The organism is Cellulosilyticum sp. I15G10I2, assembly GCF_900095725.1.
In the GTDB taxonomy this organism is placed as follows: Bacteria; Bacillota; Clostridia; order Lachnospirales; family Cellulosilyticaceae; genus FMMP01.
In genome coordinates, this window is record NZ_FMMP01000016.1 from 57,672 (window position 1) to 115,342 (window position 57,671).

Sequence of the window (57,671 nt, forward strand, 5' to 3'; positions counted from 1 at the left end):
CTTAGAACTTTCCGCAACGCTTAAAAACATACCTGGCTTCAGCCATAAAGCATTGCTTTCAGAAGCGGATGGCATTAATGCCAATTTTAACTTATCGTTAGCGCCTCTTACCATAGCTGCGAAATTATTCCACTCAATGGTAGTAGCTGCCTTATCCGTTACTATTGGAAGAGCTTCTTTACCAACTGAAGCTATTAAAGACTGCTCATCCAGATCTGGAGACACATTTGCATCGCTCATATCTTTCCACATCTTAAAGTAATCTGTCGTAATGGCATCATCCTCAAATCCAAGTCCAGTTCCATTTTCATTAAATAAAGCTTTACCATGTTGTCTTACCCAATAATTAAATGGATTGGTATCGCCAAATGGACCAATGATAGAAACCAGTGCACTAGGCTCTCCAGTTTTCTCTGCTACCTTTGTATTTAACGCTATATAATCATCCCAAGTCCATGCATCTGTAGGCATATCGGCTCCAGCAGCCTCAATAACCGTCGGATTATAGGTCATTGCCAAAATGGCAGTAGATATTGGAATACCTGCTCTTTTACCACCGATGGAACCTGTATTTAAAATATTTTCATCCACATTGCTTACATCAATAACCCCGCTGTCAATAAACTCCTGCAGATCCGCCAGAGAGTTGTTCTTCGCATAAGTAGATATGTACAGATAGTCCATCTGAACAATATCCGGCATACTTCCTGATGCTGCCTGAGTAGATAGTTTCTCAAAGTAACCATCCCATCCGCTAGGTGAAGCTTCAAATTTTACATGAGGATTCTTTTCTGTATAAAGATCCAAAAGCTCCTGGGTGTATTTATGTCTTGTGTCACTACCCCACCAAGCAATCTTGATAGTAACCTGTTCATCCTCTGCCTGGGTGACTTTGGCATCACCTGTTGCTGCACTGCTATTAGACTCGGTTTTGCCACCACATGCCGTCATAGAAAAAATCATCGTTCCTGCTAAAAACATAGCACCAAGTCTTTTTATTGTGTTTTTCATACTTGTATTCCCCCTTGTTTTATTATTTCTTCATCTTGTTGTGCACACCTAAGCTGTAATAACATTATTCTAACAGAAGAAAAAAAAATAAGAATGGAATTACTAGAGGATCAACCAGAAAAAATCCGACTTTTTATTTTTTTCATCTAATAATCAGAATCTTATACCTCTGTACCCTTCTCTGTGACTTTTGGAATACGAATCTGTATTTTCGTTCCAACTCCCACTCGGCTGTCTATTGAAAATTCAAATTTTTCATAGGTAATTTTCAAACGCTCATATATATTTTTAATCCCAATGCCATACCCCCTTGGCTTTACGGTAAAGTTTCGAACCTTTTCGAGCTCCTCTTTTTCCATGCCTGGACCAGTGTCCTCCACTACGAATAAAATGGTATCCGTTTCCTCCACCGCCCACAATCTAACTAAGCATTTTTTAACGGAATTGTCCACTCCATAGTAGATAGAGTTTTCTACCAAAGGCTGCAAGATCATCCTGGGTACCATATAATTTTCCAATTTCCCCTCCGTATTGACTTCAAACTCTGCCCGATTCTGATAGCGGAATTTCTGGATCTCAATATAGCTTTTTACCATCCGAATTTCCTCATTTACCAGTGCATAAGGGGCATTTACGAAAGTAGATCGCAGCAGCATACCCAATTCCACGATCATTTTCCCCGCGTCCTCATTGCGCTCTGCTTTAACCATCCAATGGAGGGCATTTAAGGTATTATACAAAAAGTGGGGATTAATCTGGGCTTGAAGCATTTGATATTTAGTTTCCTTCAATAATATCTGTTTTTCATAATTTTCGTGGATCAAAAAGTCGATTTTATCCAGCATGACCTTGAATTCCCGTGTCAAAAGCCCGACTTCATCTTGCCTCTCTAGTTCCACCAGCATCAACTTCGCCCCCTGAAAATCTCCTGTCTCCACAATCTGCATGGATTCGGTCAGCTGTTCTAAAGGCTTTGTAATAGCAACAGAAACTCTGTTCATAATAATCAGAATCAGCACAAATGCAGTTGCAAAACATATCAGCATCATGTAACGAACAGACAAAAGTTGTCCATATATATCTGAATATGGAAAGAAATTAACATACATCCAGCCTGTGGATCTGGAATTAAGAAAGCACATAAAGTACCGCTCCCCCTGGTATTGTACAATTTGATACCCCTGACCTTTTTGAAAAGCAGGAAGATTTGGTCGTTCCCCCTCTTCCATATCTTGATAAATTATATTGTTTTCAGAATAAACAAACAAATTAGCATTTGGAGCTTCCAGATTTTCTTTATATTTTTTAATAATCTTTCCTATATCACAGATCAATACCACTGTTCCCAAATTATCTAGGCTCATGTCCAGGCTCTTTAGTATGTCCTGCCCACAGAGTAAATAAGGATATTCCTCTGTGGGGCCATACATAGTAAAGGCACCTTTTGCTTCATGGAACTTTCCAAGTAGTTCCTCATAGATGTCATTTGGTATTTCCCATGATGATTCCCCTATCTCTAAGGTGGTATTATAACTATCTGTATAGCGTATGGAGCGGATAGCAGAACCTGGTTTATATTCAGATATCAGCTTATAGCGGAGACCTGTCAGCTCCTTACTGTACTCCCAAGAGGGATTTTCTATTTGCGCTATTTTTGAAAGTCGCTCTTGTATCTCGGTATCCAGTGCCAGCTCATAGCTGCTGTTTTGTACTTCTTTTAAGCTGGCATTAATGTTCTGGGCATAAAAATCCAATTCTTTCAGAGACTTCTCGTACAGCTTGTCCGCAAAGATATCCAAACTTACTTGTAACGCAACGATAGAAATGCCAAAAAAGATGCCTGCAAAGACAAAGTATACCAGCACCATTTTACTGGGCAGCTTTAAGTTTCTATATTTTTTCCTTATACTATGCAATATACATATCCCTCCCAAACCAAACTAGTTTCTAGCTGTGATGCTGACAAAAAGCTTTGTTCCATCAACATACTCTATTATAGAGTCGTTTTTTTGCTAAGTTCTTTCATAATATCTTTATACTCCGATGGTGTCGTTTCTGTAGTTTTTCGAAATACCTTTGAGAAATATTGTCCATCCGGAGAATAGCCTACTAGTTCAGCTACTTGGGAGACCTTTAATTCTGAATCAAATTGCCAGAGTCTTTGTGCAAGCATAATCCGCTGTTCCATTAGATAAGTTGAAAATTTAACTTTTCTATTTTTTACAAATAACCTCCCAAAATAATCCTCGTTCATATACAAGACTTCTTTTGCCAGAAATTGAATACTTAATTCTTGATTTTTTATATATTGGAATGTGGCAAATAAAATACTTTTTATACGTCCCCCTTCTTTTCCCTTACCAATATTCATCCCTTTCAGCCGAACTATGGTATTCATCAGCCGCTCTAAAAGTTGCCATGACTGCTGTTTAGCCTCTACACTTTCATAAGCTGTATCTAGCGATGTACCATACAATACTTTCACAATCCAATTGCAAATTTCTTCCTTCTCTTGTAATGTATAATGTTCCAAATTCATTTTTATAAACCCCAGATAAAGTTCAAACAATAGTTCTCCATAGTCCTCTGTCTCACGGATTTTTCCGTAATCGAATAGAAAAGACACACAGTCATGAGTTTTTCGGAATAATTCATAATGAAGGAATCCTGTTTGGTGCTCAGCAATACCAATTTTTAATAACTCTTGAACTTGTGCATATAAAAGGCTGATATCTTTTAGGCATCCTTGTTCACTGACAACCGCAAGCATCGGCTGCATGCTGATTCTCCCAAATTCCAGCTGAACTCTCTCTACTGCACTTTCTATCTCTGGTAATGCCCTCTCATCTATCAGAAACAATGCCTCATTCTGAATACATGTAAATAAATAAACATGAGATGTACCTAACAGTTCTGTTAATACATTGCCTAATATGAACTGCTCCAGGTAATCAAAACCAGCCTCTGCTCTGAAGGCAAGAATTGCTACTTTCGTATATTCTGTACCGAATTCTTTTAGAAATATTCCATAATCTTTTCCGCTTTGCTCTTTCTCAACAAGCATATCACGAAATATCTGCTCTTTGGCACGAGGCAGTAACCGGTCAACAGTACTTCTATATTCTTTTTCTCTCTGTTCCCTTTCTCGCTTTATATCTATTTCCTTCTTTACTTTATCTAGAATAACTGCAATTTGTTCTTCTGAACATGGCTTTAGTAAGTAATAACGAACTCCCTCCTCCATTGCCTGACTGGTAAATTCATATTCTCCGTAGCCTGAGAGAACTACAAATTCCACACTTGGAAAAGTTGACTTTGTCCGCCTGATTAGTTCAATGCCATCCATAACGGGCATTTTAATATCAGTAAGTACAATATCCGGCTTTTCGCTTTGGATTTTTTCAAATCCTTCTACACCGTTCCATGCAGTTCCTACTAATTCTATATCAAATCGCTCCCATGAAATATAGTTCGCCATACCTTCACGCTCAATCTCTTCATCATCTACGATTAGCAACCTGTACATACCTGTCCCCTCCGTATTCATACTGATGTTCTTTCTTGTATTAAATATTAATTTTAAAAATACCCAACTTCTCATTCTAAAATCTATAACATTTATGCTTCTATATTATATAATATCCCCCTACATTGTTAAACATTTAAAGCTTTCAAATTAACTTGTTTTTTCTTATATACAACGATCTACTTATTAAACACTGATTTAGCAACTATCCTTTTATAGTGCCAAATAACACACAGTTTTTCGTACAGGACTATGCTCACAGTGTAAATAATTTAAATAAGGCGAAAAAAAACAGAAGCAAAAAAATTGCTTCTACCCTTTGATATTGCTAATTTATATTGGAATTTAAGCAAAGCTGATGATGGGATTCGAACCCACGACTTGCTCATTACGAATGAGCTACTCTACCAGCTGAGTTACATCAGCACTGCCTAATAATTATAGCTCTAATTTCCATTATTATCAAGTGGTATAAATATTTTTATAGCTCTTTGAATATATTTCTTAGTAGCCCAAATAAATTTTATTCTGCCATCTTAATAAGGAGGTCTTCACCATGAATTTTCGTTATATTGTCACCGCCTATAATCGTTTGTCCGCTGTTCGTTATGCCCATACTTGGAGTAAAGGGCGCAATCCTAAATACTTAGATTTTAGTAAACTTGGCGGAGACTGTACAAACTTCATTTCTCAATGTATTTATGCCGGCAGCGGTGTCATGAACTATACGCCAGTATATGGTTGGTATTATAGAACATCCTATGATCGTACAGCCTCTTGGACTGGTGCGAGATTTTTATATAAATTTCTTACAACAAATAAAGGGATTGGCCCATTTGCCAGTGAAGTTAGTATTGATGATATTGTTCCCGGAGACATTGTTCAGTTTAGCAAAAAAGACGGGCCTATTTACCATTCTTTGATCGTAGTTGAAGTCGGTACGCCAGCTACTTATGACAATGTGCTCATTGCCACACATACTTATGATGTAGATTATACCCCTCTGTCAAACTATGATTTTGAGGTAGCACATTATTTACATATAGAAGGCGTAAGAGTCTAAATTCATAAGGCTATTGCATTAATTATAATTTCAAGCTATCTTTTCAACTTTATATTTATGCTAAGCTGAGATGTATCGATGGAGTAATTGGGTGCCAGATATTGAAAATATATATCATAAGTGCCTGCCTCCATCACAAGCTTATGATTATTAACAGTACACCTATCTGCTGTGACGTCAAATACTTCATTTCCATTAAAATCCTCTATAATAACCTGCATTTGTCCGTCACTTGCTGCTATGTCCAAATCTATTTTATAGGTACCTTTTTCTTCAATAACAAGGGTATCTGATAATCTAGTAAACGTATCTTCCGGCTTATTAATATAGGTGAAATTTGTATGATAAATAAGGTGATGTCTTTCAGCTCCAATGAGATTCATAGCGCTTATTAACAATACAATTGCTAGAGGTAAAATAATTTGTATAGGCAGTCCCATACCACTTTTTAAACCTTTTCGTCTGCGTCTTAAGTTGTATACCCCCAAGCCAAAGGTTATTGTAAGCAATATAAAAGCAATGGCTTGAATAAGCAAACTAACTTCTTTTGAACGGATAAAATGTACAACATGAATCCCTGCAAAAACTAAATAAAGAAAAAAACAAGTTGTTACGAGACCAACCCATCTGTTTTGCATTTCATATAAAGATTCTCTGTCTGTATAAATTTTATAGTCTTCTATACATTCCCCTTCTTTATAAAGCTTGCAGAAATAATGCCACCCATTGAAGGTTGAATTGATATACGTCCAGCCTTGTTCTTCAAATGTTTCTTTGTATCTATCCATGTCTATATTATGCGGCCTATAGTCAAGCTGATAGATATATCGCACACTCTCGTCTTTATAAAATGTAGAACTAAAGCAACCACCTTTTGCCAGCTGCCATCCCCTTTGAGAAGCTGCATTTAAATCCTCTTCTTCTTTTTCATATTCCCAAGCTGCATAGAGCCTAAAACTTCTTTTAATCCTTTTCATTAAAATCCCTCCCCATAAAAACCCTTTTAGAACTTTCAATAAGCTGCTTAAGTCTTATTATTTCACTGTTTAAAACCTCTTTTCCTAAATCTGTAAGCTCATAGAGACGCTTTCTTTCATCCTCTGGCTGATTACTCTTTCTTTCTTGTATCCACCCCTTTTTCATCATATTGCTCGTTGCACCGTACATTGTACCAGAGCCAATCTTGACACGCCCTTTTGAAAGGGTCAATGTATCTTGCATAATACCATATCCGTGATTTCCCCCTTTGTAAAGACACAGTAAGATATAATAATAACTTTCTGTTAAAGGCTCAATCTTATTAACCATATTCTTTCCTCCTTTCAAATCACCGTATCTATGTCGTCAATCACTATATCATGTTACGATATACTTTTGAATATATCGTAACACGCCATATGTCGTTTGTCAACATATGCATTCAATAGATTATCTCTTAAACGTTGTCTACTATCAATGAATACATAAAGAAAGCGCCAGTCCAGAGACTAGCGCTTTCCTTATATATTCATTGATTATTAACTATTTTATAAAAAGTCCTAACCTGCTTCTAACTTCTTCTTCTCCAATAATATGCATAATGGTATAAAGGTCCGGTGTATTGGCTCTATGTGTAAGCGCTGCTCTTACAGCTCCAGCCACATCAGATACCATGCCTTTAAATGCTTCCGGTGTTTTCTTAAAAGCTTTACGATCTGCTGTATAGCCAAGCTCGATCGCCACTGCTTTTAACCCCTCAAACCAAGTTTCTTGATCTGTATCGTAATTATAAGCTTTTAAATAAGCTTCTATAATGCGTACCGCTTCACTAAGTTGCATATTTTTAGGAAGCTCGATTTGATCTACATTTTCTTTCTCAAATAATGACATAAAGAAATAACAAATCTTTTCTCTTACCTCTGCCCACTTTGCAAAATCCTTACGAGGTTTTGGACCATCCTTATCGATATTAAATATTGCCTTAGCCAGTGTTTCATGGCTTGTTACCAGCTCGTACATTTCCTTATCATATTCTTTGGCCCACTCTGTATAAAGTGTATAAACTTCTTCTGCTCTCATTTTACAGATGACATCTTTGCTCACATCGTTTAATTTAATAATATCAAAAAGCGCGCCGCTTTTACTCATTTTATCTAAAGCTACTGGAAAATCATGATAATCAACCATAGGATTTTCCATACGCCATTCTTCAAAACTTGAATTTATAATATTTAAAAGATATTCTACGACTGAAGCCTTTGGATAACCTTGCTCTTTATAGTAGCTGACAGCACTTTCTGGATCTTTTCTTTTAGAGAGTTTACGCTTTGATGGACCATCTAATTTCATAATAGTTGGTATATGTGCATATTCTGGTCTTATAAATCCTAAGATTTCAAAAAGCTGTACATGTATCGGAAGTGAAGATAGCCATTCTTCTCCTCTTATCACATGGGTTGTCCCCATAAGTGCATCATCTATCACATGGGCAAAATGATACGTTGGAAGTCCATCTCCTTTTATGAGTACAATATCTTGATTGTTCTCCGGAAAAGAAGTCTCTCCTTTTATAAGGTCATTAAACTGAACTCTTGTCTCCTGGTTACCAGGAGACTTAAGTCTTATGATATAGTTATCCCCATTTTCTATTTTTTTGATAGCTTCTTCTGTGGATAAATCTCTATAAATGGCATATTCCCCATAGCAGCCTGGGGTTAACTTCTCGGTGATCTGCTTTTCACGCAGTGCTTCTAGTTCTTCTGGTGTACAAAAACAAGGATAAGCGAGTCCTTTTTGAATAAGATCTTTTGCAAAAGTTTTATAGATTGCTTCTCTTTCACTTTGTCTATAAGGGCCATACGCACCTACTGAAGTATTATTACCTGTCATCCCTTCGTTAAAACTCATGCCAAAATTATACATAGTTTGAATAGTATCTTCTATTGCACCCTCTACTTCTCTTTTTTGATCTGTATCTTCTATTCTAAGAAAAAAGACACCGCCGCTTTGTGTGGCAATTCTCTCACTAACAAGGGCTGCAAACACCCCTCCAATATGCTGGAACCCTGTTGGACTTGGGGCGTAACGTGTTACCTTCTCCCCTTCTTTTAAACTTCTTTTGGGGTATTTTGCGATATAATCTGAAGGTGCCTTATCGACATTTGGAAATATTAAATCTGCTAATTGTTGTAAACTCATTTTTTCACCTTATCCTTTTTTATTAATAGCTTGTGCTATATATACTTTTATAGGTATATAAACTTATAAATCATTACTTATAAGCTCTATCATTCATAATAATAAAAAACCTCTCATCCATTATACTCATGGAGTCTTTTATTGTAAAGTATCATTCCACGCTAAAATCATCAATGCTTACGTATTAAACCCCTTTATAAGCTAATTTCATTCTTGCACCTTCCAGTTGCACCAAATTCATTGAGATTTTCAAGTGAAATCTCAACCATATTAGATACTGCTTCATCTGTAAAAAAACCAATATGTGGTGTAAAAATAACATTACTTAGACTCATTAGTTCGTTAAATACCTCGTCGTCAAGTACCTTGTCTTTTAGATTATATCTTACGAAGCTCTCTTCGCCCTCATACACATCAAAACCAAGTGCTCCTATCTTTCCGTCCTTTAGTCCCTTAAGTACAGCAGGATAATCAAAAAGTTCTCCCCTTGATGTATTGATGAGATAAACACCTTCTTTCATCTTGGCAATACTTATTTCATTAACCAGATGATAGTTCTCTGGAATAAATGGACAATGGTAAGAAATAATATCACTCTTTTGATAAAGTTCATCGAGGGTAACATAATCAGCATATGATTTTACTTTTCCACTCGGATACATATCATAAGCTATAACAGTTGCCCCTAGTGCTTTAAAGGCTTTAATCGCTTCATAACCTATTTTACCAGTCCCTACGATCCCAACTGTCATCTTTCTAATTTCTCTTCCTCTTAGACCTTGTAACGTAAAGTCTTTCTCATCACACCTATGCACTGTATCTTTTAGATTTCTCATTAACCCTAATGCCAGCATCAGTGCATGTTCTGATATGGCATTAGGTGAATAGCTAGGGACATTTGCAACCTTTAAGCCAAGTGCTTTAATCCCCTGCAAATCTAAATGATTAATGCCAGTTGCTCTTGAAACAATATACTTTATACCATTTTCTTTTAATAGCGCTAAAATAGCCACATCAATTGGCACTGCCGCTGTAACATTAACTGCCTCATAACCTTTTGCTAAATGTGCACTCGCTTTTGTAAGGTCTTCAGATATAAGTGTTATATCCAATAAATACTTCTTACTAAAGCTTTCAAAAAATGCTATTTCATCTGGCCTTGTATTATATATTAATGCTTTCATATTTGCTCTCATCCCATCTTGTTTATTTATTAGTAAGCTCAGCTTTTGCTTTACCGGCCTCCACAAGATCTTTAGTACCAATTAAGAAAAAGCTTTGACTAAATAATAGAATACCCGTACCTATAAGCAGCCATTCTATTTGTATGCGATCAGCTATAGGTCCAAAAATTAACATCCCGAGCGGCATCATTGCACTTGAAATCATCCCATAAACACCAAATACACGGCCTAAAAAATCAGTCTCAACCTTCTCCTGTAATAAAACCATTGAAGGAGTATTAAAAAGAGGCATTGAAACACCAACAACTCCCATAACGATTAAATAGAACCAAAAAACTGGTACAATCCCAAGCATAAAGGTACATGCTCCTGTAACAAAACAGGCGAGCGCCATCGTGTGAACTTTGTTTTTAAAGCCCCCCCACGAAGCCATCACTGCACCTCCAAGCATCATACCAATAGAAAAAGTGATTTCAATGGCTGTTAACCGCCATACCTCATCGCCAAAACGCCTTATAACTTGAAGTGGGGTTAAAAAAGCTACTGGTGTCGCTAGAAAACAAAACCCAGCTGAAAAAATAAAAAACTTTTTAACATAATTATGCCCTTTGATATAGGTTATGCCTTCATAAAAATCTTTAAAATAGCTGACCTTCTGCATACTTTGTGCTTTTTCATGTGTAGGTACTTTAAGAAACACAATCAGTACAAAAACTGCAATTGCAGCTGTAATAACATCAATAAAAAATATAGATTCAAGCGTTGCCATCGTAAGCAGTGCCCCACTCAGCATAGGTGAGACTAACATAATAATTGCTTGTATGCTACCATTGATCCCATTAATCCGTGTCAGCTGATCCGCAGGTACTATTTGCGGCACCAAGGCCCCTACTGCCGGTGTTTGAATTCCTGTGCCTATTGCTCGCAGGGCAGACATGACAAACAATAGTCCCATAGATTGATACCCCATTAAAAACAACACCGCAAGTATAAGTGTTGTTATGGCAATAAATGCATCTGATAATATAATCAGTATTTTTCGGTTATAGCGATCAGCCCATACCCCTGCAAAAGGAGACAGAAAAAAGGTGGGTACAAAACCACAAATAATGGCTACCATCATCATAACACCTGACTTTGTATTAAGTGTAATATACCAAAAAATGGCATACTGTACTAGTGAAGATCCCAGAAGGGATATGGTTTGACTTATTAAGAATAAGATAATATTTCTTTTCCAATTATTTTTCACGTTTAAATTATCCTCCGATTCGCTTGTATCATTAAGAACCAAATATCTATGCATCTCATTGCACATTTTACCACATCCCCAAGTTACTTTCCAATAACTTTATAAATATGCCTTAAAAAAGGACATCCCGAGTTTATCTCAGAATGTCCTTCTATATGAGGGGTTTATTTATGCCATAAACATTTTGATATCATCTTCCACATTTGAAATACCGCCAATACCAAAGTTCTCAACTAAAACATTGACTACATTTGGTGAAAGGAATGCTGGAAGAGTTGGTCCTAAGTGAATATTTTTTACACCTAAGTGTAAGAGTGCAAGAAGTACAATAACTGCTTTTTGTTCATACCATGCTATATTAAAAGCAATTGGAAGCTCATTGATATCTTCAAGTCCAAATACTTCTTTTAATTTAAGTGCAATCACTGCCAGTGAGTAAGAGTCATTACATTGACCTGCATCAAGTACTCTTGGAATACCACCGATATCGCCAAGCTCTAATTTGTTATATTTATATTTTGCACAGCCCGCTGTTAAGATCACAGTATCATTTGGTAACGCTTGTGCAAAGTCTGTATAGTAGTTACGAGATTTTTGACGTCCATCGCATCCTGCCATAACAAAGAATTTTTTGATCGCACCTGTTTTTACAGCATCTACTACTTTGTCTGCAAGTGCAAGTACTTGGTTATGTGCAAAACCTCCGATAATTTCACCTGTTTCAATTTCAGTTGGTGCTGAACATTGTTTTGCATGTGCAATAATTTCCGAGAAGTCTTTTTGGCCGTTTGCATCTGCTGCAATGTGTTTACATCCTGTAAACCCAGCTGCGCCTGTTGTATAAAGTCTATCTTTATATACATCGCTTGGAGGAACAATACAGTTAGTTGTCATAAGAATTGGGCCATTAAAGCTTGTAAATTCTTCTTTTTGTTTGTGCCATGCATTACCATAGTTTCCTACAAAGTTATCATACTTTTTAAATGCTGGATAGTAATGTGCTGGAAGCATTTCTGAATGGGTATAAACATCTACGCCAGTGCCTTGTGTTTGTTCAAGTAATTGTTCTAAATCTCTAAGATCATGTCCTGAGATAATAATGGCTGGATTATTTCTAACGCCAAGATTTACTTTGGTGATTTCTGGATGTCCATAGCTTGTTGTATTGGCTGCATCTAAAAGTGCCATGCCGTCAACGCCATATTTTCCTGTTTCAAGAGTAATACCTACATAATCACCTACAGTAAGCGTATCATCTAAAGTGCTAGCAAGTGCTTTTTGCATAAATGCTGCTGTATCTTCTGATGTATGATTAAGAGCATTTGCATGTTTAAGGTAAGCTGCAAGTCCTTTTAAGCCATAAGTAATCAGTTCTCTTAAACTTCTGATATCTTCATTCTCTGTTGAAAGCACGCCTACTGTTTCTGCTTTTGCATCCATTTCATCACGAGATACAAATTGAACTGTAGCTGCTTCACTAAGACCTGCTGCATCATTTAACTGCGCTGCTAATTTATTTCTTATTTCAAGTGTTTCATTTACTCTATTATAGAAAACTTCTAAATCGAAGTTTGCGTTTGTAATCGTTGTAAATAAGTTAAGCGTTACAAATTGGTTAACCTCTTCTGGTATCGCTTTACCTTCTGCTCTTAATTTTGTTGTAATCTCACTAAGTCCTTTTGTAACATAGATCAGTAAGTCCTGGATTTTTGCGACTTCTGGTGTTTTACCACATACCCCTTTTTTAGTACATCCGCTGCATCCTGCTGTTTCTTGACATTGATAACAAAACATTAAATTCTCCATTGTCTTCCCTCCTATTATTAATCCCATAATATATTTTTCCGCGTTTTCTTAACGTCGTTTACATTTACAAGTATAGTGTCTAAAAACAAAACAGTCTGTAACTATAGTTACAAACTGTAATTTATATTTATAAATTTTTCCAATAGCAAGTAAATTAACGTTGCTCTAATTTTGATACTCTAAATTTTCCATTTATATTATTTTTTTCTTGGTACAAACTATACTATAGCGAAAAATATATTACAAAGGGGAGAAAAATTTGAAGAAGGCCAAAAAACATCTGATTATATCTATCTGTCTTATTACGTTTCTATATAATACTATACCAAGTTTTAGCTGTTCCAATCTACATCCATATATTCTTAATGAAGAAACTATAAAAACTGACGAGCGCGAGATAAAACCCACCACTGAAGATATAGATGCAAATCTTAAGGCAGAATTTCAAGAAATCTTAAAAAATCTTTTTTCAACTAGAAACGATTGCATTGTTAAATTAGATGCTGAAACTTTAAAACAATTTTATAATTTAGATATTAAAGTAAGCTTATGGGCCTATGAAAGCGAGGCCAAGAAAATAAAGTATTTTAAAAACTGGTCAGAAAAACAATCGATTAAATTTAATAATATTGAGTCCATTATTAAAGTCAGGAAGATAAAAGAAAAAGAACCTGGCCTCTATGGCATTCTTTGCTTTGTATCTACTGAATTTAACTATAGTTATATAGATACGCCTGAGGTTCCTAATACATTCAGACTTGGAACCTCTCATTATATTAATTTAAAACAAGATGATAACCGCTTTGTTATTACAAAAGAATGGTATACAGATCCTTTTGCTGATTCACTTAACCTTGATAATCTTAAATCTAAAGAGGTGAAAGAGTATATTCTTAATCATAAAGCACCAGATTATAAGCCCAGTGAACGCGTACAAAAAGCTATTGATTACGCCCATAAATACTGTGGGATAAGTACAGATGAAGCCTATCTTTTTAAATACAACAAGGACTATAAAAATTTCAATCCTGATGGCGGCGACTGCGCAAACTTTGCCTCTCAAATACTACATGAAGGTGGAGGATTTAAAAAAGGCGGTTCATGGAACTATCACGGTCGCTCTGCTACTAAAGCATGGGTGAATGCCCAAGGTTTTAAAAATCATATGGTAAACAGTGGCCGAGGCTCCTATATTGCAAAGGGTAAATACCAAGAAGTTTATAAAGCAGCCTATAAAATGCGCCCAGGAGACTTTGTGGCTTATGAAAAAAAAGGAAAAATTGTCCACATCTCTACTGTAACAGGCCTCGATTCCAAGGGCTATCCACTTGTAACTTGTCATAATACAGATAGGCTGCTTGTGCCTTATGATCTTGGATGGAGTAATAGTAATATTAAATTTCACTTAGTGCATATGCATTATTAAATCCCTAAAGGCTAAAATATATCTAAGACCTGTCACTACAACAGATGCACAACGCACTGAAGTGACAGGTCTTTATTATAGATCTATTTGCGTTTACTTATTTAACTTTGGCTTTGATTGTATACTTCCAAAGCTTGTGTGGCAGCTTGCATCAGTTTTGTTTGATAGTTTTTATCAGAGAGCATTTTGTCTTCACTCCAATTACTCATAAACCCCATTTCAAAGATCACAACAGGCACCCTTGACCAGTTAAAACCTGTGATATCGCTTCTTTCAAAAATGCCATTAACTTTAATCCCCTGAGTTTGTAAAGACTCTTTGAGTAGCTGTGCGTATTTGTAACTCGGTTCATAAATGGCTGCTGTATGAGCTCCTTTCTTTGCAGGTACCAATAACACCACCCCACTTTTGCCTGAATTACCTATGCTGTCGCAGTGTAGTCTAATCGTCATATCTGCCTTAGCCTTATTGGCTACTTCTGCTCTTTCGGCATTACTTATATTAATATCATGGGTTTCTCTTGTCATTACTACTTGATAGCCTTTTTGTTTCAACATTTCCTTTAAGATCATTGCAGCTTCTAAGTTCACCTTATACTCAGCCTTTTTAGTTGCTACACCACTTGTTCCAGATGATACTCTGGCTTTTTTTTGCCCTGAGCCTGGTGCGATAGGTTCTGCCTTTGGATCGCCTTTAGCTTGATGACCTGGGTCTATACATACTGTGAAGTTTTCTTTTGCACACGCTGGTGCACTATACATAGTGAAGAGCACTATTGACATTAGCATATAAATAAGTAGTTTATTCTTGCGTTTCATTGTTTGTTGCCTCCTTGTTGTCATGTGTAACATTTATACTATTTATATGCTATTTTAGCTTTTTTTACTCATAGCTGTTGTACCTTCTTTAGGCTATAATTAACCCACAAAAGATACTCTCGTAACATTATATAGTTTTTTGTTACTTATAGTATCTTTTTGAGTTCTGCATGGGTGATGGGAGAGTAATTTTCCTCCCCTCCCTCATGCGGAACTAAAAACAAATACTATAAGTATCCAAAGTTACAAAATAAGTTTAATTACCCTTGCTATATCTTGATCTTCACCTCATTCTACACAATATTCCAAAAATTTTCAATCAGTTATTAATACTTTGTCATAGTCTATCATAAAGTTCATGCCTATAACCCGATGTGATTTGTCTCCTGATATTTACAACCCCAAAAATATTACAAAATAAAACCTACCAAAAGATTTTATTTCTTTTGATAGGTTTTATTTTGTATCCTTAAATCATTTAAAATCTAAAAGTTCTATACCAAACTTAGTACTATGTAATAAATCATTGGAATAAAAATAGCCGGCAGAAAGTTTGCTACCTTTATCTTTGTCATTCCTAATAAATTAAATCCAAGTCCCATAATGAGAATACTTCCGATTCCTGTTATGTTTGCAATTTCTCCGTCTTGCAGTATACTGCCTAAGAACCCAGCTGCCAGAGTAATAGCACCTTGATATAGAAAAACTGCTACTCCTGAGAAAATCACACCAATCCCCATAGATGATGCATAAATAATGGACGTAATGCCATCCAGCATTGATTTAATAAACAACATCGTATGGTTGCCTTCAAGACCGCTTTGAATTGAGCCTACTATAGCCATAGATCCTATACAAAAGAGAAGGCTTGCTGATACAAATCCTTCGGCAATATTACCGCCTTTATCTAAAGCCTTAAACTTTGCTTCGATCGTTTGTCCAAGGAAGCTCAGCCACTTATCAAGATCTATCAATTCACCTATTATCGCCCCAATAATAAGCGATAAGATAAGCAGTAATGTATCTGTGCTTTTTAAACTTCCAGATATGCCTATATATAATACACTAAGCCCCAATGCTTTCATAATAATATCATTAAAACGTTTTGGAATACCCCCTTTTAGCAGTAGTCCTAATAGGCTTCCAACTACAATCGCAATAGTATTAACAATTGTTCCTAACATGATAATTCTCCCTTTTTATAATGTATTTTATATTAAATCTATACGTACCATTATATAGCTTAGGGAAAATAAGGTAAAGCGTTTATTAAGACTTATCAAATAGCAAATTTATACCCTACCCCCCACACTGTAAATACATACTGTGGACTTCTAGGGTTATCTTCTATCTTTTCTCGCAGCTTTCTAATATGTACCATAACAGTATTGTTATTCTCAAAATATTCTTGCCCCCAAACGCGCTCATATAGGGTTCCTATTTTAAAAACTTGTCCTTTATTTACCCATAAAAGTTTTAAAATACTAAATTCTATCGGCGTTAAATTCACTTCAATTTCTTGTTTAAATACTTTTCCACTTTCTAAATCAAGCTTTAATCCGTCTTCTTCTAAAATTTTAGCAGTACTACTTGCTGTATTAAGCTTTGTAAATCTTCTAATCTGAGCTTTGACTCTTGCTATAAGTTCTAGTGGATTAAAAGGCTTAGTTAAGTAATCATCTGCCCCTACAGATAGCCCTAATATTTTATCAATATCCTCCGCCTTGGCAGAAAGCATGATAATCGGAATATTATGTTTTTCTCTTATTTTTAAACAAGCATCTACCCCATTCACTACCGGCATCATCACATCAAGTATGATAAGATCTATCTTCTCTTTTTCTACAGTTTGTATAGCTTCTAAACCAGTCTTGGCTATAATTGTCCAATAACCTTCATTTTTCAGATATATCTCTATTAAATCTCTAATCTCTTTATCATCATCTACGATAAGTACCATCTGCTGGCTCATTTTATCTCTCCATTCATTACACATTTACTAAAGTACCTCATACTATTATTCAAATATTATCACAAAACTCCGCGGTATAATATATACTTTCGTGCAGACAAATTTATTTTCGAGTAATATTATCATACAGAAGTTTTAATTTTTGGCAGCTTTATCATAAAACTAACAATTTCTCCTTTTAGTTTTGCCCTAATCACTCCTTCATGACGTTCTATAATACTCTTAACAATAGCAAGTCCAAGCCCGCTTCCTCCTGCCGCACTGCTTCTTGATTGATCTGTTCGATAAAATCTATCAAATAATCTATCCAATTCTTCTTGTGACAGATTAGTACACCTATTGCTTATCGCAAAAAACAAAGTTTCTTCAAGTTCTCTAAGTTCTATATAAATCGTATCACCTTCTTGACTATATTTAATTGCATTTTCTATGAGATTCTCAAATGCTCTTGTCATCTTTGGAATATCGGCCATAATTACAGCCTGCTTAGCATTTAGCTCCATTTGCATATCAATAAGTTTTTCACTAGCAAGAGGCATAAATTCTTCTGTAAGCTGTTGAATAAGATTTATAAGTGAAATAGATTCTTTATTAAGCTCCGCTCCTTTTTGATGCAGCTTTGTGAGCTCAAATAAATCTTCAATGAGTACTTTTAGGCTTTCTGATTTATTATACGCAATGTCTATATACTTATCTGCTTCTTCTTGACTTTTAAACTGCTTATTTTTTATAAGTCCCATATATCCAATAATAGAAGTGAGAGGTGTTCTTAAATCATGAGCTACATTGGTTACCAACTCATTCTTTAGCTTTTCTGTCTGTAATTTAGCTTCGATTTGTCTTTTAATTTCACTTTCCATATAGGTAATATCTTTTGCAACCTGTGCAAGCTCGTCTTCTCCTACTATATCAACTTGATAAGATAAATCACCTTTAGAAATCTCTCCTAAACAATGGGAAAGATACTCTATATAATCTATCTTATTCTTTGTAAATTTAAAAAGTAATAGGATAAAAACTCCTGCCCCTGTGATAATTCCTAATAGCGTTGGTATTGAAGTGTAGTAATACTTTGTATGTCCTTGTAATACCGCTTCAACATAAAGGTAACAGATTTCACCACTTAGTATGATTGGATAAATACCTGTAAACGTATTGCCTTGTCTATAAATGTTTTCCTTGTTATTTACCTTTTGAATAACTTTAACTAAATCTATACTTTGCACATAGTCTTTTTGAAATATAATAGTTCCTTTGCTATCTGCTAAGTAGTAATTCGTATCTATAGCACCATAGTAATTATCTGTTAGCTGTGAAAGATTTTCCTTAAATTCACTTTCTATTGTTTCTTCTTCAAAGCTTATATCATTTTTACTCTCTGGAACATTATCTTCTAGTTTGTTAAGCTCAGTAAGTATACTTATAATATAATTTTCGAAAGAAGCCTTGCTTTCTTCATAAGCAGTATACTTTTTTCTTCCCAGGTCGGTATGTCTAATAGCCTCACTTACAAACACACTAGATAATACGGAAAACGTCAAGGCTGTACCTACAGCAAAGAGTATTTGCAATTTAATGCTTTTCTTTATCTCTACTTTTGCCTGCTTATAGAGATATTTCCCCTTTTCTAATAACCTTTTTAAGGATTTATTTAACTTTCTTTGCTTTGCCACAGTTTCACTCCTCCTCTCCTTAGCTTTATTCTTTTAGTTTGCAGGTAATTGATCTTTGTCTGCTACAACATTTTCACTCTTATAACCATTATCTAATAACTGTATGCTATATATTGTATCTGCTTGAACAGATACTTTGGTAGACTGATCTCCAAAGAAGTATTGTCTAAAATTCTCTCCTTGTGCCTTCATTTGTATTGGAAAATCACTTATCTGTATTGGAAAATTACTTATCCTATTATCCTCATCGTCACAATACTTCCATTTACAAATCACATCTAATCCTAAGGTATTACTTGGCAGCATCAATGTCGCACCTGCTGGATCCCCAAGTATACTAATACGTTTGGGCACAATGGTCGTATTTATATCAATATTGGTGTGATAAGCTTCAATGACTACCTCGTCAAATGCCCCGTCAAGCTTAATTCCTCCACCATCATTATAAAATTCTGCTTTGCATATTGTATCTGATTTTATATCTAAATTACCATAAGCATTGGATTCGATTGATTTATAGCTTCCTCTTAATCTAATGTCACCACTTCCTTCTATTCTAACATCTGCCGGCAGCCCAGACTCAATCCATACTTTATTGTCGTTGTTTTTAATCTCTATACTGCTATAGTTTCCATTTAATATACATTCCATATTTCCGCTAATGTTTACCTGTGCCAATCCTTTAGATTTGATTTCAATCTTGCCATAACTGGCGTCAACATTTATCTTTTCATAATTACCCTCTAAGAATATATTTCCTCTACTAGCATCTACATTCAGTTCTTTGATATTTATAGTGTTTAAGTTAATATCTATGTCTCCTGACCAATAGCTGTTTTTAACCTCTAACTTATTAATAGCTTGTTCTGGTAAGTAAACATAACATGCCTCTATGCTTTCTTTAACCAGAAATTCCATATCTATATTTTTTTCTTTCTCTAATATAATATAAGATGAATTCTCTTTTGTCTCTATGTCTAATGTATAAGTTGGATGGTGGCCTAGTACATCTACAAATTTTTGTGTAAACTCTATGTAAGGTGCTCCTTCTGTTACTGCTATCTTAACAGGTACTGCTGAATTAATATAAATATTTTCAAGAGTAGCTATGTCTAAATCCCTTTTTTGATAGTCTTCATAAACCTGCATTTCATTATAGTAAATGTGTCCTGCAAGTGCTGCTGTACTTACTGCACTTATCAAAGCAATAACAAATAATCCAATGATCCATTTTTTCATCCTATTTTTCCTCCTTACATACTGCTTGAGCACTTTTTTTCATTTTGTATTGTTTAATCCCTCTAATTCCAGCTTTACAGCATGAAAAACCACTTAGTAATGCTAATGCCCCAGTAGCTGCTAGTGTAATAGCCAGAGATATCATTAAAGCAACAATTGTATTGCTTATTGTACTTATAAAAAAAGCAGTTCCTATTAATATGGCTATACTTAAACATATCAAAGCTATTCCTCCGCCAAGTATAACTGCTACCCCGCCTCCTATAATTCCACCTATTAATAAGATTAGTGGGAGCAGCATAATAAATAAGCACAGTTTTGCAATACGCATAAGCCATCTTGAAATCCTGCTGCGTGGTTTGTGGTTACTTTGACTGACGTATTTAATAAAGGAAGTATCACTATCACTTTCTTCTACTTTCTCCTCCTCTGCATTTACCACATCAATAATACTCTCATCTACTTTAAAAGCAGGTATATATTCGCCTACTATCGGTGCATATATTTCTTTTGTCATAGTTTTTTCTTTCTGCTCCATATCTTGATTATCATCTTCGTCTTCATAATCTGAATGAAATGTTTTACCTACTTCATACTCTTTAAATATATCATAGTCTTTATCTATCATCTGCGTTCCTCTGCCTTCTTTCTAATATTTTTTATACTACTATCTTACATCTAATATCTTAAAATACTTCTTTTAAAATATTAAGATTTCTTAATATTTTAATCATCAACAATATATTAAAATCTATTATAAATAAAAAGTTATATAAAAAACTACTAAAAGTATGGTATTTTTCACCTTTAGTAGTTTTTATAAATTTTTATTATTCATGTTATTTAGCGTCTTAAATTATCCTACTTGAAACTTATTTACAGATTCTTTTAAAAGTTTCGAATCCTGCATACTTATATTCATCTGCTTTTCAACTTCACTTACCATCCTAACGATTTCGGCCATTTTTTCTGCAATATCTTGTGTGCCTTTAGACCCCTCATTAATTGTGACCGTTACGTCACTGATCGCTGATATAATACCTTCAGTCGTTGCTGTTAATTCTTCTGAAGCCGCACTAAAATCATTTACTAAGTCTTCTACAAACACGGCATCCCCTTCATAAACTTCTCCTGTTTTTACAAGTTCATTATAATCTTTTGAAACAGTCGTATCGATAAAGCTCATAATAGACTTTGAGCTATCAGATAAATGATTAACCGCTTCTAATACTTCCCCTATTACACTTTGAATTTTAGTTGTAGTATTTGCTGAATGCTCTGCGAGCTTACGGATCTCATCAGCAACTACTGCAAAGCCTCTTCCTGCTTCTCCAGCCCTTGCTGCTTCTATAGCCGCATTAAGTGCCAAAAGATTAGTTTGATCTGAAATCTCTAAAATAGTATCTGAGAGCACTTCAATCTGAGTAATTGCCTTAGATCTTTCTAAAGCTTCCTCGAGTTTTACTTTGGTATGTTCATACGTCTCTTTGGCGGCATTTTGTGAAGTAATGGCACTCACTTTTAACCGGTTAGCACGTTCATTAATTTCACCTGCTGCCATAGCTCCTTCTTGTGCTCTTTTAGCCATGGAGACAATAGCTGTTTCAATTTCAGTTGAAGAGGCATTGATCTCCTGGGCAGAAGCTGACGTTTCTTCCATCCCCGCTGCAAGTTCTTGAACTGTAGCTGATGAATGCTCAATATTCTCATTTAAAACAGCCAAATAACTTGATACACTTTCAGCTGTTTTTGATACCCCATTAGCCCGTATATTAACTTCAATAATAATCTCTTTTATATTATTTATAAACTGATTGACAGACTGCGCAAGTTCGCCCATTTCATCTTTAGATTTAATTTCTATTGTTTGTGTAAGATCTCCACCCTTTTGTGCCAGATCCTTCAATCTTACTTTTAGAGTTGTGATTGGCTTAATAATTGCTGCAATATTAATAAGTGACATAATAATGCCGAGTAAAACTGCAAGGACTATGGCTCCCATCAATAAACTTCTTGAAATATGATAAACAGCCGCCCCCTCATCACTTATTTTTTTAGCTTCTTCTGCATTGTAATTTACTAGTGTCTGGACAGACTGCGCCATCTTATCATAGGCTATCTTGCCCTGCCCCTGCATAAAAACCATGGCTTCTTTTGTTTTAAGCAAATTACTCCATGCAAGCATCTGATCATGGGCTTCTAGATACTTTCCCCATTCTTTTTCAAATACCACAATACCTCCATATTGATTGAAGCTTTTCATCTCTTTGATATGTAGTTTAATATTTTCTTTAAGTTCAGCTATTTTTTGCTGTATCTGTTTCTTTTCTTCACTGTCTTCTGTAATAATATGCTGATACTCAAGTGCTCTAAAAGATGCCACTTCAAAATTGAGGTTTTGTACATAATTAAGTTGCGGTATAACTTCCTCGGTAATTAGTGTTGATTTTTCATTCATCTTATTAAGTATTTCCATAGAAAAAATTCCTACGGCTATTAATAAAATACCTAAGAAGGAAAATGAGAATATAAGTTTGCGTTTAATCGTCATGGTAACAATTCTCCCCTCTTTTTTAGTTCTACTAAATAATTTATATTGTTTATAATAATACTATATTATCACAAATAATTGCAAGTTTTTATATCAACTTTGTTGTTTTTCTAAATCTTTTAATATTTCTTGAAATATATAAAGACCTCTAGCAAGGGCTAGAGGTCTTTATATATTTATTTAATTTCAATGCGCTGCTTGTTCGCTTCAAGCTCCAATTTTGGAGCAATTATTTTAAGGATGCCATTTTCGAGTTTTGCATCTATACTGTCTGCTTTAATATTCTTAAGATAAAGGCCTCTTTGCATAGAAGCAGCTCTTCTTTCACGATGAATATAATTTTGCTTTTCTTCATTAACTTCTTCATTTCTTTGAACTAGGATGGTTAATCTGCCATCATTATAATCTAAATTAATTTCTTCTTTTTTGATTCCTGGCATTTCAGCTTCAATTAAAAATTCTTGTTCGTTTTCTTTAACATCAAGTTTAAACGTATCACTTCTAAGACTTCTTCCCGGTAAAAAACTGTCATTAAAAAAGTCATCGATCATATTGTAGAAATCCACAAATTCATTATTAGTTTTTTGTACTGCATGGCGATTGAAAGGTGTTAATCCAAACATATCAATTCCTCCTTTAGATAATTTTTTATTTTTGTTAGCACTCTATTTAAGTGAGTGCTAATTACACTTATAATATATGACTATTATTTTATTTTGTCAATAGTCTTTTTAATTTTTTTCAAATAATTTTTCTCAAATTCTAAATAACCTTTTTCTCGAAGTTTGCAGGCTGGGCACTCCCCGCAGCCACGGCCTTTTAGTCCATTATAGCAAGTTAGTGTCTCTTCTTTTATAATCTCTAAAACCCCTAGATCATGTGCCATCTTCCAAGTTTCTTCTTTATTAATCCACATCAGAGGTGTAAGAATATCAAAAGGAAAATCTATCGCTAAATTTAAAGTTACATTTAAAGATTTTATAAAAACATCTCTGCAATCTGGATATCCGCTGAAATCACTTTGTGAAACACCTGTTATAAGTGTATTAATCCCTCTTTGTTTAGCAAAGATCGCCGCAAATGTTAAGAATAATAAATTTCTTCCATCTACAAAAGTATTTGGCGGTCCTTCTTCTGGTGCATCTTTATCAACCGCTATATCCTTTCTTGTCAAAGAATTAGGCGCTAGCTGATTTAACAAATCCAAATTTAAAATATGAAACTCTACATCATGTTTTTCACAGATAGCCTTGGCACATTCAAGCTCTAACTTATGCTTTTGATTATAATCAAATGATAATGCTATGACTTCTTTAAATCTCTTCTTTGCCCAAAATAGACAGGTGGTACTGTCTTGTCCTCCGCTAAATACAACTACAGCTTTCTCTTTATTCATTTTACTCTCCCTTTCTTCTATTATATTTTTTAATGCGTAACACCTTATTTATACAGCATCATAAGTTGATGCTGCAGCATCTGGTCTTCTTTAAACCTTCCTCTTAATGTTGTCGTTAATGTCTTGGTCCCCGGCTTTTGTATACCTCTAGAAGTCATACAGCCATGTTCACCTTTTATGATGATGGCTACATCTTCTGACTCCGTAACTTGCTGTATAATTTCTGCAATATCAGTACCAATTCTTTCTTGAAGCTGGAGCCTGCGCCCTACCATATCTGCTATTCTTGCAATTTTACTTAATCCAATGACTTTCTCCTTTGGGATATAGGCTACAGCAACCTTCATATTATACATAAGTGCCAGATGATGCTCACAATAACTAAAAATTTCTATGTTCTTCATTAAAACAATATCGTTATTACTTCCTTCTATAAGACTGTCTTCTTCAAAGGTTGTATTAAACATTTCAGCTATTTCATCATTTGTATAAGTCATGCCTTCAAAAACTTCTTGATACATTTTAGCAACTCTTTGCGGCGTATCCTTTAAGCCTTCGCGGTCCGGGTCATCACCTAATGCTATTAAGATACCCCTTATATGTTCTTCAATTTTTTTTATATCAACGGCCATCTCTATACTCCTCTCTGACTTACGTCCCATATCACTTTATGAAGCTGGATTTGTAAGTTCACCCCATTCATATGATGCACTTTCATAAACTCTACAATACTTTCTACAGCAATTTTTCCAAATACAGGGCTAATATATAGATTGGTCTGCCCTGCAAGGTTAAATACATTGATAATCTCTCCTGCCTTTTCTAAGTCCTCCTTGCTTCCTGCTACAAACTTAACGGTATCTTTTAGGGTAAGGTACTTGAAATTATCTATTAGCATTTTATTTTCCATACCGCTTGAAGGCAGTTTATAATCCATTGTAAAACTTGGTGGATGATCTATCTGAGAGAACCTCCTAAGCTCGATACTGCCATTGGTCTCTATTTCTACACGAAGTTCTTTATCTTGAGCAAGTGTTTTTAATAATGCTTCAATATGCGTCTCTAAGAGAGGTTCTCCCCCAGTGAGCGTAATATTTGTTATCTTAGTTGATTTGATATAGTGATAAATGGCTTCTAGAGACATTTCTTCGTAAGAAACATATTTCTCATTTGCCCACATCGTATCACAATAGCTACAGTTTAAATTACAGCCTGCAAATCTTATAAAAACAGCCAGTTGCCCAGCCCTAAGCCCTTCGCCATTAATACTTACAAATTTTTCAACTACTTTAAATGTCATTTTAATTCATCCCACTTTCTTCATACGCGGCGCTATTGATAGGGGTCTCATAAACGATAACCCTTTTAACCCCAAACCCTTTAGCTTTTATCTCTTTAAAGAAAAAAGCCGCAAAGTTTTCTGCCGTAGGCCTAAAATCTACTATTATCATTCTAAATCCATCTTGTTCTAGACATTTTAAAGTCTCTTGCCTCATTGTGCCTTGCTCAATAATCAGCGCGTGATCATAAGCATCTACTAAATCCTTAACAACCCTTTTCAAGTCTCCAAAGTCTACAACCATCCCCTCAAGCTGTCCATCTTCCATAAGCTCTTTGGCCTGTACCTCAACCTCAACCCGCCATCTATGTCCATGAATATTGCTGCATTTCCCCTTATAGTTTGCAAGAAAATGTGCACTATCAAAGCTATGTTCTGTTTTTAAAATATACATTTTACTTCCTCCTTGCATCTCTCTTATGATGTGCTAATATTTTCTCTGCATAATAGCAGCACCCTATAGCTCCATTAAATTGAGGCTCTTTTAGCACTATCACTTCTTTATAGTCATTCTCAAGATATTTTTTAATTGCTCCATTGCGTGCGACACCGCCTGATAAAACTACAGTATCTCCTCTAAAGTCACTCAGTTGTGGTCTAAGTCTTTTATAAAGTGAATAGTTAACACCTGCACATAGTCTCTCAAGACTTATGCCTTCTGCTATTTTTCCTATGAGTTCTGATTCCGAAAAAACAGCACAAGTTGCATTAAGTTCTATGGGATCTTCATAGTAATTGCTCATTTTATCTAACGGCATCTCGAGTACCTGTGCCATATTTTCTAAATATCGACCACAAGACGCTGCACATTTTTCATTAAGTTCTAAGTCTGTAGTCATACCTTTTTCCACTTTAATAACCTTGACATCTTGCCCACCTATGTCTAAAAGTATATAATCTCTAAGCCCGCCTTGATAGATACTGCCATAAACATGGGCTTTGATTTCATTAATAGGTGTAAAATATTTTAAATCCGTATTATTTCTGCCATACCCTGTAGAAACAGCTTGCTCTAATTCTCCTAGGTTTAATTTTTCCAAATCAACCTTAACTTTGCCGTCAAAACTACAGTAATCTCTATAAAAAGTCATTGTACTTACCTTTTGCTGCATGATAATCTGGCTATTTTCCATAAGCACAATCTTAACTTCACGACTTCCAAGGTCTATCCCTAGTACGCTCATGCTTTTCCCTCCTTTAAATCAAGCAGCATATCTAAAAAAGCTTCCAGTCTTAGCTTTGTTCTAGCATCTAGCGTATTAAGTTTATCCCCTTCAATGTGTAAAATAGGAAGATCCAGCTGCTCCTTGAGGACAATATCCTCCACTGCACGATAACAAAAAGCCTGAGTATAGTGGATAATCGCATCCAGCTCTCTTATCTCAACTTGTTTTTTTAACTCTTTTATTCTAAAGCGAATATCATATGGATAAGTATAATCATAATACTGCTCAAATATATTCTGTGCCTCCCCTGCTCTTGGAAAGGCAAATTCTCTTTGTACCTCATTATAAACAAAATGCGCGTCAAACTTCTCAACGAATGTATAAAGATCAGCCGTCATAGGGGGAACCCCTATATAACCTAATCTTAATTTTTTGTGTAAAGGCGCTCTTTTTTTAATAACCTCTATAGCTTGCTTCAGATCTTTTTCAAATCCTAATGGATCTCCATTAAAATCACTTAGACTGACTTGATAGAGATGATTTTCAAAGCCCGTAGCTTTATGCTCTTCATAAGTCAGCCTGTCTATTTCTTTAGCAAGGGTTCTGAGTGGCGCTAACTGTTCTCTCACATTTTCTGCGTCTCTATACTTTACCTTAAAGCTCTTCATAAGCTTTCTTATTTCACCTTCTACATCTTCTAATGTATGACTATGCGGAAAAGAGAAAGGATGTATCTGAATGCCTTTTAACGCAAGTACTTCTACAAGTGCCTTTGTATTTGAACAGTCCCCTCCCACAACGCCTACGATCTCCTTTATATCTTCTTCAATACATACACCGTAAAGGCCCTTAATCCAAGCACATAAACTTTTTGGAAAGCCCGCTCTCTCAGCTATATCTATATATTTAGAGTAATCCTTAGAAGTTATAAAAATATTATTGAGATCTATCGGCGTATAACCCGCTGCAATCAATACTTCTATCGGAACTGTAGTCGTTAATCCTATTTTTCTCATAACTTTTGGGCCTCCTCTTTAAGTTAATAATCTATAGTAAAATAATTTTAACATTATATATATACATTGTTTTAAATAATAAAAAAAGGACATTAAATGTCCACAAACAAAAAAAGCCCTTTTTGCAAGGGGAGTTAAACCACATAGTTATGCAGTTATGCCCTAGTTTTGTTTATAGACAGGATGGTACGAATGAACTGTCTGTATTTGGCTTAGTCTCATGTAGTTTACTATAACGCCGCAGGCTAGTCAAGTTTATGAAATTAAACTTTTAGTTTTCCCAATATTTACAGCTATCTGTACCTATAAAACGAAACACCCTGCAATGCGCAAGGTGTTTTTGCAATACACTCTATATATCATCTAACTTACTGTATCATTTCTTTAGAGTTCTTTTAATGACTCTTTTAAAATGCTGATACATTCATCAATTTGCTCTTTATTTATAACAAGCGGCGGAACAAAACGCACTACATTCTCTCCGGCTCCTACAACAAGCATACCTTTTTCGATACATTTACTAACAACTTCTTTTGGGGCCACTTTAAGTTCAATGCCTTGCATAAGTCCCATACCTCTTACATCTGTGATCACATCAAATGATTCTTTCAGCTTAACCAGCTCGCCCTCAAGATAAGCTCCCACTTCTTTTACATGACTAAGAAGATCCTTTTGAATAAGCTCCTCAAGTACAACTTTAGCTGCTGTAGTCGCCAGAGGGTTTCCTCCAAAGGTAGAAGCATGATCTGCCGGTACAAAGACATCTGCTTTACTGGTGCACAACATCGCCCCGATAGGCACGCCGCTTCCAAGTGCTTTAGCCAGGGTAATCACATCCGGCTGAAGATCGAAGTTTTCAAAGGCAAATAACGTACCCGTTCTGCCGATTCCTGTTTGCACTTCATCTATCATAAGAAGCGCATCGTACGCGTGGCAAATCTTTTGAACCTCCTGAAGGTATTCCTTATTCCCCGGAATAATACCTCCTTCACCTTGAATCACTTCTATAAGTACAGCACAGGTATCTTGATCAATCAGTTCTTTAAAACTGTCTATATTGTTATATTCTGCATAACTGAAGCCTTCCATAACCGGCATAAAGTTTTTTTGATACTTTGTCTGCCCTGTTGCTGAAAGAGCACCATACGTTCTGCCATGAAACGAATGGTTCATTGTGATAACTTTTGTCTTTTTCTCATTTATATTTTTGCCGTATTTTCGAGCGAGCTTAAGCGCTGCTTCATTAGCTTCTGCCCCGCTGTTGCAAAAGAAAACTTTATCAAAAAGAGAGTTTTCTACAAGAAGCTTAGCAGCTTCAATCTGCTGTGGAATATAATAGAGATTTGAAATATGGAGCAGTTTATCAACTTGCTCTTTAAGGGCAGCGCTTAGTGCCGGGTGAGAATAACCTAAAGCATTAACAGCTATTCCTGCGCACATGTCTAGGTATTTCTTTCCTTTATCATCATACACATAAACATCTTCTCCATATGTGACTACAATAGGAAATCTATTGTAAGAGTTCATTACATATTTTTGACCAAGCTCTACATATCCAGACATACATCATCCCCCTTTTTATACATCATTGTGCCAATACCACTGTGCGTATAAATTTCAAGTACAAGCGCGTGTCCTAGTCTGCCATCAAGAATATGCACCATAGAAACGCCTTTTTCAATAGCTTCCATACAGCACTCAACCTTTGGAATCATACCACCTGCTATAACCCCCGATGCAATATAGTCTTTTGCCTCTTCATCATTAAGATATGAAATGAGTGTGGACGGATCATCTTTATCTTTAAGAACGCCCTCAACATCTGTTAAAAACACTAGCTTCTGGGCCTTAAGCGCTGCAGCTATTGCCACTGCTGCGTAGTCAGCATTGATATTATAAGTATTCCCCTCATCATCTGAACCAATAGGGGATATAACAGGAATAAACCCATTATCTATTAATGTATGAATAAGAGACGTATTTACTTTTTCTATCTCTCCTACAAAACCTAGATCAGCACCTTCTTTGATGATCTTTTTAGCACGGAGGATTTTACCGTCTTTGCCTGTAAGTCCAACAGCAAGCCCGCCTTGTCCTGAGATCATCTCAACAATTTGCTTATTAACTTTACCTGCAAGTACCATCTCTACAACTTCCATTGTTTCTTTTGTGGTAACTCTTAAACCATTAATAAACTCCGACTGTATATCAAGTCTTTTTAGCATCCCGTTAATTTCTGGACCCCCGCCATGTACAATGACAGGCTTTAAGCCAACAAGCTTTAATAACACCATATCCTGTACAATAGTCTTATTAATTTCTGGGTCTAGCATGGCACTTCCACCATATTTAATGACTACAGTATTGCCATTAAAAGCTCTTATATAAGGAAGTGCTTCAATAAGTACATTTGCTTTTTCGAGTACAACATTCATCATAACTTCCTCCTAGCTTCTATAATCCCCATTTATTTTGACATAATCATAGCTAAGATCGCAGCCCCAAGCTGTTACTGCTGTGCTGCCTTCTTGCATTGTAATTAATATCTTAATTTCATTTTCTTGTAAGACTTCTTTTGCTTTTGCTTCACTAAATTTAACAGGAAGTCCTTGTTTTAACATACTCACATGACCAGCAATACTTTCAACCGCTATATCAACGGTACTTGGATCAAATTTCACCCCAGAGTAACCCATTGCACAGAAGATTCTTCCCCAGTTAGCATCTTCACCAAAAAAGGCAGTTTTAACAAGACTGGAAGTTAAAACACTTTTTGCAAGTGCTTTCCCATCTTCAAAGTTACCAGCACCTGTAAGGCTGACTTCTAATAATTTAGTTGCGCCTTCTCCATCTTTAACAATAGAAATAGCAATATACTTACATACTTCATATAAGCTCTCAAAGAACTTATCATAGTCTTCGCCTTCAGTATCAATAAGCGCGTTGCCTGCAAGACCGCTTGCAAGAACTAATACTGAATCATTAGTACTTGTATCACCATCTACGGTAATCATATTAAAAGTGGTATCAATCGCTTTTTTAAGCGCTTTTTGAAGCATAGGCTGTGTAATATTAACATCTGTTGTAATAAAGCCCAGCATCGTTGCCATATTAGGATGGATCATACCTGAACCTTTACCCATACCGCCAATATTTACCGTTACATTCCCTATATTCTGCTGGATAGCAATTGTTTTGCTCGCTGTATCAGTTGTAAGAATTGCTTCTGCTGCATTATTTGCAGATTCTAACTTTTCACTTACCTTAGGGGCTACTTTTTTAATACCTTCTTTAATAACAGCCATAGGTAACTCTACTCCGATTACCCCTGTTGAACAAACAAGCACTTCTTCTTTTTGTACATCAAAAGCCTCTGCTGTAGTTAATGCCATCTCTTCAGTATCTTTAAAACCTTTTTCACCTGTTGCTGCATTCGCATTACCACTGTTTACTACAATAGCATGCACTTTGTTTCCGCTTTCTAATACTTTTTGATCCCATATAACGGGTGCTGCCTTTACAACGTTTTGAGTAAATGCACCTGCATAAATACATCCTGTTTCACTGTAAACAATGGCTAAATCTTTTCTTTTATTTTTAATCCCTATATATTCTCCGGCTGCTTTAAATCCTTTTGCTGCTGTAATGCCGCCTTGTATCAATTTCATAAATAACCCTCCATTCGCTTATTGTATCTATTGTGTCTATGCCTGATTTAAATCATGCATAGCTGCTTAAATTCAATCATTAAACCTTCTTTAATAAATACTCCAACTCTTTATGATAGTTATAATTATAAGCACTTTTAATTTTTTTTCAAGAGTTTTTTCGAATTTTTATTAATATTTTTGTATTTTTATGCATTCCATATATGTATATGCATGCATTGTACTTAATGTGAAATAAACTTAAATAAATAAAATATAACAAAAAATGGATAGAGGTCAGAAAAATTACCTCCATCCATTTTTTGTTATATTTTATCTTCTATGTTATCGGTATAGTACCATCTTTATTACCACATCTCTATTCTTTTTATAATATCCTTCTGAGTCTGGGTATCTGTTACGTTCATACATAAATAAATTCCTTTTGGGTCTACTGCGTCAATAAAACTTTCCAATTCATACGTTTCTAAATCTACTACGACCCCTTTACCAGCTGCCTGGCATTTCTTAATGAGCGGTATCCATTGCATGATAGGTTTATTATTTCCTACTCCCTGTACCCATTGAATTGCATCAATTTCTTCAATGGCTAAAATATCATCTAAATGGTTAGCTACTTCTTTGCCATCAAGATGGAATATGTTATGTTTAGCAAGTTTTACTTCTTTTTTAACATAAGGTAAGGAGAATTCTTTAAAAAACTCATTGGAAAGCATGGCAGATAAGTCGCAGCTTGGTATATGCATTTTTTCAAAGGATGGAATATTCATCCAGCTTACTGATAATTGATTATGTTCCTTCAGCATCTTATCGAAGTAGTTAAACATAAATTCAAAATCCACATAACATTTATCTGCTAATTGTTTGACAAAGTCTTCATCATCATACATATCCATACAAACATCTGTCGTTCCTCTTAGGGCATCAACGCAGTCTAGGCTTGGATGAAGATCTGTATAACCTACCATAAATTTATCTTTACATCGTGTCAAAGCATAGCGTGTCATTTCTTCTAACTTCTTAAAATATTCGCTCTCCATATTAAACTTTATTTTATGAATATCTTCTTTTTCTTTAACAATTGGATGTACCCAAGATGTAACATCTCCGAACTCTATTTCTCCGCCTAAAATACCTGCATATACATTGGGCCCTAAGTTAGGCCAAAATACTGGAAAAGTTTCTCCTAGAAATTTCTTGCTTTCTAAACCTTTAATAAAACTTTCAACACGATATTCAGTATCATACCATCTTTCCTTTAGATTGCTCCATTTATTAAGCGTGTCCACATGGCTATATTCTTCATTATGTGCTGAGAACCTAATAGGGGGTCTATCTAATATTTCATTATCATACCATGCATACACTCTTTTCATTGCTTCCATAAAATCCGGTTTTGCTTCTAAGTCTAAATGCCACATATGTATTACCTCCTTAGTTTTATAGCTAGACAACTTTAGCTTTATATTTTTGAGAAACTTTATCTATTGCTACTGCCAGAAGCAGTACGCCGCCTTTGACTACCCATTGCCAAAATTCATTAACATTCATAAGAATCATACCATTAGTTAAAATACCCATAATGAGTACACCAATTAATACGCCGCCAATCTTACCTTCTCCACCATTAATACTTACGCCGCCTAATACACAGGCAGTAATAATATCCATTTCATAGCTTTGTCCAGCTGCTGGCTGCCCGCTGTTTACACGTGAAACAAGTATAATACCTGCTGCTGCTGCAAGGATTCCTTCTATCGCATAAATCTTATATTTTACCTTCTTAACAGATACTCCGGAAAGTCTGGAAGCTTCTTGGTTCCCGCCTGTTCCATAGACGGTCCTGCCAAAAACTGTTTTATTAAGTATGATAAATCCAACTATAAATACTATGGCCATAATAATGACGGGTACTGGAAAATAAGATATATAGCCTTGGCCTAAGAATAAAAATGATTTAGGAATGCCATATACTGGCTTGCCTCCACTGATTAAGTATGCCACGCCTCTTAGTAATGTCATCATACCTAATGTCGCTATCATAGGAAACATATCTAGTTCATTAATTAATACACCATTTATTAATCCTATTACAAACCCTATTACAAGTGCTACTAAACATGCGAGTATCGGATGTGTTCCTCCACCCATAAGTGTAGCCGCAGTTACAGCTGAGACACCTATTACTGACCCTACTGAAAGATCTATTCCCCCTGTTAAAATAACAAATGTCATGCCTACTGAACACATCCCTATGATAGCCACTTGTCTGAGTACATTCATAATATTAACAGATGTTAAAAATGAATCTGTCACTATTGAAAAAAACACAATGAGTGCAATGAGCGCTGCGAGTATACCATATTTTGACCAATCAACTTTATTTTTCATTCTACTTCCTCCTGTCCACCGGATGCCATGCTTAATATTTTTTCCTGCGTTGCATCCTCTCTATATAGCTCACCTGTTATACGACCTTCATGCATAACTATTATTCTATCTGACATACCAAGGAGCTCTGGCATTTCAGAAGAAATCATGATGATAACTTTGCCTTGCTTTGCAAGCTCTATCATTAGCTGATAAATTTCTTGTTTTGCTCCTACATCTATTCCTCTTGTTGGTTCATCAAATATAAGTACTTTACAATCTGTAATAAGCCATTTAGCAAGCACTACTTTTTGCTGATTGCCTCCACTTAAATTCTTTACTTTTTGGGATAGAAAAGGCGTTTTAATCTTTAGAGCTTCTTTATACTCAGTAACTATCTTTATTTCTTTCTTAGAATCAATAAGTCCAAATCTATTCGCAAAGTTACTTAAATGGGCATAAGTTGTATTTTCTTGAATGCTCATATGCAATAATGCGCCATGTTGTTTTCTATCTTCTGGTATTAAGCCAATACCAGCTGCTATAGCATCTTTTGGCGAATTAATATTGAGCTTGTTGGCATTTAACAAAATCTCTCCGCTCTTTATCTTGTCTGCACCAAATACAGCTCTTGCTGTTTCTGTTCTTCCTGCTCCAACTAGTCCTGCAAAACCTAATATTTCACCTTCGTAAGCTTCAAAATGAATATCTTTTATAATATCTGTATTAAGTCCTTTAACTTCTAATATTTTGTCTTTCTTAGCAAGTTGTTTAGGTGGAAATTGCTCTCCAAGATCTCTGTTTACCATAAGTGTTATGAGTTCTTCTTTATTCGTTTCTGATACGGATAGTGTTTGAATATATTTTCCATCTCTAAATACAGTTACTTTATCACAAATTTCAAAGATTTCTTCTAATCTGTGAGAGATGTAAATAATAGCACAGCCTCTCTCTTTCAATTTTGCAACCATTTTAAATAAATATATGAGTTCACTATTTGTTAGCGGGGCTGACGGCTCATCCATAATAATAACTTTTGCGCGCCTTGATATAGACTTAGCGATTTCTATGATCTGTTGATACCCTATTGTTAAGTCTTTGACCAATGTTTTAGGATCAATTTTTACACCTAGATCATCTAATATTTCTTTTGTTTCTTTATACATGCTCTCATAATCTACGAACATGCCCCTTTTTTTATATCTGCCATAAAAAATATTTTCTGCCACATTTAGATAAGGAATAAGATTAAATTCCTGATAGATAGCACATATTCCCATTTCTAAAGATCTTGCAGGATTATTATGGGCTATAAATTCTCCTTTATAAATAATCTCTCCTTCTGTAGGCTCTATCGCGCCTGTTATACATTTGATAAAAGTTGATTTCCCTGCACCATTCTCACCTACAATAGCATGAACTTCTCCTTTTTTAAATGTCATCGAAACACCATCTAAAGCAACTACCCCAGGATACAACTTTCGAATATTTTTTAATTCAAGCACCGTACTATTCACTTTGGTCCCTCCTTTTTGCTTTAAAATCCAAGAGCGGCATTTTGCCGCTCTTAGATTTCAAACTATTAATACTGATCAATATTTGCCTTTGTAACAGGGACCATCTGAATCTTAACAGTTTCTACTATTGGCCCGCTTTCTAGTACTTTAAGTGTTGTCTCCACTGCAAGTTTCCCTGTTCCGTATGGATCAATATCAACTGTTCCAACATACATGCTGCCTTCTTTAATCTTTTTGATAGCTTCCTCTGTTGCATCCAGTCCTACAATACATGCATTATCTTTAGTTTTTCCTGCTGCTGCAAATGTTTCAAATGCGCCTAAGGCACCTCCATCATTAATACCTGCAATGACATTTAAGTCAGGATGTGCTTGTAAGAAAGCCTCTGCTGCTGTCATTCCTTTTTCAGGTACAGCTGCAGATTGCTCTGCAACGATCTCTACATCTGGACATACGCTTAAAATACCTTCTTTTAAGCCATTTCCTCTGTCAACAAGTGATATTATTTCTGGGTAGATAAGAATAGCTGCTTTTGCTTTACCGCCTAATGTTTCTTTAATCCATTCCCCTGCTATTTTCCCCCCTGCAAATCCATAGTCATATTCATTTAAAGCAATAAGAGCAGAACTTCCTTCAACGTTTTGATTAACTGAAATAACTGGAATATTCGCCTCTTGTGCTTTTTTCACAATAGGCTCAAGAGCAATTTGATCAACTGGGCTAACCATGATTGCATCTACACCTTGAGCAATGAAATTTTCTATGGCATTAATATGTGCATTAGGATCTGCTTTCGCATCATGTATTGTTACTTCTATGCCATTTTCTTCACAATAATCTTGTACCCCTTGTACAACAGCTACAAAATAAGGGTTAGCTAAATTTTGTACTGTAAATCCTATTTTAAGCGTCTTCTTTTCTTCTTTTTTTGTTTCTTCCGATACGATTTTAGTTTCTGTTTTAGTTTCTGCCTGAGTATCTGTTTGCTTGCTTGGTGGTGTCATGCTGCAGCCTGACACCACAAACATTGAAGCTGCCAGTATTGTTCCTATTACTTTAAACATCGATCTTTTCATAAATTACCCCCTGTTTTTGTACTTTTTTATACATTTTAGTATATTTATATAGTAATTCTAAATTCACTTGGATTAAACTACACATTTTTTACTAACACTCTATTTTTTTTACATAAAAAATAACCAATAGGAATACTCTCTATTGATTATAATTTATTATTTTTGTATTCAACAGGAGTCATTCCTGTTACTTCTTTAAATACTTTAAAGAAATAATTATAGCTAGAAAACCCTACCTCTTTATAGATATCTACTACTTTTATATTGCTTCCTCGAATGAGTTCCTGAGCTTTTATAATACGATAGTGGTTAAGGTACTCTGTCAGTCCTTTTTGTATGTCTTTTTTAAATACTCTGCTAAGATAGGCACTATTAATATTCAGATACCCAGCCACTTCATTTAAAGAAATACTTTCTCCGAAATGATTATCTATATAGGCTAAAGCTTTTTTTGTTATTTCACAATAATCATTATCTAGTACCTTATACATATAGTGTGTCACCTTTTTAAATATATCACTCAACCATTTGTGCAGGTCCCCATATGTCTGATATTGATATACTTTTATATGAGGTTGTATATCTTCTTCAAAAATTTTATCTTTTGTTATATCTGCCTCTCTGCAAATCTTATTAATAAGATTAATTAATTCTATGGCTAACATCTGAACAGATTGTGCCGAATATTTATTGGTCATTATTTCACTAAATAAGTGATCAAATTCTTCTTCTAAAGCTAAGGCATCTCCTTTGTAGACATATTTTAAAATCTTACTTTCGAGTTCCATACTTAATCCTGGATGAATGACCATGGGAATACTAGTACTGACGCTCGTTATAACTTTATCTTTTCCGCCATAAAATGTGTTCTGAAGTCTCTTAACTGCGTCTAAATACTGCGCATGCATATTCATATAGTTGTTAGATATTTTTCCAATGCCAAAACAACAGGTTATATTCATGAACCTTTTAAGGCAAGCTCTTAAACGTGATACATATTCATTCAGTATGTTATAAAGTTCAAGTTCACTATGAATATTTCCGAGTGATATTGCCGCTGCAAAATCACCTTCTTGAACATGGCATATTATGCCACAGCCAAATGTATCTATTGTTTGCTGGCATATTGCTAAAAAGTTTTTTTGGAAATTTGATATAGCTTTTAAAGAATCAAATTTTTCTTGTATTATAAAATAGTCATCTATTTTAAGTGCTATTACTGCATAACTTGAAAAGCTGAGATTGTTTTGTGCATCCTCCATAAACTCTTTGATCACTGTCTCGTCTTGTATGTCTCCCACAATTAATTCTCGTATAAAATCATATTTAAGACGTGGAGTTAAAAGCTCCATGTTCTTTTTAATTTGCTCGAGTTCTGAGGGTCTTTTAAATTCTTCTTGTATTTTCTTAAAAATATTATGTAGGCTTTCTACGGTAAGGCTATGTTTTAATAAATAATCAATTGCTCCAAGCTGTATACTTTCCTTTACGTATAAAAAATCATCAAATCCACTAAGGACTATAAATTTTATGTGATTAAATACTTGTTTAATATATCTTATAAGTTGAACACCATCAACATTTGGCATACTCATATCAGTGATAACTATATCTATTTTTTTCTGATTTAAAAAATCTATAGCCTCCTGTCCATCTCCTGCCACAAAAACCTGATTGATTGGCAACTCCGTTTGTTCTATAATGCTGATTAGGCTCGTCCTAAAAAACATATCATCATCCACTACTAAAAGCGTATACATACTGTTTCCCCCTTACATTTTAGGAATATTGATTTCTACACTTGTATACATATGGGGTGTACTAGAAATATAAACACCATATTGTTCTCCATAAATAAGCTTTATTCTACTGTCAATATTAGCTATTCCTATACTTGTAAATGCAGATTTAGACTTATTTTTTATACTATCTTTTAAAACTTCTGAAATTTTCTCTTCTGATATGCCCACACCATTATCTATTACGGTTATCCTTATCTCTTCTTTCTCATCTCTTATCTTAACTTTAATAAGTCCAACCCCATCTTTAGGTGCAAGCCCATGAATGATTGCATTCTCTATAATTGGCTGCAATAAGAGTCTTGGCAACTTATAGCCTAATGCTTTTTCATCTAGGTCATAAATAATTTCAAACTTATCAAAATATCTATATCTCTGTATCGTCATATAGTCTTTTACAAGCTGTATTTCTTGGTCTATTGTAATCATATCGTCACCTTTACTCATAGCTTGGTACACCAGATTAATAAGGGCTGATATTAGTTCTTCTATATTGGGAGTATTTTGTATAGCTGTAAGACATTTAATGCTGTTTAAGGTATTAACTAAAAAGTGAGGGTTGATCTGCGCTTGCAGTGCTTTGAGTTCCATTTTTCTTTTTTGTTTTTCTGTATGTTGAATGGCTAGTAATTGTTGCTTAAGCTGCATCACCATCTCATTAAAGTTATTAACCACCATGCCTATTTCATCTCTATATGGATCAATATGCGTAGCAAGTAGCGTACCACTCTTCACACGGTTCATGGCTGCTGTTAACTGTTGCAAAGGACTCGAAATACTCTTCGCGATCAAATAAGCCACTATTATAGCTATTACTAATGTAATGATATATACAATACCCGTAGAAATCCAGAAGGCATATGCCTCTTGATACAGATATACTGTAGGTATTAAACTTACTATATACATATCTAAATTCTTAATGGCTGCAAAGCTGCACAGATATTTTTTATCACCTATTGTTGTTATAAAACTACTATCATCTTCACTACCTGTATCCATTATCTCCTGAAATAAATTAACGCCTTTAACACGCTCGCCTCTTTTTCCAAACTGTGACCCTCCTGATATAATAGTATTTTCTTGATCAATGATAAATGTTGTCTCATGCTCTTTGAGATACAAATATCTATACATTTGACTAAAATAGGTTTCATCTAATCTTACTAACATATACCCAATAGGCATGTTGGTTTTAGTATCTTTTATTTCAATTGAAATAATAAGCTGTCCCTTATCCTTTGTTATGTTAAACAATGTTCTTTGCTTATTTTTCTTTGTCCCTTCTATAATTTTCTTTAGCTCATCTTTTGTTATTTCATATTTTTTATTCATTCCACCATAGGCTACGATATAATCATAATCTCGGGTATATAGAGTAATCTGAGAGGTCTGGTTAAGATAGGACATTTGTCCTGCTACAAATTGATGAATGTCTTGTTTGACTTCATAGAGTGTTGCTGTATCTAACGAATGATAGTTTTTCAGGATATATTGAATCAGTTTAACGCGGCTAAGCTGTATAATTTCATTTTCTAAAGTAAAATTTTTATTACCTAGATTATCTGCTACTTGCTGTAAATTCTGTACCATCATATTACCTGTTTTTTCTACCATTGCATTGCTAACTTTAGAAAAGTAAAAAACAAATGAAATAATTAGAGGAGATATAATTAATAGTACGAAAGAGACTATTAATCTTGGAAACACCCTTATATCCCTTATGCCTCTTATCTGCTGCTGTCTATTCTTGAAGAACGTTTGTAAATTTATATTCAAAATTAACACCCTCTATCAGTTCTTTTGGCTTAATTATTCAAATATGTTTTTCTATTTGTTTTCATCTATTCATTTTTATTATTTGAATTCTAATTTAAAAACCGTAATCTCAGGAATATTAAGAAATCGATACTTTAACTGACTTGTACCTAGTCCAGAATTGACATAGAGCCTCATGCGTGTGTTTCCTTCTATCTCATACATCCCCTTAATATATTTCTTAGCATAAGGTGGTGTAAGAGGCGATCCTATAAACGGAATTGTTACCTGTCCTCCATGACTGTGTCCTGACAGCTGTAAATCTATGGGATAAGCTTTCACCTCATCAGCTATATCTGGCGCATGAGATATAAACACATTATAGTGCGCTTTATTTATATTTTGGGTAGCTTTTTTGATATCAGGACTACCTAGAAGTAAGTCATCAATACCCATTATATTTATCTTTTGATTATTGCCTAAATCTATTATATAACTACTATTATCTAGCAGTATAAAACCCGAACGCTCCATAATCTGCTTGTATCTGCGGGTTCCATTTCCGCCATGATCATGATTGCCATACACTGCAACTTTAGCTAGTTTGGCTTTTAAGGCAGTGAGCTCTCTAATAATGGCTTCCGCATCTTCATATTCTTTATTATTATCTATCAAATCTCCAGTGAATACGATAATATCTGGTGTATTTTCATTTATCTTTACAACTGTTTTTTTAAGATTATTAAGTGTATAGTCTTCGCCTAAGTGCGTATCACTAAACTGGGCGATCTTTAGTGCTTTACGGTCTGAACTTAGTGTCTCAGATATAATAACTTCTTCATGAATAATGAGTAATTCTGGTTCTATATATCTTGCATAGACAAAAATACATAAACCTATTAATCCTAAAAATATAATTGTCTGAACGACCATTTTAATCATGTAAAATACTAATTTAAATAAACCTATAATTAATTTCATATAAACTCCCTAGTCTACTTCTGACCTACTTAAGCTAAGTAACGATGCTCATGTTCAAGCAGTTTTATTTTCGTATCAACTTTACTCCCTGCAAAACCTACCATTTCTCCATTTTTGCCAATCACTCTATGACAAGGAATAATAAGCGGAATAGGGTTTGCTCGATTAGCTCCGCCCACTGCCCTTACGGCCTTAGGATTGCCTATCCGTGAAGCAAGTTCACTATATGAGATTGTTGTACCATAAGGAATACGCGCTAGATTCTGCCATACTTGCTCTCTAAAAGGTGTACCTTCTATATGCATAGCAAAATTAAAGCATGTTCTCTCTCCTTTAAAATATTCATCAATCTGTTGTTTTATCTCTTTACACAGACCTTCATTTCTTTTGCAAAAAGTATTTTCTTTTAAGTACCTGTCAATTTCTTCTTCAAAAAGCATTATTCTTTCAAGCCCCCTATCTGATACAATCATTCCAATGGGACCAATTAAACTTGATTCATAAATATCATATCCTATTTTCATATGCCACCCGCTTCCTTGTTATTACACTTAAAGAACATTTATTCTTATTATAAGACATTTTTACTTGATGTACATCATCCCTGAATAAAAAAAACAAATGCTCTTTAAATAACCTAAGAGCATTCGTTCGTATTAAGCTGTTATTTTACATTCTATACCAAATTTACCTTTTGCCTGATAGCCAATCAATTTGATGATAAACTTACCATCTCTTTGTGCAATATATTTGAATGTATTATTATTCATGTTTTTAAAAATTTTAATAGGCATGCTGCATTCATCAACTAAAATAGCTTGTAGTGTCCCTTCTGTTAATGTGCCAACAATCTTAATTTCTAATACGGCTTTAGTTTTTATAGGATATTCCCATGACTTAATGCCATCAAAATATTTCAAAAGAAGTCTATGATTAAAAAGTGTTTTATCTTCTGAAATAATAATGTAATTGGAAATCTCTTTGTGCGACTTTTTTTTCCTGACAGTCTTAAAGATTATCCAAGTACTGAACATACCTATCACCACTATCCCTATGATATATCCCCAATGACCTATTTGTATGTTTATAATGACCACCTGCTTTAAGCCTGCCTACTGCATTTATCTCTTTTTCATTATATTCATCAGGCTTAAATTAGTTGTTAGTTGCTATTCGTTTCTATGCGGAAGGTAGGGGAGAATACGGCTTGCAAAGCTTGGCATCGTCATCGTTTGCAGCCATACCTTTCCGGGTCCAATGAGTTTTGTTAAAAACAATCCCTCTCCGCCAAACAATATATTTTTAAAGCCTTTAACCGTCTCTACTTCGTATCTTACACTTGATTCAAAAACAGCTACATTGCCTGTATCTACCCGTAAAACTTCACCTGGTCTTAAGTTATATTCTGCAAGACTTCCATCTATCTCAATAAAAGCTTTGCCATATCCAGATAATCTTTGAAGCAAAAAGCCTTCGCCTCCAAATAAGCCAGATGCAATGCCCTTGGTTGTCTGAACACTTAATTGCACTTGGGGCTCGGCACATAAAAAAGCACTTTTTTGACAAGTATACTGGTGCGCTGCATCTACATCGAGAACTAGAATACTTCCTGGAAAAGATGAAGCAATAACAATTTCTGAGTTAGGTGATGTAGAAGTATAAGTTGCCATAAATAAAGACTCTCCTGTAAGCATCCGGCCAAGCCCCTTCATAAGTCCACCTTTCATATTTGTACTCATTGTGATGCCTTCAGTCATCCAGGTCATCCCCCCTGACTGCGTATAAATACTTTCTCCAGTCTCTAGCTTAATAGATACTGCCGGCAAATTATTGCCAAAAATGGTATACCTCATAAAAACCCTCCTCTATTTTTTATTCCTCCCAAAAATGATCTTCTTCACTTAAGATCCCATCAAGCACTTTACTAATAATGGCAGATCTAAATCCCTTTTGCAATAAGTAGCCATACATTTTATTTTTGATAGCATATGAATCCGCACACTTACGTCTGTAAGCATCAACTTTTTTAAGGGCTAACTGCTTGGCATTTTGAAGTTCTTCTTCTTCACTATAATTTTCACTAATTGTCTGGGCTATGGTATCCCGGTCAATTCCTTTCATTCTAAGGGCCTGTGCAATATAAGCAGGCCCTTTTTTAGAAAATCTTTTTTTATCTTTAACAAAGGCTTCAGCAAGCCTTCCATCATCAATATAGTGATAGGTATTTAACTTCTCTAATGCATATGCAATGTCTTCTTCAGAATATTCCTTTTGTTTTAATTTATCAACTAAAACCTTCTCAAAATAATTTTGTCTCGTTAAAAGCTTTATACAATAATTAAAACATTGATTGCGACTTTCTTCTTTTAAAATAGCCTCTAGTTCTTTTTCATCTACTTGCATCCCTTTTTTAAGTTCTAACTTAATAAGGGTTTCTTCACTAATACCGCAAAAGAAAAGCTCATCTAAAAATAAATTGTACCTTCCTTTAGTTTTTTGCAGACTAATTTTTGTTATCCTTTTCATCATTATAATCTTCTTTCTTTATCTTTTCTAAAGACCTGTTCACTTTCAAAGTTATAGCCCTTTTCTAAGATATTAACACATTCTTGCAACATGTTACTTATCAAGTAAAAGCAGATTGTAGATCATGACCGTGGCATCTGCTCGTGTAAGCTTCGCCTTTGGATTAAAATTGATTGTTTTGTCTTGTTCTACGATTTTAAGACCATAAGCAAGTGCTATATAACCTTTCAATTCTTTTGCTGTTGATTTTTCGTCTTTAAAAGGATAGGCATAGATCTCAGAAAGCTTCGCTACTTCCTTATAATTTGTACTATTAATAAGATACTTTACAGCGAGTTCCTTAGTGATGATTAGATTCTTGTTTTTTTCTTTTTTCTCTATTATACCTCTATTAATCGCTCTGTCATAAAGTTCATCTTCTGTTATATTATCCTCAGTTATTCTTAAAACTAATCTTAAGAAATCATATTGATTAATATTTGTATCTGGCTTAAAGCTTGAACCTGGAAGATAAATACCACTGTCATACAGCTTTTTGATAATATCTTCTTTTGCATGCCCTTTAATGTCATCATAAGCCGTTTTTGCTGATTGCTGAAGGGGTTTACCATCATAGCTATTTACACGCTCACCTGTATAAGGATCAAAAGTCATGTAACTTTCTTGATGTGCATAAGCAAGTACTCTCGTTTTACTATCCCTATTAATATACATTAGTTCAAGACCTATCTGATCTATTATTTTTTGTTTATCTATTACCTTAGTAACATCTTTAAAAGCTACCTTATGCCAAGTACTAGAATAACTTGTTACTTCATCATTTTCAACGTCATAAGTTACCCTAAGACCATCGCCTTGTACCGGTATCCCATTTACTGTTCTTCTATAGTAATAGCTTTTAAAAGACTGATTCATATCTAGAGGTATAGGTCCTGTATACTCTTCTATTTCTTGGTATTTAGTAAGTGCAAACTTATCTTTTGCTATACTTTTTAGAAAGGTTTCTACTTTGGCTTTTATTTGACTTTCAGAAGCAGTACTTTCTTTAGGCTCATAGTTATGATAGCTAGAGTAACTTAAAATTTCTCCAGTCTTAGCATCAACAGATAAATTCATATTATAGCTATTACTTGGTGCTTTTATGTCTCCTGCTGCAATCATCAAGACTTCTTTTTGCGCAGATACTCCGCTAGAAGCCACAAGAGTATCATTCTGAAGATGAATCTGCCAAGTATACTGATTTTCGTAAACTGATTTATTAAGGTAAGCATTAACAATAGAAGCTTTTTCTAACTTTGGAAAATATTTCACTGCACCTTCTACCGCCTTTTCCTTTGTAATCAATCCTTTTATTTCATCTACCACTTTTTGCTCCTCGGGTGTAAGCACATTGCCAGCATCTCTTGGTGCTACTCCCATTGCTGCATCTTCTTTAGCTGTTGTATAAAATATGTTTTCCCTAAAAGGTATAATAATCTGTCCAGTTTTAGCATCTATTGCCTTACTTTGTCTATTATTAGCTTCATACACAGGGAAACTCTTTATCGTTCTTGACTCATAATCATAATATATATGATGTATTAATGAAACGCCTATTTGATTTAAGTAGCTCTCTTTTGCTTTTTCTAAAGTAACTACAGCTTGGTTCGAACCGTAAGTACCTTTATAGGTTGAAATACCATAAAAATTAACTACTTCTCCTGTTTGTTTATCAACATGAATCGTAACCGTTTCACCAGAAACCTTAACATCATTTACATAGTGATCAAATCTGTATTCATGCGTATTGCTTTGATTAATATTAACTTGCTCCTGTAATTTTAACTGCTTAGTATAATGACTTGCTACTTTACTTAAAAAACTTTTAGCATTTTTAAGTCCTTCTTCATAAGATACTTTTGCAAGGATGCTATATTCTTTGTTATACATATATTTTGAGTAATTAACAATATTGCCGTTTTTCTCGGCCACTACTTGTACACTACCTATTTTATACGCTTTATCTTCCCATGATAATCTATATAAGTTTTCTTTTGTCTCTTCGTTTTGAACATCTAAGCTGTATCGAAATTCTGTAAGCTCACTTGGAACATTTATTTTGTTTTTTACAGAAGTAATAAGCTGACTAAGTTCTTTATCCATGTTATCCCCCCATACAGCAGTCGGAAGCACTAACATTATTATAAGAAAAAATGCTGCTATCTTTTTTATATTCATAAACTCATCCCCTCCAATTTTTATAACTAATCATTATACACCTATAGTTTAACACCTTATAAAAGGAACAACAATAAAATACTGATCACCTCCGGTAATATTCTAAATCTTATTTGATGTTTTCTAGGAACATCTGCAATTTCTTTAATAGACGTATTTTCTTTGAAAATTGTTCCACTTTTTCTAGCATTAAATATTTTTTAAAAATAAAATAAAGATAGTTTGTGTACCTATCTTTCATACACAAACTATCTTATAAAACCATCATTATCCTTGAGCTTTTATTAATGGATATAACTGACTATCTTCTTTATTTAAGCGGTCTGTAAGTATCTTAAAAACCACATCAGTTTCTTTTTTTAATCTTTCTTTATTGTTGATGATCTTGTTCCGTGTATTAAATTGCTCTTTGTATTTCTCAAAATCTGTACTGATCATTCCCATATCGCGTATAAAAATTTCTGCTATTTGTTTAATCTCAGAATGAGAATTATTTAATAAACTAGGATAGAGAAACCTATCTTCTGATTGTAGATGTATCTTTAGTTTACCAGCTAATAAGCTAATTAACTTGGCAATCTCACCTGAATCTTGTTCTATATTATTTTTGCCTATAAAACTTTTAATTTCATTAATTGCCTCACATATTTCTCTATGCTGTCTTTCTAAATTATTTATATTTGTCATAATCTAAGCCTCCTTATTAATAACTTCATTATAATGGAATAATAAGGAAACCTCCGTAACTATAGTTACATAATTATACTAAATAATACTCTCTACTTTTCTTCATTAGTCTCTTCTTTTTTGTTGTGTGAACAACAGCTATGACTTTTACCATCTCTAAGCAGTCCTAGCATCATAAGTCCCATCATGATCGGACAAATAAAAGGCACAATAGCTGCAATTATTCTATTAGCTCCAAGGTTACCAAATGGTAAAAACGGTAAGATAACAGCTATAAGTATAGGCAGTATGCAGCAAACGCCCATCATGCCTATATACTTTAAAGGGTTGAATCCTCTTATTTTTTCAGTCTTATGATTATTGTTTCTTTTATGTGAATCCATTAAAATGCCTCCTCTTAAAAAATCTAAAGTTTTGTTTTAATGTGATTATAGCAACCTTCTATGGATTTTCTATGGATAAATTTTATTCTTTTTTATTTTTTCTACATCACTAAGCTATATTTTCCATTTATTATATAAAAGTATTAAAATTATGGGAGGATATAAAAAAAATGAAAAAACTGAAGTTATTTTTACTACTTGGTAGTATAGTGCTCTTAAACGGGTGTGGCAAAAATAATGCCGAACCTGCTGCTGTTACCCCACCACCAACTGCAGTTACAGTCCGTTCTGCTAAAAAGGCCTCAATTATAAACTCTGATACCTTTAGTAGTAGAACACAAGCAGCTACAGAAATTGCAGTTACTGCTGAAATGGCGGGTACAGTTGAAAAAGTTTATGTAACCTTAGGTCAAAAAGTTCAAAAGGGTGATAAACTGCTCAGCATTAAAGCTGTTGATGCTAATAAATCAGTAGATCAGGCCAGAGCTGCACTAGAAATTGCTAAAGCTGCTTATACTAATGCCTTAGGCGGCAGCGTAGACAACCAGCTTAATCAGCTGGAAAATGGTCTCAAATTAGCTGAAATAGGTTATGAAGAAGCTAAAAGAAACTATGATATGTACAAACAGCTTTATGAGTCTGACGGCATCTCCGAAGATCAATTTAAAAAGATTGAACTCGCCTTTGTCCAGGCAGAACAGCAGCTAAATAATGCTAAAAAAGCTTATGAAACTTCTAAAAATCAGACGATTCCTGAATCTCAAGCTATGGCTAAAAAGCAACTGGAACAAGCAGAGGTTTCCTACAAGATTGCTTCTAGTAATCTGGATAAACTTACCTTAACGGCGCCTGCTAATGGCATTATTACTACTGTTAATTTTAATGATAATGAAATGATTTCACAGTCTATGCCTGCTTTTATTATTTCTGATCTCAATGCATTGGAAGTTGACTTACAAGTTACTGAGATGGATATGAATAAATTTAAAACCGGGGATACTGTTTCTGTCAACGTTTCTGACAAAATCCTATCCGGTGTGGTTAAAGACGTTTCTCTTGTGACAGACTCCAGAAGTTCTCTTTATATCGTAAAGATTTCCATTGATAATACATCACATCAATTACCTGCTGGAATGGCTATAGACATCAGGTTGACTACTGAAAAAACTGAAAACGCTGTGACCATCCCCAAAAAAGCTGTTTTTGAAGAGGATGATCAAAAATATATTTACATATGTACAGACGATAAAGCTGTTAAAACCCCTGTAGAGACTGGACTTTCTGATGCCTATAGCGTAGAGATTATACAAGGTATTAAAGAAGGTGACCGTGTAGTCATAGGTAATATTTCACTGATTAAAGATGGTGACAGCCTCTTCCCTGTAGAAAAGGAGGAGTAAACTTATGAATGTAACGAAAGTATCTGTTAAACGGCCTCTTACTATTATTATGGTCTTTTGTGTGCTTATTGTATTTGGTTATATGGGCTTTACTAAAATGCCGTTAGAGCTTATGCCAGATATAGAAATCCCTGTTATTTCCGTTAGTACTGTTTGGGGGGGCGCAGGTCCTGAAGATATTGATACCCAAGTAACTAAAGTGGTGGAAGATGCTGTGTCTGCTGTTAACGGCGTTGACACGGTTGTCTCCTACTCTATGGAAGGTGTTTCAGTTGTTATTTTGCAATTTGAATTTGATATTGATATGATCGAAGCACTTAATAATGTGCGTAATAAGGTAGAATTAGTTCAAGCTAATTTACCAGATGGTGTTAATAAATCTACTGTTTCACAAATTGATATTACGGCTATGCCTATCAGTCAACTCGTCATAACCAGTGATTTAGATGATGTAACTGTTATGCGTTATGCTGAAGATATTGTTCAGCCTGCTTTTGAGCAGGTACAAGGTATTACCTCGGCTGACATCCAAGGTGGCTCTATTGCAGAGATTTCTGTAATTGCCAACTCCACCATGCTTGAACGCTACGGTGTAACTTTGGATACGATTTCAGGTATTATAAGGTCCAGTAATCTAACAGTTCCCTATGGTACCATTACCGAGGGTGAAAACAAAATCACCCTTCGAACCGCTGAAGAACTCACTTCTTTAGAACAGATTAAAGCCTTACAGATCCCCAATGCTGTTGGCAAAACAATTCAATTAGATAAAGTCTGCGATGTTGTTTATGGGTATGCAGATCAAACCTCTATTTATCGTTATAACGGTGTTGACAGCTTACTTTTATCTATTAATAAGCAACAATCTGCCAATACTGTACAGGTTATGAAAGATGCCAAAAAGACTTTAGCAAAACTCAATACTGCTAACCCTGACTATACCTTGGCTCTTGTTAATGACGAAAGTGAATACATCAATTCTGCAATGAATAATGTATGGAGTACTCTTGCTCTCAGCTCTATTATTGCTCTTATTGTTATCCTGCTCTTTTTAAAGGACCTAAGGGCTTCTGTTATTGTAGCTGTAGCTATTCCTCTTTCTATCATTGGCGCTGTAGCTGCGTTGTACTTCTCTGGTCAAACCCTTAATCTGATTACAGTAGGTGGTCTAGTACTGGGAGTAGGAATGGTTGTTGACAACTCCATTGTTGTTATCGAAAATATTTTTAATAAACGGCACTCTACTGATCTTGGGATACATGATTCAGCTATCGTTGGCACCACCTCAGTTACCAATGCTATTTTAGCTTCTACCCTTACTTCTGTAGCAGTATTTTTACCTATTTTCTTTACAACTGGCATAGCTAAGATTATGTTTGGTGCTTTGGCACAGTCTATCATCTATTCGCTGCTCTTTTCTATCGTTGTGTCCATCACTTTAGTGCCCAGCCTTTTTGCCAAACTAAGTACAGGTAAAAAACATAAAGAGGTGATAGAAAAACCTTCACCTATTTTTGATAAAGTTAAAAATGGTTATGAACATTTGTTAAAATTCTGTTTAACTCATAAATCAATCGTCATCATTGGCAGTCTTGTCATTTTGATTGTATCTTTTATGAAAATGTCTTCTATCGGTATGGATTTAATGCCAGTAGCTGATGAAGGAGCCCTCAGTATTTCTATGGAGCTCCCTAAAGGACTTAGCCTAGAATCTAGTGATTATTACCTCACAATGGCAGAAGAAAAGCTTTCAGCTATTCCTGAAATAAAAAATACCACTTCTTCTCTTGGTTCCGGCGGCAATATGAGGAGTATGATGAGTGGTGGCAATAACACTGCCTCTATTTCTGTGAATCTAGTTGATAAAAAAGAGAGAGAAAGATCCACAGCTGAAGTCTCCGACGACATTAGGACTTTGCTTGCGACTATTCCTGACTGTAAAATAGCGGTTTCTATGACTGACAGCAGCATGGGAGGTATGGGAGGCAGTGGTTACTCTATTAATGTTCAAGGTCCTGACCTAGATGTTCTGGAAGTCCTGGCTAAACAAGTTGAAGAGAGAATAAGAGGTCTTGAAGGTTTTCAAGATGTAGAGAGCAGCCTCTCTGACACAACGGAAGAAGCACAAATTAAGATTAATACCGAAAGAGCTCTTGAATGGGGCATCAATACCCAGACTGTTACCTCTATGCTACGTATGTCTATTGAAGGCAGCACTGTAACTACTGCTAAAATTGATGGACATACCGTAGATGTTAACTTAAAGCTTGAAGATGAAAAGATTCAAAGTGTCAATGATTTGCTCAATCTCAAGGTGCGTTCAGCTTCTGGTGAAAATATCCCTATTGGTGCTTTTTCACATATTGTTCTTGCTGACGGTCTTAGGAGTCTTTCTAAAACCGATGGCAATTATTCCATAAGCATCTCTGCTACCCTTAAAGATTTGGACATGGGCACTGCTCAAGCAGCTGTTCTGGAAGCGACTTCTGACCTTAATATTCCTAGAGATTATTCCCTTGTATCAGGCAGTAATATGGAAATGATGATGGAATCCTTTGCTAGCCTTGCACAAGCATTAGGTATCTCTGTTATTCTTGTTTACATGGTTATGGTTGCTCAGTTTGAATCTTTTAAAAAACCGTTTATCATTATGTTCTCGGTACCTTTTGCCTTTGTTGGAGTGGTTTGGTCTTTAGCCCTTGCAGGTTCTTCACTAAGCATCCCTGCCTTTATCGGTATTATCTTGCTGGTAGGTATCGTTGTTAATAACGGTATTGTACTTATTGACTATATTGAACAGCTTCGTAAAGAAAGTGACATAAGTCTTATAGACGCTGTAGCTCACGGTTCTGCAACCAGACTACGCCCAGTACTAATGACCACGCTTACTACCGTTTTAGCTATGGTACCGCAAATGCTTGCTCTCGGCGAAGGAAGTGAGACCATGCAGCCAATGGGTATTGTTGTATTTGGAGGACTCAGTATTTCAACCCTTGTCACTTTATTACTCATTCCTACGATTTATATCCTCTTCGAACGACACGAAGAGAAAAAACAAGCCAGAAAGTCAGCCCGTGCTGCTAAAAAAGCTGAAGCTGTAAGTTTGTAAATAACTCCTTAAAGACTATTTGAATAAAGTACAAATAGTCTTTAAGGAGCAAATAATATATAATAATACTAATTAAATGATTAAATTAATTATAAATTCGTATAAAGGAATGATGGGATATGGGTTATATATTAATAGCTGATGATGATATTGCTATTGCAGAACTTATTGCAGATAGTCTGACTGATGAAGGGTATGCAACGCGCATTGTTACAGATGGTGAATCAGCACTTTGGACTATCAAAAAAGAATCTGAACAAATTGATCTCATTCTTTTAGATATTATGATGCCTCACAAAGATGGCCTAGAAATTTGTATGGAAGTACGGGCTATCACGCCATGTCCTATTGTATTTGTCAGTGCCAAATCTTCTGATCGCAATAGAATATTGGGACTTGATATCGGAGCAGATGACTATATTACCAAGCCCTTTATAGTTGCTGAACTTGTAGCTAGAGTTAATGCCCACGTACGCCGCGAAAAAAGAAAACTAAAACATGATGAAAGTTTAATTACTCTAGGTGATATTGTCATTGACAAGCAAAATGGTATTGTCAAGCGAAATGGCCTGCTAGTTGACTTATCTACCAGAGAATTTCAAGTGTTTTCTTATTTAGTGGATAATATGGGTAAAGTTTTATCCCGCGAACAAATCTTTGAAAATGTATGGGGTAATACTTTTGGTGATCTTAATTCTGTTACCATACACATCAAAAACATACGCGGTAAATTAGACCCTGATAATCAACTAATCCGTACCGTATGGGGAGTTGGTTACCGCCTTGTAAAGGGGGGAGCGCGTTGCCTTTAAAAAAGAAGTTTGCCCTCATTCTTATTTTGGCTCTCGTTATTAATTTTGTGGCAATAGTCATTTATCTTTGGCTTTTTCTTGCTCGAGATATTGCAAATAACCTTCGGCATTTCCATGAACAATTCGCTGTTATTGTAGATGAACTAGGTCCTGCTACAACCTTGGGTGAGCTAGGTCCCATCTTTAAAGAAAAATTACAAGATAGAAGTGTCTTAAATGCTATTTTTTTACAAGCCGTCTATAATACTACCAAAGCTTCCTTAGCTTTTTTACCTATTTTATTAAGCGTCGTTTTATTTTATATCAATAAAGAAGTCTGTAAACCACTTAATAAACTCAATACCGCAATAGATAGTTTTAATCATAAAAATGGCTATTATGCTACCAAACATTCTAGAAATGAAATTTTAAAATTAAGCAATAATTTCTTTCTTATGTCTGAGCAAATAGAGCTAAGTAAGCGTCAAAAAAATGAATTTATCAGTTGTATCTCCCATGACTTAAAAACACCGCTTACATCTATTTTAGGCTATACACAAAGGCTGATTAATCCTGGTATATCCGATGAAAAAAAACGACTTAAGTATTATCAGACTATTTTAAGTAAGGCAAATACTATTCAAACGATGGTCGAAGAGCTTAATGCTTATATTATGGGAGAGATTCAAGAAGTAGCTTTGCAACGCGTTCCTATTAAAAAATTTTTAGATGAAGTTATTGAAGAGTATCAAGAGGAGCTTCTTACTTATAGTATTCACCTTACGCCCCATATTGATTTAGATGAGTCACTTAGCACTTCTTTAGATATTAATCAAATACGCAGAGTCTTTGCCAATATTTTTTCTAACGCCGTTATTCATGGGGGAAAAAATATGCAGATTACCCTGACTGCCTTAAATCAGGACACAAACATTTTAATCAAAATAGAAAATAACGGACTGGCTCCTTCCAATTTAGACTATGATAAGGTCTTTGATCTTATGTATCAAGCGGATACCGCCCGCACAAGTCAAAATCACGAAGGGGGCGGATTAGGCCTTGCTATTGTTAAACAGATTATTCAAAAACATGATGGTAGTATTAAAGCCTATAAGCCTTTTGGTGGCGGCTTTGGGATAGAACTTACACTTCCTCTTTAGCGCCTTATTAATTACTCTAAACTACCCAAATAAATGATATACTATTAAATCCTAATAGAAAGGATAATGCAATTGATAAGTTAACTTATCAATTGCATTATTAAGAGGTATAAAAATGAAAATTTCCTTCAAAAAACTACTAACTGTCTTTATGAGCATTGTTTTACTCAGTGCACTGCCTTTGTCTGCTGCTGAACTTAAACCAGTTCTTAAGTTAGATGATGCTGTTCAATCTGCTTTTGTCCGCAGCAATCAAGTTTCATTAAATGTTAAAGAATACGATCTGCTTCGTGAACAACTTAAAGCCATTGAAGGAGCAAGTTTCGTCTCTTATCAAACCATGTACTTAACTAAGGCTAAAAATGAACAGCAAGCACAAATTATAAAAGATCAGATTACTTATGATATTACCAATCGTTATAACGCGCTTATCTTACTCGAAAAAGAGATTATGAATTTAGATGCAAGTATAATGATCAACTCCAAAAAACTTCAAACTATGGCTCTTCAAAAAAAATTAGGCCTAGTCAGCACGCTGGAGTTCGATAACGCTCAAATTCAATTAGACATGCAAAAAAGTACCCACAAGGCAAAACTTGAGGCATTAACAAATGATCAAAACCATTTTAAAGTACTTACAGGCAAGGATCTGTCTAAGTATCTATTAGATGATGCCATCTCTTATGAACCTTTTCGCATTACCGGCTCAGTAGAAAACTATACCAATAATAAAGCAGCTGATTATCTAAAATATGATAAAGATATCGTAGCCCTGCAAGCAGATAATATTCTGCAAGAAGGGGCTACACCAATGCCTTGGGCCGTTTACCTTGGTGAAAAATATAAGGTTGATAAAAATCTTTCTACTCTAGAAAATAATCAGGAAAAAATCAAACAAGGTTTAATCTCAAGCTATTCTACCTTGCTAAGTTTAGAAGAACAAATAGCCACCTTGCAAAATCAACTTAAACTTATACACAATCAACTTCAAATTGCAAAACTCCAAGCTGAAGTGGGTATGATAACAAAGTTAGACTACGATACTCAGCTTATAAAACTGCAAGATACGGATTACGCTTTAATTAAACTTATTACTAACTATAATTCACTTAAAACAGCTATTCAAAAGCCCTGGGTTTCAAGTGGCGGTATGTAACTAGCTTATACTTAATTCAGTTTTAATTATATATTTTAACATAATGAAAGAGATGATTGCAGGATGTAATCGTCTCTTTCATTATGTTTTTTTGAACAAATTATGCACTATTTTGATAAAAAATCAAAAGTGTGTTATACTAATAGAATAAGTCCATTTTATAAGGAGGTACGTACATGTTTAAAATTGGTGATAAGGTTGTCTGTCCTATGCGAGGGGCTGGTATTGTTGAAAATATTGAAAATAGAGATTTCTTAGGTAAAATTCAGGAATACTTTATTATAAAAATAATCAATACCGAAATGACTCTGATGATTCCTAGTGATAGAATAGAAACTTCTAATATCCGCCTAATCAGTGACCCTTCTACTGCAGAACATGCTTTTCATACCCTTAGTCAATATGAAGAAGAGTCTGCCCAAGGTGTTAATGCAAAAGAAAGACGCAAAATGAATATGGATAAAATTACAAATGGTTCTCTAGTAGACTGTATTGAAGTAGTTCGTGATTTAACACATATTCATCAAAAAAAATCGCTTAATGCCAGTGAACGTGAAATGCTTATGAATGCCCGTAAATTTGTTATTAACGAAGTAAGTCTTGTTAAAAACATCTCTGAATCTCAAGCTAGTTCATTAATTGATAATATGCTTACAGACTCATTTCAATAATACTATATTCTAAACACTCTTTTCTGACTTTTATTTATTAATTTTTTCTTGCTCACCTTTTTTGTTTTTCATAATATTAACGGAATTTATCTGAAACATTATACATGTTTTCTTATTATGTCTGCATATATTCTGGGTAAAAAACTACTTTTGCCAATTAGAAAAGTAATGATTCTTGAGTCATTTCTTCTCTAATTGGCAAAAGTTTTATTTACCATCTTATCCTTTGTGCTTTTAGGTATAATCAGCGCTAAAACTTTAGATACTAACATTATTCATTTATTAATTATTTTATATATTTTTAAGTATTACTATATATAGAGTTTACTATATATATTATCGACTTATCTATTTAGGATGAATGTTTTTTAAAAAAAATAATTCCAATAAATCCTCTTTTAAAGCTCCCCATAATACTTGTCTTCTTTTTGAACTATTCTTTTAAACAAACCCATTATTTTCAAGGGTTATATTCTACATACTTTTATATCATATTAGGACTTTCTAATTGTCTTTTAAAATGTTTTTTATATAATTTTCATCAGTAGTTATATAAAAATAGAAGTATTACTAAACTTTAAATATGGTAATACAATATTTAATATTGAATTATAGCTTGTTTTCCTTTATAATGTACCTTGCTATAACAATATATTAAAATCTATGATAGAAGGAGATCTACTTAAAATAAGATGAACACTATACAATCAAACAAAGTAAAACTACATGGATTTAATAATTTAACTAAAACTGTTTCTTTTAACATGTATGATATTTGCTATACCAAAACCCCTGCTGATCGGCAAGCTTATATAGAGTATATTGATGAACAGTATAATGCTGAAAGACTTACTCAAATCTTAACCACAGTAACTGAAATTATAGGAGCAACTATTTTAAATGTAGCCAAGCAAGATTATGACCCACAGGGTGCTAGTGTAACCATACTTGTTTCTGAGTATCCGACTTATAATGCTTCTCATGATACAAAGTCTGCATCTCCTGGACCGCTGCCTGATACTGTTGTCGCGCATCTCGATAAAAGTCATCTTACAGTACACACTTACCCAGAATATCATCCTTATGAAGGTATTAGTACTTTTAGAGCAGATATTGATGTGTCTACATGTGGCGAGATATCCCCGCTTAAGGCACTTAATTATCTTATTCACTCTTTTGATGCGGATATTATGACGATTGACTATCGTGTACGCGGTTTTACAAGAGACTTTACTGGGCATAAACTATTTATAGACCATAAAATAGATTCGATACAAAACTTTATTCCTGAGCATATACGCATGATGTATAACATGATTGATGTGAATGTTTATCAGGAAAATATTTTCCATACTAAATGCAAACTTAAGGGATTTGACTTAGATAATTATCTTTTTGGCTATACAAAAGATGAGCTTCATCGTGGTGAAGCAAAAATGATTGCTAAAAAAGTTAAAAAAGAAATGGACGAAATTTTCTACGGCACCAACGTAGCAGAAGCCATGTTTAATTTGGAGGAATATGATGAATCACTCTAGCACGCCTCTCTTTTCTGCGGTTGTAGAGTATGTTAATGAGGATATTACTTGCTTTGATGTACCTGGACATAAAAGAGGCAATTATTTAGAAGAACTTAGAGAAATATGGGGCGATATGACACTTAAAATGGACATTAATGCTTCTAAGACGGTGGACAACCTGTCCCATCCAACTGGAGTTATCTTAGAGGCTGAGCACCTTATAGCTGATGCTTTTCATGCAGATAATGCTTTTATGCTAGTAAATGGCTCAACCTCTGGGATACAATATATGCTGATGAGTGCACTTAAAGAAGGGGATAAAGTACTTTTACCTCGTAACGTGCATAAATCCGCTATTAATGCACTGATATTATCCGGCACAAAACCTGTATTTATCGAGCCAGAGATCGATAATGAATATGGGATTGTAAATGGTATTACCCTCAAAGCTGTTAAACATGCTATTGATTTAAACAATAATATTAAAGCATTATTCGTTATTAATCCAACTTATTTCGGAGCCGTCTCTCATCTTAAAGAGATTATAGATTTTGCACACAGCATGGGTATTACAGTTCTTGTTGATCAGGCCCACGGCACACATTTTTCATTCCATCCTGATCTTCCCATAAATGCTGCAAAACTCGGTGCTGATTTAGTGACCGTAAGTATGCATAAAACAGGTGGTTCGCTTACGCAATCATCTATTTTATTGCATAATGAAGGACTTATAGAAAAAAACAAAGTTCGTTCTACCATTAATCTTCTACAAACAACTTCAGCTAATTATCTTTTAATGTGTTCGCTTGATGTGGCACGCAGAAAATTAGTACTTGAAGGCAAAGAAAGACTTGATGAACTTCTGAAGCTTACCCTTGCTGCCAAAGAAGAGATTAGCCGGATTCCTGGGTTAAAATGTATAATTGGCAAAGACTATATCAATCATCAAGGCGTTTATCACTATGATGATTTAAAAGTCGTTGTCAAAGTTAATGATTTAGGACTATCTGGCTTTAATGTTTATGATATATTGGCTAAGGAATATGCACTTCAAGTGGAACTAGCTGAGCCTAATGTAATCCTGGCTATTGTATCCTTCGGAGACAATGCCGCATCTATTAATAAACTTGTCTGCGCTTTAAAGGATATAAGCAGACGTTACTATAAAACTTTTCCACCTTTAAATATAGATATCTCCTCCAGCCTTAAAAATCCTAAAATGCTGATGACCCCTCGGGATGCTTACTATCACCCTAAAAAATTGATG

The 57,671-nt window shown here is 34.7% G+C and carries 49 protein-coding genes, 1 tRNA gene and 1 pseudogene (2 of these 51 cut by a window edge); 10 read left to right on the forward strand and 41 right to left on the reverse strand.

Translation table 11 applies throughout. The features are described from left to right. The 4 genes from BN3326_RS15685 to BN3326_RS15700 all read right to left on the reverse strand — a co-directional run. On the reverse strand, window positions 1–1,011 hold the 5' portion of the coding sequence (locus BN3326_RS15685; RefSeq protein WP_070000215.1) for an ABC transporter substrate-binding protein. Its footprint begins 351 nt before the window's first position; the window shows 1,011 of its 1,362 coding nt (coding positions 1–1,011); its start codon is at window positions 1,009–1,011; its stop codon lies beyond the left edge, outside the window. Between the two features lie 161 nt (window positions 1,012–1,172). Then, window positions 1,173–2,927: a sensor histidine kinase gene (locus BN3326_RS15690; RefSeq protein WP_083258775.1), complete on the reverse strand. Its 1,755-nt coding sequence runs from the start codon at window positions 2,925–2,927 to the stop codon at window positions 1,173–1,175. A 77-nt stretch (window positions 2,928–3,004) separates the two neighbouring features. Beyond that, window positions 3,005–4,537: a response regulator transcription factor gene (locus BN3326_RS15695; RefSeq protein WP_070000216.1), complete on the reverse strand. Its 1,533-nt coding sequence runs from the start codon at window positions 4,535–4,537 to the stop codon at window positions 3,005–3,007. A 353-nt stretch (window positions 4,538–4,890) separates the two neighbouring features. Further along, window positions 4,891–4,963: transfer RNA gene (locus BN3326_RS15700), tRNA-Thr, on the reverse strand. Between the two features lie 130 nt (window positions 4,964–5,093). On the opposite strand from BN3326_RS15700, the gene BN3326_RS15705 reads away from it, so the two are divergent. Next, on the forward strand, window positions 5,094–5,600 hold the full coding sequence (locus tag BN3326_RS15705; protein WP_070000217.1) for an amidase domain-containing protein: 507 nt from the start codon (window positions 5,094–5,096) through the stop codon (window positions 5,598–5,600). Between the two features lie 35 nt (window positions 5,601–5,635). Here BN3326_RS15705 and BN3326_RS15710 read toward each other — a convergent pair whose 3' ends face one another. From BN3326_RS15710 to hcp, 6 genes are all read right to left on the reverse strand, one after another. Continuing rightward, window positions 5,636–6,577, reverse strand: a complete 942-nt coding sequence (locus tag BN3326_RS15710) for a DUF2812 domain-containing protein (protein WP_070000218.1) — start codon at window positions 6,575–6,577, stop codon at window positions 5,636–5,638. Beyond that, window positions 6,564–6,908 (reverse strand): PadR family transcriptional regulator, encoded by a 345-nt coding sequence (locus tag BN3326_RS15715; RefSeq protein WP_070000219.1) that lies wholly within the window; start codon window positions 6,906–6,908, stop codon window positions 6,564–6,566. The genes BN3326_RS15710 and BN3326_RS15715 overlap by 14 nt, the downstream gene beginning before the upstream one ends. A 213-nt stretch (window positions 6,909–7,121) precedes the next feature. Further along, window positions 7,122–8,777 (reverse strand): glutamate--tRNA ligase, encoded by a 1,656-nt coding sequence (gltX, locus tag BN3326_RS15720; RefSeq protein ID WP_070000220.1) that lies wholly within the window; start codon window positions 8,775–8,777, stop codon window positions 7,122–7,124. A gap of 194 nt (window positions 8,778–8,971) precedes the next feature. After that, a complete protein-coding gene (locus BN3326_RS15725; protein WP_070000221.1) occupies window positions 8,972–9,961 on the reverse strand; it encodes an NAD(P)-dependent oxidoreductase in 990 nt (329 codons plus the stop codon). Window positions 9,962–9,983: 22 nt separating this feature from the next. After that, complete coding sequence (locus tag BN3326_RS15730; RefSeq protein ID WP_330389737.1) at window positions 9,984–11,279, reverse strand: MFS transporter; 1,296 nt, start codon at window positions 11,277–11,279, stop codon at window positions 9,984–9,986. Between the two features lie 102 nt (window positions 11,280–11,381). Further along, window positions 11,382–13,019: a hydroxylamine reductase gene (gene hcp, locus BN3326_RS15735; protein ID WP_070000222.1), complete on the reverse strand. Its 1,638-nt coding sequence runs from the start codon at window positions 13,017–13,019 to the stop codon at window positions 11,382–11,384. Window positions 13,020–13,278: 259 nt separating this feature from the next. On the opposite strand from hcp, the gene BN3326_RS15740 reads away from it, so the two are divergent. Beyond that, window positions 13,279–14,445, forward strand: coding sequence for an amidase domain-containing protein (locus BN3326_RS15740; RefSeq protein WP_070000223.1), 1,167 nt, complete (start codon window positions 13,279–13,281; stop codon window positions 14,443–14,445). 101 nt (window positions 14,446–14,546) lie between these two features. Here the strand turns inward: BN3326_RS15740 and BN3326_RS15745 are convergent, their stop codons facing one another. The 31 genes from BN3326_RS15745 to BN3326_RS15895 all read right to left on the reverse strand — a co-directional run bounded on the left by BN3326_RS15745 (window position 14,547) and on the right by BN3326_RS15895 (window position 46,597). Continuing rightward, window positions 14,547–15,263 carry an N-acetylmuramoyl-L-alanine amidase gene (locus BN3326_RS15745; protein ID WP_070000224.1) on the reverse strand — a complete coding sequence of 239 codons (717 nt, stop codon included), beginning with the start codon at window positions 15,261–15,263 and terminating at the stop codon, window positions 14,547–14,549. Window positions 15,264–15,757: 494 nt separating this feature from the next. Next, window positions 15,758–16,447 (reverse strand): DUF554 domain-containing protein, encoded by a 690-nt coding sequence (locus BN3326_RS15750; protein ID WP_070000225.1) that lies wholly within the window; start codon window positions 16,445–16,447, stop codon window positions 15,758–15,760. Window positions 16,448–16,542: 95 nt separating this feature from the next. Further along, on the reverse strand, window positions 16,543–17,235 hold the full coding sequence (locus BN3326_RS15755; RefSeq protein ID WP_070000226.1) for a response regulator transcription factor: 693 nt from the start codon (window positions 17,233–17,235) through the stop codon (window positions 16,543–16,545). A 122-nt stretch (window positions 17,236–17,357) separates the two neighbouring features. Further along, entirely contained in the window at window positions 17,358–18,908 is a 1,551-nt protein-coding gene (locus tag BN3326_RS15760; RefSeq protein WP_070000227.1) for a HAMP domain-containing sensor histidine kinase, read from the reverse strand. 33 nt (window positions 18,909–18,941) lie between these two features. Further along, a complete protein-coding gene (locus BN3326_RS15765) occupies window positions 18,942–20,147 on the reverse strand; it encodes a DUF4097 family beta strand repeat-containing protein (RefSeq protein ID WP_070000228.1) in 1,206 nt (401 codons plus the stop codon). Window position 20,148: 1 nt separating this feature from the next. Further along, a complete protein-coding gene (locus BN3326_RS15770; protein ID WP_070000229.1) occupies window positions 20,149–20,775 on the reverse strand; it encodes a hypothetical protein in 627 nt (208 codons plus the stop codon). 228 nt (window positions 20,776–21,003) lie between these two features. Then, complete coding sequence (locus BN3326_RS15775; RefSeq protein WP_070000230.1) at window positions 21,004–22,698, reverse strand: methyl-accepting chemotaxis protein; 1,695 nt, start codon at window positions 22,696–22,698, stop codon at window positions 21,004–21,006. Between the two features lie 176 nt (window positions 22,699–22,874). Then, complete coding sequence (locus BN3326_RS15780; protein WP_070000231.1) at window positions 22,875–23,321, reverse strand: Hsp20/alpha crystallin family protein; 447 nt, start codon at window positions 23,319–23,321, stop codon at window positions 22,875–22,877. A gap of 83 nt (window positions 23,322–23,404) precedes the next feature. Then, entirely contained in the window at window positions 23,405–24,115 is a 711-nt protein-coding gene (gene queC, locus BN3326_RS15785; protein ID WP_255363200.1) for a 7-cyano-7-deazaguanine synthase QueC, read from the reverse strand. Between the two features lie 23 nt (window positions 24,116–24,138). Further along, window positions 24,139–24,726, reverse strand: coding sequence for a GTP cyclohydrolase I FolE (gene folE / locus BN3326_RS15790; RefSeq protein WP_070000233.1), 588 nt, complete (start codon window positions 24,724–24,726; stop codon window positions 24,139–24,141). 2 nt (window positions 24,727–24,728) lie between these two features. Next, window positions 24,729–25,394: a putative 7-carboxy-7-deazaguanine synthase QueE gene (gene queE / locus BN3326_RS15795; protein WP_070000234.1), complete on the reverse strand. Its 666-nt coding sequence runs from the start codon at window positions 25,392–25,394 to the stop codon at window positions 24,729–24,731. Window position 25,395: 1 nt separating this feature from the next. Continuing rightward, complete coding sequence (gene queD / locus BN3326_RS15800; RefSeq protein ID WP_070000235.1) at window positions 25,396–25,827, reverse strand: 6-carboxytetrahydropterin synthase QueD; 432 nt, start codon at window positions 25,825–25,827, stop codon at window positions 25,396–25,398. A 1-nt stretch (window position 25,828) separates the two neighbouring features. After that, complete coding sequence (locus BN3326_RS15805) at window positions 25,829–26,617, reverse strand: acyl-CoA dehydratase activase (protein WP_070000236.1); 789 nt, start codon at window positions 26,615–26,617, stop codon at window positions 25,829–25,831. After that, window positions 26,614–27,615: a 2-hydroxyacyl-CoA dehydratase family protein gene (locus BN3326_RS15810; RefSeq protein ID WP_070000237.1), complete on the reverse strand. Its 1,002-nt coding sequence runs from the start codon at window positions 27,613–27,615 to the stop codon at window positions 26,614–26,616. The genes BN3326_RS15805 and BN3326_RS15810 overlap by 4 nt, the downstream gene beginning before the upstream one ends. 384 nt (window positions 27,616–27,999) lie before the next feature. Then, a complete protein-coding gene (locus tag BN3326_RS15815) occupies window positions 28,000–29,178 on the reverse strand; it encodes an aspartate aminotransferase family protein (RefSeq protein WP_070000238.1) in 1,179 nt (392 codons plus the stop codon). Beyond that, window positions 29,163–30,050 carry an acetylglutamate kinase gene (gene argB / locus BN3326_RS15820; protein ID WP_070000239.1) on the reverse strand — a complete coding sequence of 296 codons (888 nt, stop codon included), beginning with the start codon at window positions 30,048–30,050 and terminating at the stop codon, window positions 29,163–29,165. The genes BN3326_RS15815 and argB overlap by 16 nt, the downstream gene beginning before the upstream one ends. Window positions 30,051–30,062: 12 nt before the next feature. Continuing rightward, complete coding sequence (gene argJ / locus BN3326_RS15825; protein WP_070000240.1) at window positions 30,063–31,283, reverse strand: bifunctional ornithine acetyltransferase/N-acetylglutamate synthase; 1,221 nt, start codon at window positions 31,281–31,283, stop codon at window positions 30,063–30,065. Between the two features lie 347 nt (window positions 31,284–31,630). Continuing rightward, a complete protein-coding gene (locus BN3326_RS15830) occupies window positions 31,631–32,704 on the reverse strand; it encodes a uroporphyrinogen decarboxylase/cobalamine-independent methonine synthase family protein (RefSeq protein WP_070000241.1) in 1,074 nt (357 codons plus the stop codon). Window positions 32,705–32,729: 25 nt separating this feature from the next. Continuing rightward, entirely contained in the window at window positions 32,730–33,674 is a 945-nt protein-coding gene (locus tag BN3326_RS15835) for an ABC transporter permease (RefSeq protein ID WP_070000242.1), read from the reverse strand. Then, window positions 33,671–35,170, reverse strand: coding sequence for a sugar ABC transporter ATP-binding protein (locus tag BN3326_RS15840; RefSeq protein ID WP_070000243.1), 1,500 nt, complete (start codon window positions 35,168–35,170; stop codon window positions 33,671–33,673). The genes BN3326_RS15835 and BN3326_RS15840 overlap by 4 nt, the downstream gene beginning before the upstream one ends. A 65-nt stretch (window positions 35,171–35,235) precedes the next feature. Next, window positions 35,236–36,246 (reverse strand): sugar ABC transporter substrate-binding protein, encoded by a 1,011-nt coding sequence (locus BN3326_RS15845; RefSeq protein WP_070000244.1) that lies wholly within the window; start codon window positions 36,244–36,246, stop codon window positions 35,236–35,238. 146 nt (window positions 36,247–36,392) lie between these two features. Beyond that, the gene (locus tag BN3326_RS15850; RefSeq protein WP_070000245.1) at window positions 36,393–38,006 is read right to left on the reverse strand and encodes a response regulator transcription factor; all 1,614 of its coding nucleotides are present in this window, start codon (window positions 38,004–38,006) and stop codon (window positions 36,393–36,395) included. Between the two features lie 12 nt (window positions 38,007–38,018). Next, window positions 38,019–39,662, reverse strand: a complete 1,644-nt coding sequence (locus tag BN3326_RS15855) for a sensor histidine kinase (RefSeq protein ID WP_207646360.1) — start codon at window positions 39,660–39,662, stop codon at window positions 38,019–38,021. A gap of 240 nt (window positions 39,663–39,902) precedes the next feature. Further along, window positions 39,903–40,784: a metallophosphoesterase gene (locus tag BN3326_RS15860; RefSeq protein ID WP_070000247.1), complete on the reverse strand. Its 882-nt coding sequence runs from the start codon at window positions 40,782–40,784 to the stop codon at window positions 39,903–39,905. A gap of 29 nt (window positions 40,785–40,813) precedes the next feature. After that, the gene (locus tag BN3326_RS15865; RefSeq protein ID WP_070000248.1) at window positions 40,814–41,308 is read right to left on the reverse strand and encodes a methylated-DNA--[protein]-cysteine S-methyltransferase; all 495 of its coding nucleotides are present in this window, start codon (window positions 41,306–41,308) and stop codon (window positions 40,814–40,816) included. A gap of 132 nt (window positions 41,309–41,440) precedes the next feature. After that, window positions 41,441–41,881 carry a hypothetical protein gene (locus BN3326_RS15870; protein ID WP_070000249.1) on the reverse strand — a complete coding sequence of 147 codons (441 nt, stop codon included), beginning with the start codon at window positions 41,879–41,881 and terminating at the stop codon, window positions 41,441–41,443. Window positions 41,882–41,953: 72 nt separating this feature from the next. Continuing rightward, complete coding sequence (locus BN3326_RS15875; protein ID WP_070000250.1) at window positions 41,954–42,637, reverse strand: TIGR00266 family protein; 684 nt, start codon at window positions 42,635–42,637, stop codon at window positions 41,954–41,956. Window positions 42,638–42,656: 19 nt separating this feature from the next. Next, window positions 42,657–43,310, reverse strand: coding sequence for a regulatory protein RecX (locus BN3326_RS15880; RefSeq protein ID WP_070000251.1), 654 nt, complete (start codon window positions 43,308–43,310; stop codon window positions 42,657–42,659). A 93-nt stretch (window positions 43,311–43,403) separates the two neighbouring features. Further along, window positions 43,404–45,527, reverse strand: a complete 2,124-nt coding sequence (locus tag BN3326_RS15885; protein ID WP_070000252.1) for a YcdB/YcdC domain-containing protein — start codon at window positions 45,525–45,527, stop codon at window positions 43,404–43,406. 267 nt (window positions 45,528–45,794) lie between these two features. After that, window positions 45,795–46,214, reverse strand: a complete 420-nt coding sequence (locus BN3326_RS15890) for a hemerythrin domain-containing protein (RefSeq protein ID WP_070000253.1) — start codon at window positions 46,212–46,214, stop codon at window positions 45,795–45,797. A 92-nt stretch (window positions 46,215–46,306) separates the two neighbouring features. Then, complete coding sequence (locus tag BN3326_RS15895) at window positions 46,307–46,597, reverse strand: hypothetical protein (protein ID WP_070000254.1); 291 nt, start codon at window positions 46,595–46,597, stop codon at window positions 46,307–46,309. Between the two features lie 170 nt (window positions 46,598–46,767). Between BN3326_RS15895 and BN3326_RS15900 the strand changes: the two genes are divergently transcribed. The 8 genes and pseudogenes from BN3326_RS15900 to BN3326_RS22795 all read left to right on the forward strand — a co-directional run. Beyond that, a complete protein-coding gene (locus BN3326_RS15900; protein WP_070000255.1) occupies window positions 46,768–47,997 on the forward strand; it encodes an efflux RND transporter periplasmic adaptor subunit in 1,230 nt (409 codons plus the stop codon). A 4-nt stretch (window positions 47,998–48,001) separates the two neighbouring features. Further along, on the forward strand, window positions 48,002–51,106 hold the full coding sequence (locus tag BN3326_RS15905; protein ID WP_070000256.1) for an efflux RND transporter permease subunit: 3,105 nt from the start codon (window positions 48,002–48,004) through the stop codon (window positions 51,104–51,106). Window positions 51,107–51,225: 119 nt separating this feature from the next. Next, window positions 51,226–51,918 carry a response regulator transcription factor gene (locus BN3326_RS15910; RefSeq protein ID WP_070000257.1) on the forward strand — a complete coding sequence of 231 codons (693 nt, stop codon included), beginning with the start codon at window positions 51,226–51,228 and terminating at the stop codon, window positions 51,916–51,918. Continuing rightward, window positions 51,909–53,057, forward strand: a complete 1,149-nt coding sequence (locus tag BN3326_RS15915; RefSeq protein WP_070000258.1) for a sensor histidine kinase — start codon at window positions 51,909–51,911, stop codon at window positions 53,055–53,057. Before BN3326_RS15910 ends, BN3326_RS15915 begins: the two co-directional genes overlap by 10 nt. Window positions 53,058–53,172: 115 nt before the next feature. Further along, window positions 53,173–54,213: a TolC family protein gene (locus BN3326_RS15920; RefSeq protein ID WP_070000259.1), complete on the forward strand. Its 1,041-nt coding sequence runs from the start codon at window positions 53,173–53,175 to the stop codon at window positions 54,211–54,213. A 176-nt stretch (window positions 54,214–54,389) separates the two neighbouring features. After that, window positions 54,390–54,884: a CarD family transcriptional regulator gene (locus BN3326_RS15925; protein WP_070000260.1), complete on the forward strand. Its 495-nt coding sequence runs from the start codon at window positions 54,390–54,392 to the stop codon at window positions 54,882–54,884. A 692-nt stretch (window positions 54,885–55,576) separates the two neighbouring features. Beyond that, complete coding sequence (gene speD / locus BN3326_RS15930; protein ID WP_070000261.1) at window positions 55,577–56,422, forward strand: adenosylmethionine decarboxylase; 846 nt, start codon at window positions 55,577–55,579, stop codon at window positions 56,420–56,422. Next, window positions 56,409–57,671 (forward strand): annotated as a pseudogene (locus tag BN3326_RS22795) (aminotransferase class I/II-fold pyridoxal phosphate-dependent enzyme); its annotated part runs 111 nt beyond the window's last position; the annotation flags it as partial. The gene speD and the pseudogene BN3326_RS22795, both read left to right, overlap by 14 nt.

Bases quoted from the DNA above. Each gene is read 5' to 3' on its own strand.
- BN3326_RS15695 (WP_070000216.1), bottom strand. From the start codon at position 4,537: ATGTACAGGTTGCTAATCGTAGATGATGAAGAGATTGAGCGTGAAGGT.
- BN3326_RS15705 (WP_070000217.1), top strand. From the start codon at position 5,094: ATGAATTTTCGTTATATTGTCACCGCCTATAATCGTTTGTCCGCTGTT.
- BN3326_RS15710 (WP_070000218.1), bottom strand. From the start codon at position 6,577: ATGAAAAGGATTAAAAGAAGTTTTAGGCTCTATGCAGCTTGGGAATAT.
- BN3326_RS15715 (WP_070000219.1), bottom strand. From the start codon at position 6,908: ATGGTTAATAAGATTGAGCCTTTAACAGAAAGTTATTATTATATCTTA.
- gltX (WP_070000220.1), bottom strand. From the start codon at position 8,777: ATGAGTTTACAACAATTAGCAGATTTAATATTTCCAAATGTCGATAAG.
- BN3326_RS15725 (WP_070000221.1), bottom strand. From the start codon at position 9,961: ATGAAAGCATTAATATATAATACAAGGCCAGATGAAATAGCATTTTTT.
- BN3326_RS15730 (WP_330389737.1), bottom strand. From the start codon at position 11,279: ATGTGCAATGAGATGCATAGATATTTGGTTCTTAATGATACAAGCGAA.
- hcp (WP_070000222.1), bottom strand. From the start codon at position 13,019: ATGGAGAATTTAATGTTTTGTTATCAATGTCAAGAAACAGCAGGATGC.
- BN3326_RS15745 (WP_070000224.1), bottom strand. From the start codon at position 15,263: ATGAAACGCAAGAATAAACTACTTATTTATATGCTAATGTCAATAGTG.
- BN3326_RS15750 (WP_070000225.1), bottom strand. From the start codon at position 16,447: ATGTTAGGAACAATTGTTAATACTATTGCGATTGTAGTTGGAAGCCTA.
- BN3326_RS15755 (WP_070000226.1), bottom strand. From the start codon at position 17,235: ATGAGCCAGCAGATGGTACTTATCGTAGATGATGATAAAGAGATTAGA.
- BN3326_RS15765 (WP_070000228.1), bottom strand. From the start codon at position 20,147: ATGAAAAAATGGATCATTGGATTATTTGTTATTGCTTTGATAAGTGCA.
- BN3326_RS15770 (WP_070000229.1), bottom strand. From the start codon at position 20,775: ATGATAGATAAAGACTATGATATATTTAAAGAGTATGAAGTAGGTAAA.
- BN3326_RS15775 (WP_070000230.1), bottom strand. From the start codon at position 22,698: ATGACGATTAAACGCAAACTTATATTCTCATTTTCCTTCTTAGGTATT.
- BN3326_RS15780 (WP_070000231.1), bottom strand. From the start codon at position 23,321: ATGTTTGGATTAACACCTTTCAATCGCCATGCAGTACAAAAAACTAAT.
- folE (WP_070000233.1), bottom strand. From the start codon at position 24,726: ATGGCCGTTGATATAAAAAAAATTGAAGAACATATAAGGGGTATCTTA.
- queE (WP_070000234.1), bottom strand. From the start codon at position 25,394: ATGACATTTAAAGTAGTTGAAAAATTTGTAAGTATTAATGGCGAAGGG.
- queD (WP_070000235.1), bottom strand. From the start codon at position 25,827: ATGTATATTTTAAAAACAGAACATAGCTTTGATAGTGCACATTTTCTT.
- BN3326_RS15805 (WP_070000236.1), bottom strand. From the start codon at position 26,617: ATGAGCGTACTAGGGATAGACCTTGGAAGTCGTGAAGTTAAGATTGTG.
- BN3326_RS15810 (WP_070000237.1), bottom strand. From the start codon at position 27,615: ATGAGAAAAATAGGATTAACGACTACAGTTCCGATAGAAGTATTGATT.
- BN3326_RS15815 (WP_070000238.1), bottom strand. From the start codon at position 29,178: ATGTCTGGATATGTAGAGCTTGGTCAAAAATATGTAATGAACTCTTAC.
- argB (WP_070000239.1), bottom strand. From the start codon at position 30,050: ATGAATGTTGTACTCGAAAAAGCAAATGTACTTATTGAAGCACTTCCT.
- argJ (WP_070000240.1), bottom strand. From the start codon at position 31,283: ATGAAATTGATACAAGGCGGCATTACAGCAGCAAAAGGATTTAAAGCA.
- BN3326_RS15830 (WP_070000241.1), bottom strand. From the start codon at position 32,704: ATGTGGCATTTAGACTTAGAAGCAAAACCGGATTTTATGGAAGCAATG.
- BN3326_RS15835 (WP_070000242.1), bottom strand. From the start codon at position 33,674: ATGAAAAATAAAGTTGATTGGTCAAAATATGGTATACTCGCAGCGCTC.
- BN3326_RS15845 (WP_070000244.1), bottom strand. From the start codon at position 36,246: ATGAAAAGATCGATGTTTAAAGTAATAGGAACAATACTGGCAGCTTCA.
- BN3326_RS15850 (WP_070000245.1), bottom strand. From the start codon at position 38,006: ATGTATACGCTTTTAGTAGTGGATGATGATATGTTTTTTAGGACGAGC.
- BN3326_RS15855 (WP_207646360.1), bottom strand. From the start codon at position 39,662: ATGGTAGAAAAAACAGGTAATATGATGGTACAGAATTTACAGCAAGTA.
- BN3326_RS15860 (WP_070000247.1), bottom strand. From the start codon at position 40,784: ATGAAATTAATTATAGGTTTATTTAAATTAGTATTTTACATGATTAAA.
- BN3326_RS15865 (WP_070000248.1), bottom strand. From the start codon at position 41,308: ATGAAAATAGGATATGATATTTATGAATCAAGTTTAATTGGTCCCATT.
- BN3326_RS15875 (WP_070000250.1), bottom strand. From the start codon at position 42,637: ATGAGGTATACCATTTTTGGCAATAATTTGCCGGCAGTATCTATTAAG.
- BN3326_RS15880 (WP_070000251.1), bottom strand. From the start codon at position 43,310: ATGAAAAGGATAACAAAAATTAGTCTGCAAAAAACTAAAGGAAGGTAC.
- BN3326_RS15885 (WP_070000252.1), bottom strand. From the start codon at position 45,527: ATGAATATAAAAAAGATAGCAGCATTTTTTCTTATAATAATGTTAGTG.
- BN3326_RS15890 (WP_070000253.1), bottom strand. From the start codon at position 46,214: ATGACAAATATAAATAATTTAGAAAGACAGCATAGAGAAATATGTGAG.
- BN3326_RS15895 (WP_070000254.1), bottom strand. From the start codon at position 46,597: ATGGATTCACATAAAAGAAACAATAATCATAAGACTGAAAAAATAAGA.
- BN3326_RS15900 (WP_070000255.1), top strand. From the start codon at position 46,768: ATGAAAAAACTGAAGTTATTTTTACTACTTGGTAGTATAGTGCTCTTA.
- BN3326_RS15905 (WP_070000256.1), top strand. From the start codon at position 48,002: ATGAATGTAACGAAAGTATCTGTTAAACGGCCTCTTACTATTATTATG.
- BN3326_RS15910 (WP_070000257.1), top strand. From the start codon at position 51,226: ATGGGTTATATATTAATAGCTGATGATGATATTGCTATTGCAGAACTT.
- BN3326_RS15920 (WP_070000259.1), top strand. From the start codon at position 53,173: ATGAAAATTTCCTTCAAAAAACTACTAACTGTCTTTATGAGCATTGTT.
- BN3326_RS15925 (WP_070000260.1), top strand. From the start codon at position 54,390: ATGTTTAAAATTGGTGATAAGGTTGTCTGTCCTATGCGAGGGGCTGGT.
- speD (WP_070000261.1), top strand. From the start codon at position 55,577: ATGAACACTATACAATCAAACAAAGTAAAACTACATGGATTTAATAAT.